The 56,721-nt window shown below is 58.7% G+C and carries 54 protein-coding genes and 2 pseudogenes (1 of these 56 only partly in view); 22 read left to right on the forward strand and 34 right to left on the reverse strand.

Annotated elements, in window-relative coordinates; all coding sequences use genetic code 11:
• Positions 1-131 precede the first annotated feature (131 nt).
• Both J2X66_RS06850 and rph read right to left on the reverse strand, forming a co-directional pair.
• Positions 132-500, reverse strand: coding sequence for a DUF4870 domain-containing protein (locus J2X66_RS06850; RefSeq protein WP_310262492.1), 369 nt, complete (start codon positions 498-500; stop codon positions 132-134).
• Between the two features lie 29 nt (positions 501-529).
• Positions 530-1,252 (reverse strand): ribonuclease PH, encoded by a 723-nt coding sequence (gene rph / locus J2X66_RS06855; protein ID WP_010465211.1) that lies wholly within the window; start codon positions 1,250-1,252, stop codon positions 530-532.
• 267 nt (positions 1,253-1,519) lie between these two features.
• On the opposite strand from rph, the gene J2X66_RS06860 reads away from it, so the two are divergent.
• From J2X66_RS06860 to J2X66_RS06885, 6 genes are all read left to right on the forward strand, one after another.
• Positions 1,520-2,383, forward strand: a complete 864-nt coding sequence (locus tag J2X66_RS06860; RefSeq protein ID WP_310262496.1) for a YicC/YloC family endoribonuclease — start codon at positions 1,520-1,522, stop codon at positions 2,381-2,383.
• Positions 2,384-2,395: 12 nt separating this feature from the next.
• Positions 2,396-3,016, forward strand: a complete 621-nt coding sequence (gene gmk, locus J2X66_RS06865; RefSeq protein WP_027926348.1) for a guanylate kinase — start codon at positions 2,396-2,398, stop codon at positions 3,014-3,016.
• Between the two features lie 167 nt (positions 3,017-3,183).
• On the forward strand, positions 3,184-3,447 hold the full coding sequence (gene rpoZ, locus J2X66_RS06870; RefSeq protein WP_007894670.1) for a DNA-directed RNA polymerase subunit omega: 264 nt from the start codon (positions 3,184-3,186) through the stop codon (positions 3,445-3,447).
• A 57-nt stretch (positions 3,448-3,504) separates the two neighbouring features.
• Positions 3,505-5,610: a bifunctional GTP diphosphokinase/guanosine-3',5'-bis pyrophosphate 3'-pyrophosphohydrolase gene (gene spoT, locus J2X66_RS06875; RefSeq protein ID WP_027926347.1), complete on the forward strand. Its 2,106-nt coding sequence runs from the start codon at positions 3,505-3,507 to the stop codon at positions 5,608-5,610.
• A gap of 25 nt (positions 5,611-5,635) precedes the next feature.
• Positions 5,636-6,016, forward strand: a complete 381-nt coding sequence (locus J2X66_RS06880) for a RidA family protein (RefSeq protein ID WP_003229509.1) — start codon at positions 5,636-5,638, stop codon at positions 6,014-6,016.
• A 58-nt stretch (positions 6,017-6,074) separates the two neighbouring features.
• The gene (locus J2X66_RS06885; protein ID WP_310262505.1) at positions 6,075-6,815 is read left to right on the forward strand and encodes a hypothetical protein; all 741 of its coding nucleotides are present in this window, start codon (positions 6,075-6,077) and stop codon (positions 6,813-6,815) included.
• A 141-nt stretch (positions 6,816-6,956) separates the two neighbouring features.
• On the opposite strand, the gene J2X66_RS06890 is transcribed toward J2X66_RS06885, so the two are convergent.
• On the reverse strand, positions 6,957-7,814 hold the full coding sequence (locus J2X66_RS06890; RefSeq protein WP_310262508.1) for an SDR family oxidoreductase: 858 nt from the start codon (positions 7,812-7,814) through the stop codon (positions 6,957-6,959).
• Between the two features lie 189 nt (positions 7,815-8,003).
• Here J2X66_RS06890 and exbB point away from each other — a divergent pair, with 189 nt between their 5' ends.
• From exbB to J2X66_RS06920, 6 genes are all read left to right on the forward strand, one after another.
• Positions 8,004-8,972, forward strand: a complete 969-nt coding sequence (exbB, locus tag J2X66_RS06895; protein WP_310262511.1) for a tonB-system energizer ExbB — start codon at positions 8,004-8,006, stop codon at positions 8,970-8,972.
• Between the two features lie 6 nt (positions 8,973-8,978).
• Positions 8,979-9,407 carry a TonB system transport protein ExbD gene (gene exbD, locus J2X66_RS06900; protein WP_310262515.1) on the forward strand — a complete coding sequence of 143 codons (429 nt, stop codon included), beginning with the start codon at positions 8,979-8,981 and terminating at the stop codon, positions 9,405-9,407.
• Positions 9,404-10,153 (forward strand): energy transducer TonB, encoded by a 750-nt coding sequence (locus J2X66_RS06905; protein WP_310262518.1) that lies wholly within the window; start codon positions 9,404-9,406, stop codon positions 10,151-10,153. Before exbD ends, J2X66_RS06905 begins: the two co-directional genes overlap by 4 nt.
• Positions 10,154-10,353: 200 nt before the next feature.
• A complete protein-coding gene (locus J2X66_RS06910) occupies positions 10,354-11,283 on the forward strand; it encodes a hydrogen peroxide-inducible genes activator (protein ID WP_027926341.1) in 930 nt (309 codons plus the stop codon).
• 9 nt (positions 11,284-11,292) lie between these two features.
• Complete coding sequence (recG, locus tag J2X66_RS06915; protein WP_310262523.1) at positions 11,293-13,368, forward strand: ATP-dependent DNA helicase RecG; 2,076 nt, start codon at positions 11,293-11,295, stop codon at positions 13,366-13,368.
• A gap of 78 nt (positions 13,369-13,446) precedes the next feature.
• The gene (locus tag J2X66_RS06920) at positions 13,447-14,847 is read left to right on the forward strand and encodes an HDOD domain-containing protein (protein WP_310262526.1); all 1,401 of its coding nucleotides are present in this window, start codon (positions 13,447-13,449) and stop codon (positions 14,845-14,847) included.
• Positions 14,848-14,925: 78 nt separating this feature from the next.
• Here J2X66_RS06920 and J2X66_RS06925 read toward each other — a convergent pair whose 3' ends face one another.
• Positions 14,926-15,315: a hypothetical protein gene (locus tag J2X66_RS06925; protein WP_008030620.1), complete on the reverse strand. Its 390-nt coding sequence runs from the start codon at positions 15,313-15,315 to the stop codon at positions 14,926-14,928.
• Positions 15,316-15,816: 501 nt separating this feature from the next.
• On the opposite strand from J2X66_RS06925, the gene J2X66_RS06930 reads away from it, so the two are divergent.
• Positions 15,817-16,200, forward strand: coding sequence for a DUF6124 family protein (locus J2X66_RS06930; protein ID WP_310262530.1), 384 nt, complete (start codon positions 15,817-15,819; stop codon positions 16,198-16,200).
• Positions 16,201-16,256: 56 nt separating this feature from the next.
• Here J2X66_RS06930 and J2X66_RS06935 read toward each other — a convergent pair whose 3' ends face one another.
• From J2X66_RS06935 to tssA, 25 genes are all read right to left on the reverse strand, one after another.
• Complete coding sequence (locus tag J2X66_RS06935) at positions 16,257-16,697, reverse strand: hypothetical protein (RefSeq protein WP_310262533.1); 441 nt, start codon at positions 16,695-16,697, stop codon at positions 16,257-16,259.
• A gap of 4 nt (positions 16,698-16,701) precedes the next feature.
• Positions 16,702-17,256, reverse strand: a complete 555-nt coding sequence (locus J2X66_RS06940; protein ID WP_310263072.1) for a lysozyme inhibitor LprI family protein — start codon at positions 17,254-17,256, stop codon at positions 16,702-16,704.
• Positions 17,257-17,541: 285 nt separating this feature from the next.
• Complete coding sequence (locus J2X66_RS06945; RefSeq protein WP_310262536.1) at positions 17,542-18,639, reverse strand: hypothetical protein; 1,098 nt, start codon at positions 18,637-18,639, stop codon at positions 17,542-17,544.
• 217 nt (positions 18,640-18,856) lie between these two features.
• Positions 18,857-19,666 carry a hypothetical protein gene (locus J2X66_RS06950; protein WP_310262538.1) on the reverse strand — a complete coding sequence of 270 codons (810 nt, stop codon included), beginning with the start codon at positions 19,664-19,666 and terminating at the stop codon, positions 18,857-18,859.
• 71 nt (positions 19,667-19,737) lie between these two features.
• Positions 19,738-20,748 (reverse strand): DUF2515 family protein, encoded by a 1,011-nt coding sequence (locus tag J2X66_RS06955; protein ID WP_310262539.1) that lies wholly within the window; start codon positions 20,746-20,748, stop codon positions 19,738-19,740.
• Positions 20,745-22,964 (reverse strand): type VI secretion system tip protein TssI/VgrG, encoded by a 2,220-nt coding sequence (gene tssI / locus J2X66_RS06960; RefSeq protein WP_310262542.1) that lies wholly within the window; start codon positions 22,962-22,964, stop codon positions 20,745-20,747. The genes J2X66_RS06955 and tssI (J2X66_RS06960) overlap by 4 nt, the downstream gene beginning before the upstream one ends.
• A gap of 28 nt (positions 22,965-22,992) precedes the next feature.
• The gene (locus tag J2X66_RS06965; protein WP_310262545.1) at positions 22,993-23,994 is read right to left on the reverse strand and encodes a serine/threonine-protein kinase; all 1,002 of its coding nucleotides are present in this window, start codon (positions 23,992-23,994) and stop codon (positions 22,993-22,995) included.
• Positions 23,991-24,719 (reverse strand): serine/threonine-protein phosphatase, encoded by a 729-nt coding sequence (locus J2X66_RS06970; RefSeq protein ID WP_310262549.1) that lies wholly within the window; start codon positions 24,717-24,719, stop codon positions 23,991-23,993. The genes J2X66_RS06965 and J2X66_RS06970 overlap by 4 nt, the downstream gene beginning before the upstream one ends.
• The gene (gene tssM, locus J2X66_RS06975) at positions 24,719-28,243 is read right to left on the reverse strand and encodes a type VI secretion system membrane subunit TssM (RefSeq protein WP_310262552.1); all 3,525 of its coding nucleotides are present in this window, start codon (positions 28,241-28,243) and stop codon (positions 24,719-24,721) included. The genes J2X66_RS06970 and tssM overlap by 1 nt, the downstream gene beginning before the upstream one ends.
• Before the next feature lie 13 nt (positions 28,244-28,256).
• Complete coding sequence (gene icmH / locus J2X66_RS06980) at positions 28,257-29,132, reverse strand: type IVB secretion system protein IcmH/DotU (RefSeq protein WP_310262555.1); 876 nt, start codon at positions 29,130-29,132, stop codon at positions 28,257-28,259.
• A 5-nt stretch (positions 29,133-29,137) separates the two neighbouring features.
• Positions 29,138-30,469, reverse strand: a complete 1,332-nt coding sequence (tssK, locus tag J2X66_RS06985) for a type VI secretion system baseplate subunit TssK (RefSeq protein ID WP_310262558.1) — start codon at positions 30,467-30,469, stop codon at positions 29,138-29,140.
• Positions 30,470-30,471: 2 nt separating this feature from the next.
• On the reverse strand, positions 30,472-30,972 hold the full coding sequence (gene tssJ / locus J2X66_RS06990) for a type VI secretion system lipoprotein TssJ (RefSeq protein WP_123433135.1): 501 nt from the start codon (positions 30,970-30,972) through the stop codon (positions 30,472-30,474).
• Positions 30,973-30,977: 5 nt separating this feature from the next.
• The gene (tagH, locus tag J2X66_RS06995) at positions 30,978-32,174 is read right to left on the reverse strand and encodes a type VI secretion system-associated FHA domain protein TagH (RefSeq protein ID WP_310262562.1); all 1,197 of its coding nucleotides are present in this window, start codon (positions 32,172-32,174) and stop codon (positions 30,978-30,980) included.
• A gap of 17 nt (positions 32,175-32,191) precedes the next feature.
• Positions 32,192-32,332, reverse strand: coding sequence for a hypothetical protein (locus tag J2X66_RS07000; RefSeq protein WP_007894589.1), 141 nt, complete (start codon positions 32,330-32,332; stop codon positions 32,192-32,194).
• A 93-nt stretch (positions 32,333-32,425) separates the two neighbouring features.
• Positions 32,426-33,943, reverse strand: coding sequence for a sigma 54-interacting transcriptional regulator (locus J2X66_RS07005; RefSeq protein WP_310262566.1), 1,518 nt, complete (start codon positions 33,941-33,943; stop codon positions 32,426-32,428).
• Positions 33,944-33,953: 10 nt separating this feature from the next.
• Positions 33,954-36,602, reverse strand: a complete 2,649-nt coding sequence (gene tssH / locus J2X66_RS07010) for a type VI secretion system ATPase TssH (protein WP_310262569.1) — start codon at positions 36,600-36,602, stop codon at positions 33,954-33,956.
• Between the two features lie 13 nt (positions 36,603-36,615).
• Positions 36,616-37,623, reverse strand: coding sequence for a type VI secretion system baseplate subunit TssG (gene tssG, locus J2X66_RS07015; protein WP_310262572.1), 1,008 nt, complete (start codon positions 37,621-37,623; stop codon positions 36,616-36,618).
• Positions 37,587-39,374: a type VI secretion system baseplate subunit TssF gene (gene tssF / locus J2X66_RS07020; RefSeq protein ID WP_310262576.1), complete on the reverse strand. Its 1,788-nt coding sequence runs from the start codon at positions 39,372-39,374 to the stop codon at positions 37,587-37,589. Before tssF ends, tssG begins: the two co-directional genes overlap by 37 nt.
• Positions 39,375-39,486: 112 nt before the next feature.
• A complete protein-coding gene (locus J2X66_RS07025) occupies positions 39,487-39,903 on the reverse strand; it encodes a hypothetical protein (protein ID WP_310262578.1) in 417 nt (138 codons plus the stop codon).
• Positions 39,904-39,952: 49 nt separating this feature from the next.
• Positions 39,953-40,882, reverse strand: a complete 930-nt coding sequence (locus J2X66_RS07030; RefSeq protein WP_310262581.1) for a DUF6402 family protein — start codon at positions 40,880-40,882, stop codon at positions 39,953-39,955.
• A 20-nt stretch (positions 40,883-40,902) separates the two neighbouring features.
• Entirely contained in the window at positions 40,903-41,427 is a 525-nt protein-coding gene (locus J2X66_RS07035) for a PAAR domain-containing protein (protein ID WP_310262584.1), read from the reverse strand.
• A gap of 10 nt (positions 41,428-41,437) precedes the next feature.
• A complete protein-coding gene (gene tssE / locus J2X66_RS07040) occupies positions 41,438-41,845 on the reverse strand; it encodes a type VI secretion system baseplate subunit TssE (protein ID WP_027926313.1) in 408 nt (135 codons plus the stop codon).
• A 13-nt stretch (positions 41,846-41,858) separates the two neighbouring features.
• Complete coding sequence (gene tssC / locus J2X66_RS07045) at positions 41,859-43,334, reverse strand: type VI secretion system contractile sheath large subunit (protein ID WP_310262590.1); 1,476 nt, start codon at positions 43,332-43,334, stop codon at positions 41,859-41,861.
• A gap of 28 nt (positions 43,335-43,362) precedes the next feature.
• A complete protein-coding gene (tssB, locus tag J2X66_RS07050) occupies positions 43,363-43,866 on the reverse strand; it encodes a type VI secretion system contractile sheath small subunit (RefSeq protein WP_008150078.1) in 504 nt (167 codons plus the stop codon).
• A gap of 32 nt (positions 43,867-43,898) precedes the next feature.
• On the reverse strand, positions 43,899-45,455 hold the full coding sequence (tssA, locus tag J2X66_RS07055) for a type VI secretion system protein TssA (protein ID WP_310262594.1): 1,557 nt from the start codon (positions 45,453-45,455) through the stop codon (positions 43,899-43,901).
• A 342-nt stretch (positions 45,456-45,797) separates the two neighbouring features.
• Here tssA and J2X66_RS07060 point away from each other — a divergent pair, with 342 nt between their 5' ends.
• From J2X66_RS07060 to J2X66_RS07075, 4 genes and pseudogenes are all read left to right on the forward strand, one after another.
• Entirely contained in the window at positions 45,798-45,998 is a 201-nt protein-coding gene (locus tag J2X66_RS07060; RefSeq protein WP_310262597.1) for a hypothetical protein, read from the forward strand.
• Between the two features lie 156 nt (positions 45,999-46,154).
• Positions 46,155-46,907: pseudogene (tssI, locus tag J2X66_RS07065) on the forward strand (type VI secretion system tip protein TssI/VgrG); the annotation flags it as partial.
• A pseudogene (locus J2X66_RS07070) lies at positions 46,906-47,334 on the forward strand (DUF2931 family protein); the annotation flags it as partial. The pseudogenes tssI (J2X66_RS07065) and J2X66_RS07070, both read left to right, overlap by 2 nt.
• Before the next feature lie 505 nt (positions 47,335-47,839).
• Positions 47,840-48,235, forward strand: a complete 396-nt coding sequence (locus J2X66_RS07075; RefSeq protein WP_310262602.1) for a DUF6124 family protein — start codon at positions 47,840-47,842, stop codon at positions 48,233-48,235.
• 89 nt (positions 48,236-48,324) lie between these two features.
• On the opposite strand, the gene J2X66_RS07080 is transcribed toward J2X66_RS07075, so the two are convergent.
• From J2X66_RS07080 to J2X66_RS07090, 3 genes are all read right to left on the reverse strand, one after another.
• Positions 48,325-48,600, reverse strand: a complete 276-nt coding sequence (locus J2X66_RS07080) for an HU family DNA-binding protein (protein WP_003213368.1) — start codon at positions 48,598-48,600, stop codon at positions 48,325-48,327.
• Between the two features lie 194 nt (positions 48,601-48,794).
• Complete coding sequence (locus tag J2X66_RS07085; RefSeq protein WP_310262604.1) at positions 48,795-49,943, reverse strand: FAD-dependent oxidoreductase; 1,149 nt, start codon at positions 49,941-49,943, stop codon at positions 48,795-48,797.
• Between the two features lie 23 nt (positions 49,944-49,966).
• Positions 49,967-50,134 (reverse strand): rubredoxin, encoded by a 168-nt coding sequence (locus tag J2X66_RS07090; RefSeq protein ID WP_305447516.1) that lies wholly within the window; start codon positions 50,132-50,134, stop codon positions 49,967-49,969.
• A 201-nt stretch (positions 50,135-50,335) separates the two neighbouring features.
• On the opposite strand from J2X66_RS07090, the gene J2X66_RS07095 reads away from it, so the two are divergent.
• Entirely contained in the window at positions 50,336-50,887 is a 552-nt protein-coding gene (locus tag J2X66_RS07095; protein ID WP_310262608.1) for a chorismate lyase, read from the forward strand.
• The gene (gene ubiA / locus J2X66_RS07100) at positions 50,887-51,777 is read left to right on the forward strand and encodes a 4-hydroxybenzoate octaprenyltransferase (protein WP_310262610.1); all 891 of its coding nucleotides are present in this window, start codon (positions 50,887-50,889) and stop codon (positions 51,775-51,777) included. The genes J2X66_RS07095 and ubiA overlap by 1 nt, the downstream gene beginning before the upstream one ends.
• A gap of 64 nt (positions 51,778-51,841) precedes the next feature.
• Here the strand turns inward: ubiA and J2X66_RS07105 are convergent, their stop codons facing one another.
• On the reverse strand, positions 51,842-52,225 hold the full coding sequence (locus J2X66_RS07105; protein WP_310262612.1) for a hypothetical protein: 384 nt from the start codon (positions 52,223-52,225) through the stop codon (positions 51,842-51,844).
• Positions 52,226-52,376: 151 nt separating this feature from the next.
• Between J2X66_RS07105 and phoB the strand changes: the two genes are divergently transcribed.
• The 3 genes from phoB (at position 52,377) to J2X66_RS07120 (ending at position 55,955) form a co-directional block, all read left to right on the forward strand.
• Positions 52,377-53,066: a phosphate regulon transcriptional regulator PhoB gene (phoB, locus tag J2X66_RS07110; protein WP_007896474.1), complete on the forward strand. Its 690-nt coding sequence runs from the start codon at positions 52,377-52,379 to the stop codon at positions 53,064-53,066.
• Positions 53,067-53,202: 136 nt separating this feature from the next.
• Positions 53,203-54,489: a phosphate regulon sensor histidine kinase PhoR gene (gene phoR / locus J2X66_RS07115; protein WP_405046763.1), complete on the forward strand. Its 1,287-nt coding sequence runs from the start codon at positions 53,203-53,205 to the stop codon at positions 54,487-54,489.
• A gap of 125 nt (positions 54,490-54,614) precedes the next feature.
• On the forward strand, positions 54,615-55,955 hold the full coding sequence (locus J2X66_RS07120) for a hemolysin family protein (RefSeq protein WP_310262617.1): 1,341 nt from the start codon (positions 54,615-54,617) through the stop codon (positions 55,953-55,955).
• A 56-nt stretch (positions 55,956-56,011) separates the two neighbouring features.
• Here J2X66_RS07120 and J2X66_RS07125 read toward each other — a convergent pair whose 3' ends face one another.
• Positions 56,012-56,721, reverse strand: the 3' portion of a protein-coding gene (locus J2X66_RS07125; RefSeq protein ID WP_310262619.1) for a M23 family metallopeptidase. The gene runs 187 nt beyond the window's last position; 710 of the gene's 897 nt are visible here — the last part of the coding sequence; the start codon falls outside the window, past its right edge; it ends in the stop codon at positions 56,012-56,014.

Genomic DNA, 56,721 nt, shown 5'->3' on the forward strand with positions numbered 1-56,721 from the left:
GACTAAAAGTGTAAGAGCGATAATTGTGTATACGGAAATAGTCACTATCGGTGGGTATCGCAAAAGGCAACGGTAGATAACCTAACTTCAAAAAAAATGCCCCGACAAATCGGGGCATTTTTTTATGCGTGTCACTTGATCAACCGCCAGGTGAACGGATACCGATAGGGAAACCCTTCGTTAGCCTTCACACCTGCAATGATCGTCAGCACCAACGCGCCTATCGCCACCAGACCGAACATGAAAAACCCGATAATCACCACCATCAGCAAGAAGCAGATGGTGGAGGCAATGGCGACGGTGATCTGAAAGTTCAGCGCCTCCTTGCCCTGCGCATCGACAAACGGGTCCATCTCGCGCTTCATCTGCCAGAGAATCAGCGGGCCGATCAGCGTGCCGAACGGAATCCAGATCCCCAGCAAGGCGGACAAGTGACAAAACATCGCCCACTGTCGAGCCTCTTTGCTCGGGATGGGAAGCAGCTCTTGCTCATCACTCATAACGTCCTCCTTGGTTGAAGCGGGTCCGATCAGTCGGCCAGTGCAGCTTTTTGCAGCTCGAAGATTTCAGTCATGCCTTTCTTCGCCAGTTCCAGCATGGCGTTCAGCTCTTCAGGCTGGAACGGTGCGCCTTCGGCAGTGCCCTGAACTTCAATGAAACCGCCAGTGCTGGTCATCACCACGTTCAGGTCGGTCTCGGCAGCCGAGTCTTCCAGATAGTCGAGGTCGAGCACAGGTTCGCCCTGGTACATGCCCACGGAAACGGCCGCGATCATTTGCTTCAACGGGTCGCCGCCTTTCAGGCCGCCGCGTTTCTTGATCACTTTCAAGGCATCGACCAGTGCAACCATGGCACCGGTGATGGACGCGGTGCGAGTGCCACCGTCAGCCTGGATCACGTCACAGTCGACGTACAGGGTCACATCGCCCAGCTTGGACATGTCCAGCGAAGCGCGCAGGGAACGACCGATCAGACGCTGGATTTCCAGGGTACGGCCGCCTTGCTTGCCACGGCTCGCTTCACGCTGGTTACGCTCGCCAGTGGCGCGCGGCAACATGCCGTATTCGGCGGTCAACCAGCCCTGGCCCTGGCCTTTGAGGAAACGCGGCACGCCGTTTTCGACGCTGACGGTGCAGATGACTTTGGTATCACCGAACTCGACCAGCACAGAACCCTCGGCGTGTTTGGTGTAGTTGCGGGTAATGCGGATCGAGCGGAGCTGATCGGCAGCGCGACCACTTGGACGTTTCATAGGGAATACCTGTACGGGGGACGGAAAACTGCGGAGCATTATAGAGCCGCTGGCCACGAGTGGGCACTTCTAAAAAATCCGCCCGACGACCGAAGGCCCTGAACAGCGCTTTACCGACGGCCTGCAGCCCTTTGTCACACCGTGTGTTTGGGCGCATCTGCCCCACTGCGCTACAATCCTGCGCCTTTGCTGCCTGTCGGCTTTTATTCACAGATATCGGGTCCGCGAAACCTTCGGTAACGCAAACCCGACTTGCGAGGTACCTCCATGGTGCACAGCATGACCGCCTTCGCCCGCGTAGAAAAAGCCGGCACCCAAGGCACCCTGAGCTGGGAACTGCGCTCGGTCAACAGCCGCTACCTGGAGCCGCACTTGCGCCTGCCGGAGTCCTTTCGGGAGCTCGAAGGCGCAGTCCGCGAGGCCCTGCGTCAAGGCATCTCCCGGGGCAAGCTTGAATGCACCCTGCGCTTCACCGAAGAAAACACCGACAAACCACTGCAGGTGGACCGCGAGCGCGCCGCGCAATTGGTCGCTGCTGCCGAGACGATTGCCAGCCTGATCAAGAACCCTGCGGCGCTCAACCCGCTGGAAGTGCTGGCGTGGCCTGGCGTGCTGGTAGGTGACGCCACCGACCCGCAAGCCTTGAATGCCGAAGCATTGGCGCTGTTCAACGAAGGACTGAAAGAACTCAAGGCCGGTCGCGAGCGCGAAGGCGCGGAGCTGGCGCGGTTGATCAACGATCGCCTGACCTCCATTGAGGAAGACGTCGTCACCCTGCGCGAACTGGTCCCGCAGATGCTCACCACCCAGCGCCAGAAAGTCCTCGACCGCTTCGCCGACATGAAGGCCGACCTCGACCCGCAGCGTCTGGAGCAGGAAATGGTCATGCTCGCTCAAAAGAGCGACGTCGCCGAAGAACTGGATCGCCTGAGCACTCACATCATCGAAGTTCGCCGGGTGCTCAAATCCGGCGGCGCTGCTGGTCGGCGCCTGGACTTCCTGATGCAGGAGCTCAACCGCGAAGCCAACACACTGGGCTCCAAAGCCTTCGACCCGCGCAGCACCCAGGCGGCGGTCAACCTCAAAGTGTTGATCGAGCAGATGCGCGAACAAGTGCAGAATATTGAGTAAGGCAAACCCGACATGACCCACAGCACCGGCACCCTGTACATCATTTCCGCCCCTTCGGGTGCGGGCAAGAGCAGCCTGGTCAAGGCTCTGACCGACACCAACCCGGAGATTCGCGTATCGATTTCCCACACCACCCGCGCCATGCGTCCGGGTGAAGTGGACGGCGTGAACTATCACTTCGTGACCCGCGAAGCCTTTGTGAAAATGGGCGAGCACGGTGATTTCCTGGAGCGCGCCGAAGTATTCGGCAACTTCTACGGTACCTCGCAAAGCCATCTGCAGCAGACGCTGGACGAAGGCCACGACCTGATTCTGGAAATCGACTGGCAAGGCGCGGAACAAGTGCGCAAGCTAATGCCCCAGGCGCGTTCGATCTTCATTCTGCCGCCATCGCTGCAAGCCTTGCACCAGCGCCTGACCAACCGCGGCCAAGACAGCGACGAGATCATTGCCGGCCGGATGCGCGAAGCCGTCAACGAAATGAGCCACTATGTCGAGTACGACTACCTGATCATCAATGACGATTTCTCCCACGCGCTGGATGACCTGAAGGCGATTTTCCGTGCCAATCAATTGCAGCAGAAGCGCCAACAGGTGCGTTTCGGCAGGCTGCTGGCTGAATTGCTCGGCTAAACAGCACTTCCCAAAACCGCTGCAAGGGCTTTACATTGGCACTTGCAGCGCGTTGAAGGGCTTGGTCAAAAAATCAGCGCTTCCCTAATCGCTGGTGATTTTTTAAACTGTTCAGTCCGCTCGCCCACCCGGGCAGCGCGCATATTGCATTCGCTCCGAGGAATACCATGGCCCGCGTAACCGTTGAAGACTGCCTGAACCACGTGGAAAACCGTTTTGAACTGGTCATGCTGTCCACCAAGCGTGCCCGTCAACTGGCCACCGGCGGCAAAGAGCCACTGGTACAGTGGGAAAACGACAAGCCTACCGTTGTAGCGCTGCGTGAAATCGCTGAAGGCCTGATGAGCTACGAGTTCATCGCCAACGCTGAAATCGTCGAAGACGAACCGCTGTTCGCAGCGTTCGAGGACGAGTCCAACGAGGCCGTCTAAGCCTATGCCTGGTCGACGTAGCACGGCGCGGGGTCACAGCGAACGGCAGGAGTTATCATGCCGAGCATAGACGCCCTCGCCGATCGCTTATCGACCTACCTCGGCAAGGACCAGGTCAACCTGGTTCGCCGAGCGTACTTCTACGCCGAACAAGCTCACGACGGTCAACGCCGCCGTAGCGGTGAGGCGTACGTCACGCACCCTCTTGCCGTGGCGAATATTCTTGCCGACATGCACATGGACCATCAGAGCCTGATGGCCGCGATGCTGCATGACGTGATCGAAGACACCGGTATTGCCAAAGAAGCGCTGCAAGCGCAGTTCGGTGAAACCGTAGCCGAACTGGTCGACGGGGTCAGCAAACTGACCCAGATGAACTTCGAGACCAAAGCCGAAGCCCAGGCCGAAAACTTCCAGAAAATGGCCATGGCCATGGCACGCGACATTCGCGTGATCCTGGTCAAGCTCGCCGACCGCCTGCACAACATGCGCACGCTGGAAGTCCTGTCCGGTGAAAAACGCCGGCGGATCGCCAAGGAAACCCTGGAAATCTATGCGCCCATTGCCAACCGGCTGGGCATGCACGCCATCCGCATAGAATTCGAAGACCTCGGCTTCAAGGCCATGCACCCGATGCGTTCCGCGCGGATCAACCAGGCCGTCAAGCGCGCCCGGGGCAACCGCAAGGAAATCGTCAACAAGATCGAAGAATCCCTCAGCCACTGCCTGGCCGTCGACGGCATTCAGGGCGAGGTCAGCGGTCGCCAGAAACACCTCTACGGCATCTACAAAAAAATGCGCGGCAAGCGTCGGGCGTTCAACGAGATCATGGACGTCTATGCGTTCCGGATCATCGTCGACAAGGTCGACACCTGCTACCGCGTGCTGGGCGCTGTGCATAATTTGTACAAACCGTTGCCGGGTCGTTTCAAGGATTACATCGCGATCCCCAAGGCCAACGGCTATCAGTCATTGCACACCACGTTGTTCGGCATGCACGGCGTTCCGATCGAGATTCAGATCCGCACCCGTGAAATGGAAGAGATGGCCAACAACGGCATCGCCGCCCATTGGCTGTACAAATCCAGCGGCGACGAGCAGCCAAAAGGCACTCACGCCCGCGCTCGCCAGTGGGTCAAAGGCGTGCTGGAAATGCAGCAACGGGCCGGCAACTCGCTGGAATTCATCGAGAGCGTGAAGATCGACCTGTTCCCGGACGAGGTCTACGTGTTCACGCCCAAAGGCCGGATCATGGAGCTGCCCAAAGGCTCCACGGCGGTCGACTTCGCTTACGCGGTGCACACGGACGTGGGCAACAGCTGCATCGCTTGCCGGATCAATCGTCGCCTCGCACCGCTGTCCGAACCGCTGCAAAGCGGCTCCACGGTCGAGATCGTCAGCGCTCCCGGTGCCCGGCCGAACCCGGCGTGGCTCAACTTCGTGGTCACGGGCAAGGCGCGGACACACATCCGCCATGCACTGAAACTGCAACGCCGCTCCGAATCCATCAGCCTCGGCGAACGCCTGCTGAACAAGGTGCTGAACGGCTTCGACAGTTCGCTGGAAAAAATCCAGCCCGAGCGAGTTACGGCGATGCTGGCCGAGTACCGCCTCGAACTGATCGAAGACCTGCTCGAAGACATCGGCCTGGGCAATCGCATGGCTTACGTGGTCGCCCGCCGCCTGCTTGGCGAAGGCGAACAGCTGCCAAGTCCGGAAGGTCCGCTGGCGATTCGCGGCACCGAAGGCCTGGTTCTCAGTTACGCCAAGTGCTGCACGCCGATCCCGGGCGACCCGATTGTCGGCCACCTGTCCGCAGGCAAAGGCATGGTTGTGCACCTGGACAACTGCCGCAATATCAGCGAAATCCGCCACAACCCGGAAAAATGCATCCAGCTCTCGTGGGCCAAGGATGTCACCGGCGAATTCAACGTCGAGCTGCGCGTCGAGCTGGAACATCAGCGCGGCCTGATCGCCCTGCTGGCCAGCAGCGTCAACGCGGCCGACGGCAATATCGAAAAAATCAGCATGGACGAACGCGATGGTCGCATCAGCGTGGTCCAACTGGTGGTCAGCGTGCACGACCGCGTGCACCTGGCTCGCGTGATCAAGAAACTGCGTGCCTTGACCGGGGTGATTCGCATCACCCGCATGCGTGCGTAAAGCCCACTCTTACAAGGAGTCATTCATGACCAAGACTGTTATCACCAGCGACAAGGCCCCGGCTGCCATCGGTACTTACTCCCAGGCGATCAAGGCTGGCAACACTGTTTACATGTCGGGTCAGATTCCTCTGGACCCAAAAACCATGGAACTGGTTGAAGGCTTCGAAGCCCAGACTGTCCAGGTGTTCGAGAACCTCAAAGCCGTGGCCGAAGCGGCCGGTGGTTCGTTCAAAGACATCGTCAAGCTGAACATCTTCCTCACCGACCTGAGCCACTTCGCCAAGGTCAACGAGATCATGGGCAAGTACTTTGACCAGCCTTACCCTGCCCGTGCCGCCATCGGCGTGGCTGCCCTGCCAAAGGGTTCGCAAGTTGAGATGGATGCCATTCTGGTCATCGAGTAATGCGTCCGGCGCAGCCTTCTTAAAGGCTGCGCCGATCTTGTCTTGAAAGGATTCCACCATGCGCCATGCGCTAGCCCTCTCGCTGGTCGCCCTACTCTTGGGCGGTTGTGCCAGCAACCCTGCCGATCGTGACATCAGCGGCACCTGGATCAATCAGGTGGCGATCGATGCTGCCGCCAAAGGCGCTCCCCTGCGCGAAGCGCTCCAGGCCTATGGCCCGAACCTGGAATGGGACGTCAACACCAAGGCCGGTCAGGCCCGCTACACCAACGGTTTTGAAAACGTCGACGGCAAGCTGCTGGGCGAAGAGTCCGGCGCCTGGAAAATCGAGTTTTATGGCAGTTCCGCTAGTGAGTTGAAACGCGACGGCAAGCAACTGCGCCAGGCAGCACTCGATAGCGAACCCGCCCAGGTCTTCGACCGCGCGCAGATCCAGGTACCGGAAGGTGCACCGGTGGGCGCGAGCTTCGAACGCGCGCTGTATACGGATTACATGGGTGGCAGCTGGAATATTGTCAGCGGCCCGGGTGAAGGCAATACCGTGCAATTCCAGGCCGACGGCCAGGTGGCCGGCCTGCCCGGCGCAGACCGCTATGCCTTGTGCCTGGCGGGCGATTGCGCGTCGATGAGCGGCGGCAACGACAACATGTGGCTGCAACTGAACGGCCAAGGCAACACCTGGATCTTTGCGCGCAAGGGCAAGGAGCTGGAAATTTTCCAGGCGGTGAACACCGCACAGGCTGACGAAATGCCGCAGTTCACCCCGGGTGATCGCAAGTGGTTGCTGGAAAAGCAGTAACCCGATCTCAGCTACAACGAAGATCAAATGTGGGAGCGGGCTTGCTCGCGAAAGGGGCCGTAACATTCAACATCATCGTTGACTGTTACACCGCTTTCGCGAGCAAGCCCGCTCCCACATTTGGTTTAGTGTGACCGGAAGTTAGCAACGGCCTTCCAGGATGGCGGCGTAGCCTTCGCGAAAACTTGGGTACTTCGGCGTCCAGCCCAAGGCTTTGGCCCGCGCATTACTGCAACGCTTGCTGCCCGTGCGCCGCACGCTCGAGTCTTCATCCCACTGCGTCACGCCCAGATACTCGCGCAACCAGCCCACCACTTCGGCCAACGGTGCAGGCGCATCATCGACGCCGATATAGACGTTATCCAGCGCCACACCACGACGATCCGCTTCCAGCAAATGCGCCATCAACCCCGCCGCATCGTCCGCGTGAATACGGTTGGCGTACAACGGTGGATCGACGGCCACGCGATAACCGCGGCGAACCTGAGTCAGCAGCCATTCGCGGCCAGGCCCGTAGATGCCGGTCAAGCGCAAAATGCTCGCCGGGATGCCGCTTTGCAGTGCCACCTGCTCCGCCTCCAGCATCAATCGACCCGAATAACCGGTCGCAACGGTCGGCGAAGTCTCGTCGACCCACTCGCCCTCCTTCTGGCCATACACACTGCTGCTGGACACAAACAGCAGCCGTTCCGGCTCTTGGCCGTAGTCGTTCAGCCACTCCAGCACATGCTGCAAGCCCTGCACATAAGCAGCGCGATAACCGGCTTCATCGTGATCGGTAGCCGCCGCGCAATACACCAGGTAATCCACCGCGCCGATAGGCCAGGTTTCGGGGCAGTCCTCTTTGAACAAGTCGCCGGCAACGCCAATGACGCCCTCGGGCAGGCGTGAAACGTCACGTCTCAGGCCATGGACCTCCCACCCGCCAGCCACCAATTGCGTGGCCAGGCGACTGCCGACATCACCGCAACCGGCGATCAAAACTGAGGGTGTGGACATCGAAAAACTCCTATCGGAAAGCCACAGACTAGCGCCGGCACAAGACGAGCGGCTAGTAATGCAGGAAAAAAAGAGACTCTATTACTTTTGTTAACAAGAATTAATTGCAATAATACACGCCACTTTTGTTCTCGGCCTCGCGAGGCCTGGAAGAACATTAACCGTCTTTTTCTCTCAGGTCCGGCCAGCATGACACGCAATCAATTCTCCGCTTCGCCAACCAAACGACCTCGCGCCTGGAGCGCAGTGGCCGCTCTGCTGCTGAGCCTGATGCTCGCGCCGACCGCCGCATTCGCTGACGCACAAGCACCGGCCACGCCGGTTGCCGCCGCGACTCCAGCACTCGCCGATCACGCGCCCCCTGTCGCCGCGCCAACCGCGACCGATCCGGCTCAGGCTGTCGCTGCTGAAGACGCCCCTGAAGTGCTCGAAGCTGACAACTCCCTGGGCATGGCCCACGACCTGTCGCCGTGGGGCATGTACCAGAACGCCGATATTATCGTGAAAATCGTGATGATCGGTCTGGCCATTGCTTCGATCATCACCTGGACCATCTGGATCGCCAAAGGCCTTGAGCTGATGGGCGCCAAGCGTCGCCTGCGCAGCGAAATCGTCCACCTGAAAAAAGCCACCACCCTTAAAGAAGCCAGCGCGAGCGCCACCCAGCAAGGCACCCTCGCCAACCTGTTGGTGCATGACGCCCTGGAAGAAATGCGCCTGTCGGTCAACAGCCGCGAGAAAGAAGGCATCAAGGAACGTGTTGCCTTCCGCCTCGAGCGCCTGGTCGCGGCGTGCGGTCGCAACATGAGCAGCGGCACCGGCGTCCTCGCCACCATCGGTTCCACCGCGCCGTTCGTGGGCCTGTTCGGCACCGTGTGGGGCATCATGAACAGCTTCATCGGCATCGCAAAAACCCAGACCACCAACCTCGCCGTTGTCGCACCCGGCATCGCCGAAGCCCTGCTGGCGACCGCGCTGGGTCTGGTTGCCGCCATCCCGGCCGTAGTGATCTACAACGTCTTCGCCCGCTCCATCGCCGGCTACAAGGCTCAAGTGTCCGACGCTTCGGCTGAAGTCCTGCTGCTGGTCAGCCGTGACCTCGATCACCTGCCAACCACCGAGCGCTCCATGCAACCGCACATGGTCAAAGTAGGGTAATCCGCCATGGGCTTGCATTTGAGAGAAGGCGCAGACGACGATCTGGCCGAGAACCACGAGATCAACGTCACTCCGTTCATCGACGTGATGCTGGTGCTGTTGATCATCTTCATGGTGGCCGCCCCGCTGGCCACCGTGGACATCAAGGTCGACCTGCCCGCCTCCACCGCCAAGCCGGCGCCGCGACCAGAGAAACCGGTGTTCCTCAGCGTCAAGGCTGACCAGCGCCTGTTCCTCGGTGAAGACGAAGTGAAGGCCGAAGCCCTCGGCGCCACACTGGACGCCAAGACAAAGGGCAAGAAAGACACAACGATCTTCTTCCAGGCCGATAAAGGTGTGGATTACGGCGACCTGATGAGCGTGATGGACAACCTGCGCTCCGCCGGTTACCTGAAGGTGGGGCTGGTCGGGCTTGAGTCGGCAGTCAAGAAATGATCACGACGCGCCATAAACTGACGCGTTACAGCGCGAGCCTGGCCGTGGTGCTGGGCGTTCATGCACTGGCCATCGCGCTGGCGCTGAACTGGACGTCGCGCCCGCCGATCGAATTGCCGCCGCAGGCCATGATGGTTGAGCTGGCACCGGTCCCGGCACCGCCACCGCCTGCGCCGCCGAAGGTCATCACGCCGCCGCAGCCACCGGCCCCGGTGGAAGAATTGCCGATCCCGAAACTGGCTGAAGCGCCGAAAGCCGAGATTGCCGTGCCCAAGCCGGTCAAGCCCAAGCCCAAGCCGCAACCGCCCAAGCCAGTGGAGAAGAAGCCGGAGCCGCCGAAGGAAAAGCCGTCCGAGGCAAAACCGAGCGACGCGCAACCGACTCAGGCGCCTACCGAACAATCCGCACAACCGGCACCGGGTCCATCGCCGGCGCAGCAGGCTGCCAAGGCCAGCTGGCAAAGCGAATTGCTCGCTCACCTCGCCAAACACAAGAAATACCCGGACGCTGCACGGCTGCGGAACAAGGAAGGCGTAAACCGTTTGCGCTTTGTCGTGGATGCGCAAGGGAATGTGTTGTCATTCCAACTGGAGAGCCCTTCCGGCAATTCCGATCTGGACCGCGCCACCTTGCAAATGATCCGTGACGCCCAGCCGCTGCCCAAGCCACCGGCTGACATGCTCACCAACGGCACTATCGAAATCACGGCCCCGTTCCTGTATTCCATAGACAAACGCCGCCGCTAGAAGCAATACCGAGCCAAGCTCGCTCCCACAGGGTTCTCCCCCAGCAGGAATGTCCGCGATAAGGCACCGAAAGGTGCCTTTCGCGTATCTGCCAGCGGCAAACACGCATTACCCGGTGTCACTCAACACACTCACTCTGATAACGTGCGTCTATCGATTGCAGCCGTTATGCTTGGCGCGCAACTTCATGGACGCTTGCTATGACTCTCACAGAATTACGCTACATCGTTACCCTCGCCCAAGAGCAGCATTTCGGCCACGCGGCCGAGCGTTGCCACGTCAGTCAGCCGACCCTGTCGGTGGGCGTGAAAAAGCTTGAAGACGAACTCGGTGTGCTGATTTTCGAGCGCAGCAAGAGCGCCGTGCGCCTGACCCCGGTCGGTGAAGGCATCGTGGCCCAGGCGCAAAAAGTCCTGGAACAGGCCCAAGGCATCCGCGAACTGGCCCAGGCCGGTAAAAACCAGCTGACTGCCCCGCTGAAAGTCGGCGCCATCTACACCGTCGGCCCGTACCTGTTCCCGCACCTGATTCCGCAACTGCACCGGGTCGCCCCGCAGATGCCGTTGTACATCGAAGAAAACTTCACCCACGTGCTGCGCGACAAACTGCGCAACGGCGAGCTCGACGCGATCATCATCGCCCTGCCGTTCAACGAAGCCGACGTCCTGACCCTGCAGCTCTACGACGAGCCGTTCTACGTCCTGATGCCGGCCCAGCACCCGTGGACCCAAAAAGAATCCATCGACGCCAGCCTGCTCAACGACAAGAGCCTCCTGCTGCTCGGCGAAGGCCACTGCTTCCGCGATCAAGTGCTGGAAGCCTGCCCGACCCTGACCAAAGGCAACGACGGCGCCAAGCACACCACAGTGGAATCCAGCTCCCTGGAAACCATTCGCCACATGGTCGCTTCCGGCCTCGGCATCTCGATCCTGCCACTGTCGGCCGTCGACAGCCATCACTACGCCCCCGGCGTGATCGAAGTGCGCCCACTGACGCCGCCGGTGCCGTTCCGCACCGTGGCCATCGCCTGGCGCGCCAGCTTCCCGCGGCCGAAGGCGATTGAAATCCTCGCTGACTCCATTCGCCTGTGCTCGGTGGCCAAGCCGTCCGTGCCGGTGGTGGCGGCGTAAGTTGCTGTCATGACCGAGTTGTCGCAAGTGTCGGTGACGGCACTCAAGGGTGTCGGCGAGGCCATGGCCGAGAAGCTGGCCAAGGTCGGCCTGGAGAATCTTCAGGACGTACTGTTTCACCTGCCGCTGCGCTATCAGGACCGCACTCGCGTGGTCCCGATTGGCCATTTGCGACCGGGGCAAGATGCCGTGATCGAAGGCACCGTCAGCGGTGCCGACGTGGTCATGGGCCGTCGCCGCAGCCTCGTCGTGCGCCTGCAAGACGGCACCGGCGGGCTCAGCCTGCGCTTCTACCATTTCAGCAATGCACAGAAAGAAGGCCTCAAACGCGGCACGCGGATTCGCTGCTACGGCGAAGCGCGGCCCGGTGCGTCGGGTCTGGAAATCTACCACCCGGAATACCGCGCCATTACCGGTGACGAGCCGCCGCCGGTGGATGAAACCCTGACCCCGGTGTACCCGCTCACCGAAGGCCTGACCCAGCAGCGTTTGCGCCAGTTATGCATGCAAACCCTGACCATGCTCGGCCCGACCAGTCTGCCCGACTGGCTGCCGACCGAACTGGCCCGGGACTATCAGCTGGCACCGCTGGCCGATGCGATCCGCTACCTGCATCACCCGCCCGCCGACGCCGATGTCGATGAACTCGCCCTCGGCCATCACTGGGCGCAGCACCGTCTGGCCTTCGAAGAACTCCTGACCCATCAGCTGTCCCAGCAACGTCTGCGCGAAAGCATGCGTTCCCTGCGCGCGCCGGCCATGCCGAAAGCCACCCGACTGCCGGCCCAATATCTGGCCAATCTGGGCTTTACGCCAACCGGCGCCCAGCAACGGGTCGGCAACGAAATCGCCTACGACCTGAGCCAGCACGAACCGATGCTGCGGCTGATTCAGGGCGACGTCGGCGCGGGCAAAACCGTGGTCGCCGCCCTCGCCGCGCTTCAGGCGCTGGAGGCCGGTTATCAGGTTGCCTTGATGGCGCCCACCGAAATCCTCGCCGAGCAGCATTTCATCACCTTCAAGCGCTGGCTCGAACCGCTGGGCATTGAAGTCGCGTGGCTGGCCGGCAAACTCAAGGGCAAGAACCGCGTGGCCGCGCTGGAACAGATCGCCAGCGGCACGCCGATGGTGGTCGGCACCCACGCGCTGTTCCAGGACGAAGTGCAGTTCAAGAACCTCGCCCTGGTGATCATCGACGAACAACACCGCTTCGGCGTGCAGCAGCGTCTGGCGTTGCGGCAGAAAGGCGTCGGCGGGCGCATGTGCCCGCATCAACTGATCATGACCGCCACACCGATTCCACGAACGCTGGCCATGAGCGCCTACGCCGACCTCGACACCTCGATCCTCGACGAACTGCCGCCCGGCCGGACGCCGGTCAACACTGTGTTGATCACCGACACCCGACGCGTTGAAGTCATCGAACGGGTGCGCGGCGCCTGCGCCGAAGGGCGTCAGGCCTATTGGGTGTGCACGCTGATTGAAGAGTCGGAAGAGCTGACCTGCCAGGCCGCCGAAACCACTTACGAAGACCTCACCGCCGCCCTCGGCGAGTTGAAGGTCGGGCTGATTCACGGCCGTATGAAGCCGGTGGAAAAAGCCGCCGTGATGGCCGAATTCAAGGCCGGCAACCTGCAACTGCTGGTTGCGACCACCGTGATCGAAGTCGGCGTCGACGTCCCGAACGCCAGCCTGATGATCATCGAAAACCCTGAACGCCTCGGCCTCGCGCAATTGCACCAGTTGCGTGGCCGTGTCGGTCGAGGCAGCGCGGCCAGCCATTGCGTGCTGCTTTACCATCCGCCGCTGTCGCAAATCGGTCGTCAACGGCTCGGTATCATGCGTGAAACCAACGACGGTTTTGTCATCGCCGAAAAGGACCTCGAACTGCGCGGCCCCGGCGAAATGCTCGGCACGCGCCAGACCGGCCTGCTGCAATTCAAGGTCGCCGACCTGATGCGTGATGCCGATTTATTGCCCGCCGTGCGCGACGCCGCCCAGGCATTGCTGGAGCGCTGGCCGGACCACGTCAGCCCGCTGCTCGACCGCTGGCTGCGCCATGGGCAGCAATACGGCCAAGTGTGAGCACCGTCGCAGTTTGGGGACGATGCTTTTAAACAAGCTGGTTATACTCCTGCAATTGTTTGAATACGGATACAGACCATGACTGAAGCTGCCCTCGCCCCGGAACCCCTGCACGCTCCGTCTGTTATTCGGTTGCTGCTGGGCAAGCTGGGCATTGCCTACGAAGAAGTGCTGGACCACCACGGCTTGAACGCCTCGCGCAAAGTACAGGCTGTGTTGCTGGACGACGCCGTCGGCGCGCTGATGGTGCTGTTCCCACAAAGCCAATTGCTGGACCTCAATCGCCTCGCCGAACTGACCGGCCGCCGCCTCACTGCCGTACCCACCGAACGCCTGGTGAAAATGCTCGGCAAACACAGCCTGAGCCTGCTGCCCGGCCTGCCGGCGCTGACCAGTTCGCCGTGCCTGTACGAAGAAAGCCTGCTGCGCCAACCGAAGTTGCTGATCAACTCGGGCGAGCCGGGCCTGCTGCTGGAAATCACCAGCGAAGATTTCAAGACCATGCTGACCAAGGCCAGCGCCGCCAACTTCGGCGAGAACCTGACCAGCATCCGCCCCAACCTCGACCGCCCCGACGATGACCGCAAGGAAATCACCCAGGCCGTCCAAGTGTTCACCGCGCGACGCATCCAGCAACGCCTGGAAGAGACCATCGAGATTCCGCCGCTGGCCGAGACCGCACAGAAAATCATCAAGCTGCGCGTCGACCCCAACGCCACCATTGACGACATCACCGGCGTCGTCGAAACCGACCCGGCGCTGGCCGCGCAAGTCGTCAGCTGGGCCGCGTCGCCGTACTACGCCTCACCGGGCAAGATTCGCTCAGTAGAAGACGCGATTGTGCGGGTCCTGGGTTTCGACCTGGTGATCAACCTCGCGCTGGGCCTGGCCTTGGGCAAAACCCTGAGCCTGCCCAAGGATCACCCGCAACACGCCACGCCGTACTGGCAGCAGTCGATCTACACCGCCGCCGTCATCGAAGGCCTGACCCGCGCCATGCCGCGCGCCCAGCGCCCGGAAGCCGGCCTGACCTACCTCGCCGGCCTGCTGCACAACTTCGGCTACTTGCTGCTGGCCCACGTCTTCCCGCCGCACTTCTCGCTGATCTGCCGCCACCTGGAAGTCAACCAGCACCTGTGCCACAGCTACGTCGAGCAACACCTGCTCGGCATCAGCCGCGAACAGATCGGTTCGTGGCTGATGCGCTACTGGGACATGCCCGAAGAACTCGCCACGGCGCTGCGCTTCCAGCACGACCCAACCTACGACGGCGCCTACGCTGAATACCCGAACCTCGTCTGCCTGGCCGTACGCCTGCTGCGCAGCCGCGGCATCGGCTCTGGGCCGGATGAAGACATCCCTGATGCCTTGCTGGAGCGCGTAGGCCTGAGCCGCGACAAAGCCAACGACGTCGTGAGTAAAGTCCTCGAAGCTGAAGTCCTGCTGCGCGAACTGGCTTCGCAATTCAGCCAAGCATAAAAAAACCCGCTCCCACACTCGATCAAATGTGGGAGCGGGCTTGCTCGCGAAGAATTCAACTCGGTCTACCTGACCACCTCAAACCTTGGCTTTAGCCTTAGCCTTCCTAGGCTTCAAATACTTGGTCAACCCCTGAAACCAGATCACCAGCGCCGGATTGCCCTTGATCTGAATCGACTTGTCCTGAATCCCCGTCATAAACGCCAACTGCTTGTTCTTCGCCTGCATCGTGGCAAAGCCATACGCCGCATCCTTGAACGCGATCGCAAACGCCGGCTCGGCATACACGCCGGACTTACTGGTGATGCGTTGATCCTTCACAAAGAAATGCCGCGCCACCTTCCCGTCCAGGGTCTGTAGTTGAAACACCAATTCCTTGTCACCCAACTGCTGCTGAAACGCAGGATTAGTCCGACTGGCCTTACCCATCAACAAACCCAGCATCCACAGAAGAAAACGAAATTTCATGCGCACAGCCTCAAAAGGAAAATGAACGGCCGGCGCAGTGTAGCGGCTTCAAGCAAGAACGCCACTGTCTGGTTGCGTTAGAAGAAGATGCAGGTCTTTTTGACGCTGATGACTACCAAGTCATTGACGAAACCAACTGTTTAAAAGCGAAGATATTTTGATCTTTCTACGCTCGAGTCCATCGGATATTTCCTTCAACACGCGGTGCTGTTCGTGAACTAGGCAGCCCTGGGCTTCACCGATAGTCTTTGTTCGTTACCGCAAAAACGGTGACACGGACGTGCAAGTCCGGTACATATCGCCGCACAATCGCCGATCCGAACATCGAGCGTTTTCATGCTCGCTGTAAACGATTTATGGCGGCTGTGCGTGGGAGGTCCCTTTGGGGTCTGCCGGGGTCCGATATGCCCGGTCTTGCACACCTGCGCACGGCTGCCACCCTCATTCGAATGCAAGCGAAGAGGACACAGTCACATCCAAAACACATATCGGGACATACCAATGATCAAGCCAACACCCAATCCTCCAGAACACGAAGACACATCCCCCTACGAATCCTTCGATTCGAAAAAACTCCACGAAGCCGCCGAGCGCGCCCTAGATCTTCACCTCGGCGCACCTGCGGATAAAAAACCTAAACGTCGCAATGGCGATCTCTTCATCGTCGCTCCCGACCTCCACACCGAAACAATCCTGGCCAACGCTTCGGAAGACCTGCTGTCCATCAGCGCCATCGCCGCCGACCTGGCCGACAGCGTAGAAGGCTCACGTCGCTCCGTCGCACTGGCACTCAGCAGAATGGCGGTCGGTGTGCATCTGTTAGTGGAGCGAGCGCTGGATCATATTGATTCGCCGGATCCGGCGGAGCATCGGGCGAAGGTGTAGCGGAACCGCGAATAGAAAAAGGGGACGTTAAGTCCCCTTTCTTGATGATCCCTGACTCACCACTGACAACCAGTCTCTGGTGGCGAATCCATACTGATATCTTGCTCAAACGAATACTTCTTTCCGGATTTATAGTTCATATAAGTCATTCCATAAATCCGGGCACCCTGACTGACCATTTCATACTCCCCCGTCAGCGCACCGTCAGCCACTTCTATCCACGTCGTCGTGAACTGATAGGGCCCATCTTCAGTCATGACTTCATGCTCAGTGTTCCGATGGACAAGAGCAATGGCCTTCTTCGATTTGCTGTACTTAACCCCCGCCCCACCCCACTTGGCGACCGAGTCGTAATAGGTTCTGAACTCAAAATTGATGCTTTTGCCTTCCTGCGAACGGAAGCAATAGACCTCTGTTGTGACTTCGCTGTGAGCCGCCAGCGGACAAAGGATTAGCAGGGGTAAAAAAAACGAAGACAAAAATTTCAAACCGGTCATTCCTTTAGCGGTTCATGGGCAACTGAAAGCGCATTCGGACAGCGCAATAGGCGAGGTCTTCCCGTAACAGACGGAAACTCATATCGCACTGCCCGTCCGCATATTGCTTCCAAATCGGGTCGTCGAATTCACTCCCTCCCAGCAGATTGATCGAGGCCTTCAAGCCGCTTTCGCGATCCTGCCCTGCCATCAACGATGCAGCTTTGTAAAAGCCATCATTTGGCAGCCCTGTCTGTAGATAAATGAGCTCGCCCAACCGGGCATTGGTTGCACGTGCCAAACACGCAAGATTTTCGATAGGCGCTTCCGCTCCCGGCAAAGCGGACTGGTAGATATCCTCGCAATACGCTTCTTTAAAGCGCACCCACTTTCTTTGTACATCGGTCAGTTGCTTCTTGTCTGCGGGAGACAAACTGGCCATTGCTTTCTTGTATTGCTCATTCAACAAGGCATCGACTTTTTCGAGGCTTTGCTGACCGCAAAGGATCAAATCGGGATTGGTAAAACTTTCGTGGTTGCAGGTTTCCTGGGCATAAGCCGACACCACCGGCGAATGCATTTCCTCGACAGTTTGCTGGTTTTTGGCCAACGCCGATTGAGTAGGAAAGACGATTACTGATCCGAGTAAGCAGGCGCAAGCCAGAGATAAAAGTAAAAAAACACTCGGCACGGGCCGAATGAAAAAAGGGTTCATCTAATCATCCTTAATCAAGCAGCGGCGATTACAACTCTTTGATCGTTAGCAACCGAAACTCATTACCCATTGAGATAACAGTATAAGGGGCGAGTTTATTTATAGAGCACATTTAGAGCTATAAATAAATCCGCCCCTTCTCGATACTGCTCAGCTTCGTTCAATTACCCGTTTTGGAATTTTTTCAGTCTTTCCAGACTTGACCATAAGCGAGTGATATTTTTTGTAGTTTTCCGCAGCCAACTCCTTTCTGCCAACCCCCCAATAACTATCAGCCAAATTTAAATAAGCGACGATCCTATCTGGATTGTTTACAACAACATAACTCAGCAGCTCAACCGCCTCACCATAATGACCTGACTGTTCAAATAAAAATCCGAGATCATTCGACCATCCTGGATTTTTTGAAAAATAGTATTTGCCTACAACATAGGTCTCAGGCGCGCAAATAGAGTCTTCGCTACCACCAGCAATAAAGTAACCCATCAACTCATTAAATTGCTCTTTATTACCTTGCTTATAAGCCGCAAGTGCCTTATCAAAATTATCGCTAACATCGACCGGCATAAGCTTTTCGCGACTGCCTTTTTCAGACTGACTTTCTATGTGCAGCGTTTTCAAGTACTCGAAGGCATCAGCACCATTAAATTCATCTAACGACTTCGAGCTAAAACGACCTAGCGGTAACGCGTACACACCTAACAGCGACCGGTCACACGCTTCGTTATTTGTCACAAGGAGCAAATTCTTAAGAACCATTTTTTTCGATTGAAGATCATACTGAAACTGTAAATTGAAATTATATTTCGCATTATCTTCTTCAGTTGTTTTTAAATACAGATATTCTCCTGGACTTACAGACGCGTATTTCAACGAAACAGTTTCACCTTGTACATCCACAGCATTGATAACATTTTTCGTTGCGGTAAAAGTACCAACATCAAACCCATCGTAGCTAGCAGGAGAATATGTATTTTTTATTATTGGTAACGCTAATTTTGACTCCACGATCACAGACGGCTTAGTCCCATCAGCGATTACAAGTAGCTGTTGTGTTTCATCACCTGGCTCCGCTTTCAGGACCAAAAGCTTTTGATCCTTTAACCCATCTATCAAATTCACATTTAAAGATTTGAGAATTTTAGAACTGGCAGGCACTCCATTACTTTCTCCCGCCCAAGCAACCGGAACTGCCACAAGCAAGATAGTTGATGCAAATAGTGTAGCGTAATCAGATTTACGAATCATTGGGAGAATACCTGATAAATTTCAGTAAAATGCGTGCGACGCTCTGCATAGCTCTCAGTTTTCAAAGCCAAAGGGGACAGATCTATTTGTGCCTTACGCACATAACAGCCCCGCCCCTTTATCGCCCCCAAATAGCCATAAACCGACCACCCCACAAAATGGCGAGCACAATTAAATAAATCCGCCCTCACTTTAATTGCGCCCCGCATTTTTTTGCTTAGTTAATCTGCTCCATTTCCGGAGCTTTGTAGCTTGCATCAATTTTTACCCCGGCGGCTTCAGCTCGAATCTCTGTTTCCGAACGACGCTTGAGAAGCTGCTGTAAATGAGCAGGAAATAATTCTTTCCATCTTGGTCTAACGCCCTCCTCGAAGTCCGTCCTCCAAAAGTTATCCAGAGATTTGAACTCTATCTTAATAAGATAGACACCCGTCCGAGACGGATCATCAGCTGAGTTTCTTCTCTGTACTTTCACATGAGTAACGTATTGACCGCTATACATATACCAGTCATAAAACCCATCACCTGCCAACCAGTCAGGCAAACTCATTTCGTGATCAGGATCAAACCGCGGATGACTGAGCGGGGTTTCTCCGAATACGCTGCTCTTCCAGTCAAACTTATCCAGCTCCGAACCAGAAATCCTCGGATCAGATGGGAAATAGTATTTTCTCCAGCCCGACGCTTTAAGATCAGTTATCAGTTTATAGATAAGCTTTTTGTTATCTTCATGGGAACTGTTGTCTGGTAATCCACGAAGTGTCACGACGAACTCTTCGACATTCGTAGTAACTTCGCTATCCACAACAACAGCAAGGCCTACAACTTTTTCTATTTCAAACATACTCTCAGGCTGAACTACAGTCACATTCATTAATGCCTGATCCTTACCTCCGCGCCTGATTTCGTACCAGCACATATTGACGGCATCTAAACAATCAGAAGAAAACTTCAAAGGGCTTTTCGCCAACAAGGCTTCAACCGGAGCGCCTAGTTCAACATTCATCTTTACTGCTTCAGTATTCATTTTACTCACACCTTCATTTTCGGCGCTATCGCATCCAACGAGACATAAAAACGGCAATATCCAGTACCACTTCAAGTTCTATTTCTCCACCCGGAAATCTCAGCAATCATGCCTTCCATATATCCTTTTCTATTTATCATAAGACCATGGTATTTATCGGCAATCAGCTGAATAAAATCCATCCGATTTTGCGCGCTGTACAAATCACCAGCATCCATCTGTTCTCTCAAGTCCGGCTCTTTTACATCACAAGCCGTTGAAAATGCGGCTGAGCGAAGAGGCATGAGCGGTACTCCTTCCGATGCTTTCTGAACATCAAGAATTTTCTTGAAAACCGGATCTTCGTATATAAGAGGTTGAAGAATATTTAACTGTTCATGATTGGCTGTCGCAATCAATGATTTGTACTGGAAACCCTGCCTCTCTTTGCCAGGCGGTTTCTCTTCTGCCTTACTTACATTTAAAAAAGCGTCAGTTATTTCATCTTTTATTTTGAAATTATCGATAACACCTATGGATTCCTGCGCCCAAGGCAACGCTCTTACAGCATTCTTGATTTGCACTTCAAACTTGTCAATGTTGCGGGCACTTGAGCACTTTTCAAATTTTTTTGGATACTGGCTATAGAACCAGTGCCAACAAAATATATCTTGAAACAACCAGAAATTACCCTTACCGAGGCCATTTTTACCAATATCGACCGCTGGTTTAGTTATAGGCCATGCATAAGTGACCAATTTTGTAAAATCGAGCCCGCACATTACCTGTTTACTCGCGAAGGCGGCCAATCCCATCCAATAAAATCGTCCCTTAAATGCTTCATTCCCTCCAGACTCCGTCTCCAAATAGAAGGAAGCATATACACCCGCTATACGAGCAGCGCGAGTACTAAAGTCACACTCCAACATCCATTTTTGATCACCGAACAGGTGGAACTCCTTTCGGTAGGTACTCAGTCGCTTTATCGCCTCAGACTGTGCCAAGGACCACAAGTGCCCGCAGTTAACTTCAACCTCCTGTGGAGGATCAGATTTGGCTTTGTTAATCTCGACTTTCGCCACAGGGCTGGGTGCACTGCTCATTTTTTTCGGCTCCGTTCAAAGTCATCTGCCCCTTCAGGGACACCAAAATCATCCCAAACAAGATGGACTTCAGCTGTTTGTACTGACTCCGCTTTAATTTGTGGAGAATGCCCATCTGCGTCGCTTCTGAAAATTAGTGGGGAGGTTGTGCTAGGCAGAATGAATGCTGCTTTCAAGCCTTCGACCGCATCGCCAGAACTAGTGACAAACTTAACTTTCTCGTAATAATTTTTTACTGCCTCGTTTTTCAGTACGTTCCCAGCCCGAGCTTGATCCGCAATCAACGGCAATCCTGGTAACACAATACCGATCCCGGTCCCACTCCCCGCCGACCCGCCAGCATTAATTTTCACTATTGGCCCAACAACCGTAATCCCGCCCGCATCCAGCTTGATGAAGCTGCCACCTGCTTTTACTGTCAGCTCCATCCCGGCTTCGATGACAATCTTGTCCCCAGCCTTCAGATGAATCTCTTTCCCAACACTAGTCAGCTGCGCAGTCCCCAACTTCACATGCTGGTTCTGCCCAATCGTCAGGTGATCATCCAGCCGCGTTTCAACCTTGCGATCAGCAATCGTGGTGCGATGTTCTTCAGCCTTCAGCTCGGTGTAGGTGTTCTTCTCCACCGTGTCATGCCGTTCATTCCCAACCCGAATCTTCTGATCATGCTCAATGTTTTCATCCCAATCGCGCTGGGCATGAATAAAGATCTGCTCGGCCCCTTTCTTGTCTTCAATCCGCAGTTCGTTGTACCCGCCGCCCCCCGGTGAGCTGAGGGTTTTGAATACGGTGCGGGTTTTGTTCGCCGGCAGGTCGTACGGAACCTGATTTTCCTTGTGATACAGGCACCCAGTCACCAGCGGCTGATCGGGATCGCCTTCGAGGAAGGTCACCAGCACTTCCATGCCGATGCGCGGGATGGCGATGGCGCCATAACGGTCGCCAGCCCAACTCGAAGAGACGCGCATCCAACAGCTGGTTTTGTCGTCGGCCTGGCCTTCGCGGTCCCAGTGGAATTGCACTTTGATGCGGCCGTACTGATCGCAGTGGATTTCTTCGCCCTTGGGCCCGGTGACCATGGCGGTCTGGCTGCCGAGGACGCGGGGTTTTGGGTGTTCCAGCGCGGGGCGGTAGAAGACGTTCCATGGGGTGGCGAGGAAGCGGTTGCGATAGCCCTGGTGGAAGTCGTCTTTGTTGTCGGTGGTGTCGCTGGTCACGGACTCTTCGAGGACTTGCGGTTGTTTGCCTTCGTGGACGATTTCGGTGAGCAGCCAGAGGTCGTTCCACTCGGTACGCGGGTGGTCGGACATTTCCAGGAAGTGGCCGCTGATCAGCCTGGTCTGGTCGCCGTGACCTTCGGCTTGCTGGTAGTCGGCGCGGTGGCGTTCGAGGGCGCGTTGGCTGAGGAATTTGCCGCGGGCGCGGTCGAGGAAGCGGCCGGGGTAGTCGTAATCTTCCAGATCCGGTTCGGTGCTTTCGCCGTCGGGTTTGTAGGCGGCTTCGAGCTGCAGGCGTGGTTTTTCGAAGTCGTAGTCGCGGCGCGTGACGCGGCCGGTGCGGGTTTCCAGGCGCAGTTTGAAGCCTTTGATGACGGGCTCGTCGGCGACCATGCCGCTGCCTTGCACATACGCGGTTGGCTGGCCGAGCTTCGGGAATACGGTCTGGTCGTCGCCGAAGACCAGCAGATGGGCTTTGTCGCTGTGCTGGAAGTGGTAGTGAATGCCTTCCTCTTCGCACAGGCGCTGGACGAAGTGCAGGTCAGTTTCGTCGTATTGCACGCAGTAGTCGCGATCCGGGCACGGCTGGCTGAGCTGGAAGCGGTAGGCGTTGCCCTTGATGCCGTGCTCGTCGAGGATCAGCGCGATGATTTTCGGCGCGGACATCTGCTGGTAGATGCGCTGGTTGGTGCGGTGATGCAGGTATTGCAGGTGCGGCACCAGGGAGATTTTGTAACGGGTCAGGCGCTTGCCGGCATCGCCTTGGGCGACGCGGTAGATTTGGCCGTGGATGCCGCTGCCTTTCGGGTCGAATGCGAGGAACGCCTGCTTGTGCAGGAGCTTTTCCAGGTCCAGGTCGGGGTTTTCGCTGACCAGTTCCAGGTCGAAGCGATACGGCTGGCTGATGCCTTCGGTGCCGGTGAACGACAGCACTTGCAGGTCGCCGGCATAGTCTTCGACTGTGAGGCTGAAATGCGTTTCGTTAGCGGAGTTGAACATTGCTTGCTCCCTGTTCGGTAGTCATCCGTTACGCCCGCAGTCGCAGGCGTTGCAGCAAAGACGAAGTGGCGCCCAGGGCGTCACGCAATTGGGCGGCGGTGATGGTGCGCTTGGCCGCATCGAAAGCCAGCGCCGTTCGCAGGGCTGGCCAGCAGTGTTTCGGTAGATTCCGTGGAGCGTGCAGTTCGCGTTCGAGGTGGCCGTCGCGGGCTTCGGTCGACGGCAAGCGGCGGAACGGGTGTTTGCCGCCCGCCAATTCGTAGAGTACGCAGGCCACGCCGTAGACATCTGCACTGGCCGACAGCGGTTGGCCTTCGAGCAGCTCCGGTGCGGCGTAGCCCGGGGTCCATGCGTTGAAGCGATCGCGGCTCAGGTGTGGCAGGCCGGGCAGGATGCCTTCTTCGGCCTGGCCGAGGCCGAAGTCGAACAGGCGCACGCCTTCTTCGCTGAGCATCACGTTGCTTGGCTTCATGTCGCCGTGCAGCACGCCGCGAGCGTGGGCGTAGGCCAGCGCGTCGAGCAGCGGCAGCGCGATGTCGCGCAGTTCTTTCCACGGCAGGCCCAGGGGGCGCTCGCAGAGTAATTTATCCAGGGTCAGCCCACGCATGAGTTCCATGGTGATGAAGGCGCGCTGGCAGTCGGTGTCCACTTCAAAGGTGTGGAAGCGCAGCACGTTGTCGTGGCGCAATCGTCGGGTCAGGGCGAACTCGCTGTAGAGCAAGGCGCTGGCGTCCGGCGATTCGGCAAATTCTTCGCTGAGGATTTTCAGCGCGATGTAAGGGTCGGGATCGCCGAACTGCTCGCTCAGCAAGTCCCGTGCGCGGTAAACCGCGCCCATGCCGCCGGCACCGAGCAGACGCTCGATGCGGTAACGGCCTGCGAGCACGTCGGGCATTTCGCCGATGCTGGCCTTGGTTGGCGCCAGCGCAGGTTCCGCCTGATGAGATTTGGCAAACGCAAAGTAAGTCAGGTTATTGGCTTCCTCGTCGGTCACCAGCAGGTCGTCGAGCGGCGGCATGAGTTGGGTCATTGTCGGATCACCACGGCAGTCAGGTTGTCCCGGGCCGAGCCACGCAAGGCGCCGTCGAACAGACGCTCCAGCGCAACGTGCGGCGCGGTCAGGCTCAGGGCGTTGCCCAAGGCATCGCTGCTGAGCCCTTGGTACAAACCGTCGCTGCACAACAGAAACGTATCGCCGGGGTAAACCTCGAGTTCGAGCACGTCCAGCGTCAGCACATCAGCCGCCCCGACCGCACGGGTCAGGGCATGGGCCGATGGATGCGCACGGGCGTCCTCGACGCTCATGTTTTGCTCGTCGATCAGTTGCTGTTGCAGCGAATGGTCCTTGGACAGCTGATACAAACGCTGGCCGCGCCACAGGTAGCAACGGCTGTCGCCGGCCCAGATACAGGCCGCTCGATTGCCTTCCACCAGCAGCGCCACCACGGTGCTGCCCATGATGCTGTCATGGCGCCCGGCGGTGACGGTCAACTCCTGACCCAGGCGGCGATTCAACCAGTGCAGGCACTGGCGGATGCCTTTGAGGCGTTCGTCGAAGTCGTCCTCCACCGGCAATTCCGCCAGGCTGGCGACGATCAACTGGCTGGCGATGTCGCCACCCTGATGACCGCCCATGCCGTCCGCGACCACCCACAGCCCCTGCTGTGGACAGTCGAGGAAAGCATCTTCGTTGCGCGCCCGAACCTTGCCCGGATCGGTACGCGCAGCGCTGCGCCAGGGACTGGCAACCAGCATCAGAGCTGCACCGGCATACGGAAGGTGCGCAGCACGCCCATGTCGAACGGGTTCGGCGTGCGCTGGCTGCTGAGCAGGTAATTGGCGCGCAGGCCACCCACGTCAGCTTTCAGGACCATCACGTCGCGACCGTTCAGGTACTCGGTCTGCATCAGGTCGAACAGACGGAACAGCGACCATGGGCCGGTGTTCTTTTCGATGCCGATCGGGCGCCCGGCCATTTTGTCGAGGACCAGGCTGGTGCGACCGTCTTCAGCGTCGGTCGGCCATTTGAACGACACCGGCACAATCGGACCGTGGCGGTATTCGATGGTCTTGTCGCCAAACTTGAACTCGGAACGGCTGACAGCCGGGTCGAGGGTGTACGGCTCCAGTTTGAACTGCACTTGCGGCTCGGCCGGGTTGACCGAGAAGAAGCTCTGGCGGATCACTTGGGCCGCGGCCATCTGGTCGAGGTAGACCTTGGAGATCGGCATGCTGTGACCGTCGATGGTGCGCAGGCGGTAGTTGCCTGGATCGCCACTGACAAACGGACGCATGTAGGTCTCGAAGAAGCGGTCGTTGATGCCCTGGGCCTTGAAGAACTCGCGGAAGTCGCTGATCGCCACGTCGCTGGTGCTGTGGGCGCTGAACGGATAACGCTTGTTGATCGCCTTGCCGTAGAAGCTGTACAGCTCGCTCTGATAACGCTGGTTCAGGTACTGGTAGGAATCGTTCAGCACCAGGCGCCAGGTGTCTTCTGCCAGGACGTTGAACCACACGCTGACCGGACGCGGCAGACGGTTCGAGGCATTGCGCAAGTTGCTCAGCGCATCACGCTGGCCGCTCATGCGGGTCTTGGCCATTTCGAACGCGGCCTGCTCCGGGGAACTGGCACGCGCCAGGCTCGCCAGTTGCATTTGCAGGTCGTTGAGCGCCGTCAGGGCCGGGGTCAAATCAGCGGCCGGGCCGTTGTTGTCATCCAGCAAACGGTGCAGCGGTTCGAAGCGACGTTGCAGGGATTTCTTCGCGGTGTCCGGCAGGTTCTTGGTCATGTCCGCGGCTTTATCCGCCGCGGCTGCCGCGAGTTTGCCGAGCTTGCCGCCCTTCTCGCCCAGTTTCTCAGCCGCCTCGGCCGCTTCATCAGCATTGTCGGCGATCACCGAGAAACGGGTGTTCTCGCGCACTTCCACCAGCAGTTGCAGTACTGGCGAGTTGGCCGAAGTCAGGCCCGCCAGTTGCTCGGCGCCCTCACCTGCGTCATTGATCGGTGGCAGGGCGACCTGGCCGACTGCTTCGCTCCAGAAGTTGGCGTAGTCGCGGAAGTACAGTTGCTCCAGTTCGACCATCAGGCGACGCAAGTCCATGCCGCTGATGCCCGAGCCTTCGCCCAGCACCCAGTTGTCACGCAGAATGTCGGTGACCAGCGCACTGCCCTGAACCGAGAAATACTGCTGATAACCCTGTTGCGTGTAGAAACCCGGGATCACGTAATCGGTGCCGACAAACAGCGAGCCTTGTGGACCCAAATGTTGGCTGAGACGGTATTCCGGCAGGTTGCGGGCCTGCTCGCGCAGCATCCGGTAAACCACGTTGGCCAGCGATTCGCTGCGCAGGATCTGACGTGCCTGCGCCACCAGTTGATCGTTGAGCGGGTAGATAAACGGTTGCTGGAGCAAGCGCTCGAAGTGTGTGTTCAGACCGTTCTGCACTGCGGTGTTGCCGGCGTAACGCTGGGACCATTCGGTGGCGACCCAATCCTTGAGCCATGGGCCGTCGCGACGGTCTTTCATGTTCAGCATCAGGTACGCGCGCAGGCTGTTGAGCAGGCGTTCGCGGTCGCGCATGTTGGCGCGGATCTGCCCTTCCAGCAGCGTCGCGACTTTCGGCAGCAGTTGCGCTTCAAGCTCGCGCTCGTAGGCGTTCTTGACCACTGGATTGACGTCTTCGCCTTGATACAGACCGCCACGCTCGTGGTAACTCACGTCGCCTTTTTTCGGGAAGACCTGGGTCGCCGCATAGCTGGTGTCGAGGGTTTTGAGCACGGCCATGGAATCATCACGCGCGGTCAGGGCCGAGCGCTGTTGCGTCCAGTTGGTGGCCAGGTTACGCAGGTTTTCCAGACGCTCGTAGTTGGCGGAGAAACCGCCCGCCCAGAGCATGCCGAACAACGCCAATGCCGCCAGCGCGCCCACGTATAGGGCGCGTTGGCCCCAATGGATGCGGCTGCGTTCGCGCTTGTCCAGACCGGCCAGATCGGCCTCGGGGAAAATCACCCGGCTAAGCAAATGATGGATGAAGCGGGAACGGCCGCTGCGCAACGTCGGCAGCACGCCCGCGTTCATACCCAGATTGGCGCCGATGCCGGCGGTGGTCTGGTCCATTTCCTGGGTCAGGTGCGGTGCGCTGGTCAGGTAGAAACCACGTAACTGGCTGACACGCTGGTAGCGGTTGCCGGTGAATGCCATGTCGACGAACAGGCACAGGCGCTCGCCGATCTGCCCCAGTTGATGCGGGAAATCGAGGATACGGCCACGGCGCTGGGTGTCGCGCTCCTGGTGCATGCGCATGATCACTTGGCTGTTCAGGCGACGCAGCAGCTCTTCGAACTCGGCGCGCAGGACGGCGACGTCAGTGCCGCTCTGCTCTTTGCGGAAGCTGGTGCCGAGCACCTGATCGCTTTCTTCGCGGGTCAGTTGATCGAAGAACTCGTCGAAACCAAGCAGTTTGTCGGCCTTGCTCAGCACCAGATAAACCGGCACATCAACGTGCAGTTTCTGATGCACGTCCTGCAAGCGCGCACGCACCTGGCGAGCCAGGGTGTCGAGGTCCTGCTCGGTGTTGCCCAGCAGCAATTCAACCGGGATGGTCACCAGCACGCCGTTCAACGGACGGTTGCGGCGACGCTTGCGCAGCAGGTCGAGCAAGGTGCTCCAGGCGCTGCCATCGACTTCGGCATCCGGCTGTGTCAGGTAACGCCCGGCGGTGTCGATCAGCACACCGTGGTCGGCGAAGTACCAGTCGCAATGACGGGTGCCGAGGGTGTCGCGGGTCAGCTTGCGGTCGATCTTGTTGATCGGAAACTCAAGGCCCGAGAAGTCCAGCAGGCTGGTCTTGCCGCTGCCCTGCGGACCGATCAGCAAATACCACGGCAAGTCACTGCGCCAGCGTTCGCTGCGACCGCGATACAGGCTCGACGTCTTGAGGGTTTTCAGGGCGTCCTTGAAACGCACCTTCAACTCTTTCTCTTCTTCGTCGATCAGCTCTTCGCGGCGGATGCGATCCTGGCCGTCTTCGGTGTCTTCGATGGCTTTTTTACGCACACCGGCGCGCCAGCTGACGAAGACCATGGTCAGGCCCCAGATCAGGAACAGCACGCTGATGGTCAGCAAGCGCGAGGTCGAACCTTCCCAGAACTTGTAGTCATCCACCGCCAGCAGCGGCCCGACGAACCACACCAGCAGCGCGACAAACAGCACCACCAGCAAAGTCCAGACCCAGGTCTTGCGCAAGAATGCGCCGACTTTCTTGAAAAACTTTTTCATGACACGTCCCTGTTTACGGCTGCGACTGCGGCTGGACCGCGGCCGGATCTAGCGGCTGGAAAGGTTGCAGAACGGTGTCGCGCTGCTCGCCGAGCACCCAGGCGAAACCCGAATACATCACCACCAGGCAAACCACGGTGAACAGCACCACCATCCACGCCGGCACGATGCGCACCAGGCTGCGGCGCTGATCGTTCAAGCCTTCCCAATGGGGCGACAGTTCGCGAGGCACGTCACCGCGCAACTGACGAATCTGACGATACAAGGCATCGCGGATGCCTTCGAGTTCGAGCATGCCGCGCGCTTGTACGCGGTACTTGCCTTCGAAACCGAGGGACAGGCACAGGTACATCAACTCCAGCATCGGCAGGTGCTTGACCGGGTTTTTCGACAGGCGATCCAGCAGCTGGAAAAATTTTTCGCCACCGAAGGTTTCGTTGTGGAAGCTGCTGAGCAGGCTCATCTGCGACCACTCGCTTTCGTTGCCCCACGGCGTGGTCACGACGGCTTCGTCGACCACGGTGCACAGCACGTAACGCGCGGCCATCACCTGGCTGCTTTCGGCGCCGTTGTGCAGCGCCCGCACTTCAAACAGCTTCAGCCCGGCAGTCAGTCGCTCGTTGAGCGCGTACATGTCTTCGCGGGTGTCGCTGTGCTTGAGTCGCACCACTTCCGACAACAAGTCGGACGCCGCTGCGACCAGCGAATTGAGGCTGATGTTGAAGGCTTCGGCCGGGCGCAGGCGCGCGGCATAAATCATCCGTTCTTCGAGCTGTTCAAAACGCGGCGGTGCAGCGAAATCTGTCAGCGGACTCGAAGCTGGGCCGTGGCCCTGGCGGTCGAGCAGGACGGTTTTGTCGTCCTGGGTATGTTCCATGTCCTTGATCATGTCGGTCAGTTCCTGATGGCCCAGAATTTCAGTTCAAGCTCGGCAAATTCGCCGGACACGTGGAACGCGAAGCCGCCGGAGCGCTCGAGTTGTGCCAGGTCTTCGGAACTGAGTTCGAGAATGAAATAGGTTTTGTTGGAGTGGAACGCGATCTGCCGCGGGGCCACCGGCAACGGTTTGACCTTGATGCCCGGCAGGTGCAGGTTGACCAGTTGGCGGATGCGCTCCACCGGGCCGACCTTGAGGTGCGCCGGCAAGCGATGGCGCAGTTCTTCGGAATCGCAGTTGGCACTGGCCGCGAGCACGAACGACGCCGAGCCCAGCAGTTTGTGGTCGTGCAACGGCGAGACGATGATCCCGTACTGACGCGCTTGCAGGACCAGTTCGATGGCGTGCTGTTCCAGCACCATCGATAGCACCTGGCGGATCGCTTCCATCAGCTTGCGGAAGCTCGCGCCCTGGTCGCTGTGCTGGTAACGGCTGTCCAGGCGCGGGCGTTTGCTGTCGCTGGAAAACGTCGCCAGATCGCCGAGCATGGTCAGCAGCGTGCGGTACAACTCTTCCGGGTGAACCTGTTCCAGGCCGAGGTAGTGGCGCAGCAGCAGTTCGGTGCGGTTGATCAGTTGCAGCATCATGAAGTCGCCGACTTCCGCGCCACCGACCTTGCCGTTGGAACGGATCCGCTCGGCGATGGTGTCGCCACGGTGGCCGAGCATGCTGATCACTTCTTTCAGGCACGACAGCAAGTAGCTGGAGGCATGCGCCTGAATGTAAGTCGGCACGAAATCCGGATCGAGGCTGATCACGCCGTCGGGCGTGGTGTCGAGCACGTCGCAGATTTTCAGCTTCACGTAAGCCTGGTCGCTCTGCTGCTCGCCGAGCAACAGTTTGAAGTCCGGGCGGCCGCAGCTGACCTGGCTGGCGGAATCGTCGCCGGCGTTGGAATCGGCGACTTCCGCTTCGTACGCGGTGTAGCGCGCCAGCACGTCGGATTGCTCCGCACGGCGTGCCTCAATGTGGTTACCGGTGACCAGCGGCAACGCCAGGTAGATCGGCGTGTTGCCGGTGTTCGGCGGCACGTCCAGCGCCAGCGGCTCGGTGTTGCCACCGAGTTCGAACAGGCTGCCGTCCGGCAGAATCCCCGAGGCCTGGCTGATCACCAGTTTGCCCATGTTGAGGAACTGCAAGTCGATGTCCAGGTTGAGGAAGCCCCAGGTGTAACTGCCCAGCAACTGGGTGCGGGTCTTCATCTGGTGATCGTAGTAGCGATCGTTGTGCTGGAAGTGCTGCGGGCGCAGCAGCATGCCTTCCTGCCAAATGACTTTATGGTTATTCATGATCAGTCATCCGCCTTGGCGAGCGTTTCGAGGCTGCTGCGGATACCGGCCTGATCGAGCGTCAGGTCAGCGTCGGTGACTTCCACCGGGGTGATTTGCACGGTGTAGCGCCATTTGGTTTCCGGCAGGTCGCGGTAGGCGGCGAGCACGCCCACGTAGCGGCTGCCCTCCTCCACGCTGAGTTTCAGCTCAACGGTTTCGCCCGGGCGCAATTCGAGTTCTTCGCTGGCCACCAGGTCTGGGGCCAGGGATTCCTTGGCGCGTTCATACAGGCTGAAGAAGTCGGCGTTTTCGAAGGTCACCGGGTGCTTGAGCTCGAACAGGCGCACGACAATCGGCGACGGACGCCCGTTGAGGTCTGGGTTCAGCTGATCGCTGGCGGTCAGTTTCAGGTTGAGCTTGGTGACTTTCGAATACGGCGACAGCGACGAGCAGCCGGCCAACAGCACCAGGGCCATGAGCGCCGTCAGCGTCTTGAAAAAAGCGGTCGAGCAGCGAGACATGCGCATCATCCTTGGTGGTCGGTGTGTAGGGTGGAAATCAGGCGGATCTGCTCTTCGTAGGCCTGAGCGAAGTCACGGGCCAACAGGCGTTCGCTCCAGTCATCGTCCTGACGCAGGGCCTGGTGATAACGACCGTAGGCTCTCCAGCGACTGCCCGAGGTAGCGAGCAACGGCTTGTTGTCGCGCTCGAAACGCAGGGTCAATTGCTGTGGCGAGAAGTGCTCCAGCGTGCCGCGAACGGCGGCGCGGCTGGCGGTCAGCAGCGCGACCTGATGCGCCTGCAAATCGCGGAACGCGCGGGAGATCGCTTGCTCGGCCGGCAACTGGCCCGGCTTGTTCGGCTGCAACAAAATGCCCAGCGCTTCACCGGCATCGACGGCGAATTTCAGCGGGTTCTTTTGCGAGCCTTGCACGGTGGTCTGGGCCAGTCGCAGTTCGTTTTTCAGTTCGCTGCGGGTGCGCAGGCTCTGCTGCAAACCGCCGACGCTCTGCTTGAGCAAGCGTGCCGCATTCAGCGCCAGGGCTTCGCGAGCATCGTGGTCGAGGCCTTTAAGGTCTACGCCGAGCGCGGCACCGAAATGCTCCCAGAAGCCTTCGCTCTGACGTTCGACCGCTTTCGGCGCTGGGGCTGGTGCGGGTTCGGCCGGGGCATTGATCAGCTCCGGGACCATCAGGCTTTCCATGTCGATGCGCGCGTAGTCGGCGCGCTGACGGGTGTCTGAGAGGGTGGTGCTCGGGGAGATCAATTGCTCGATTTCCGAATACACGCGTTCTTGTTGATCCAGTGCATTGAGCGGGTCGAGGTCGAGGAACGCGTCATCCGGAATGATGCTGCCGGCCGCTTGCGGACGGCCAACTTCGACGTCGAAGGTCGCGGGGTCCCGCACCAGCCGCGCGCGGATCTCGAAATCACCCAGCACATAGACACTGCCGTGCTCGATACGCATCGCTTCGCCCTTGCGCAGGCGCGCGCCGCTTTCGCTGTCCTGGATACCGTTACTGCTGGTATCGGTCAGGAAAAACGTGCCTTCGCGGTAGCTGATCAACGCGTGGTGGTTGGACAGGTGCCGCTTGCGATCAGGAATGATCCAGTCGCAATCCTCACCCCGGCCAATCACGCCACCGGCCTGTTTAAAGGTCTTTTGGCACAAGTCCGTGGGCACGAATTGCTTGGTGTTGAGCATTTCGAAAACCAGTTCCATGGTGATACTCCTTGCGGTCACTTGCCGCGATTGACCGCCTGCGGATCACCCAATGGGCGATAGGTGTTGTCGTTGTATTTGTAATTGCCGCTACAGCCGCCGAGGCCGCATAGAACGACGAGGGTCAGCAGGACGGCTTGCCAGTGACGAACAGGCATCAGAGGGTCTCCAGGGATAGACAAAGCACAAAGCGCCGGCCCGATTGGGCGGCGCTATCAGAAGCGAATGAGGTGAAATCGACGGTCATTGACCTACCCATCGAAGTCACCCAGGTTGATATTCAGGCGCCCGAGGCGGTACAGCAGCGTGCGTCGTGGCAGGCCGAGTTCGCGGGCGGCGAGGGTCTGGTTGCCGTCGTTTTTGCGCAGGCAATCGAGCAGCAGGCTGCGTTCGACCTGCTCCAGGCGTTCGCGCAGGTTCAGGCTGTTGTCTTCGGGCATGGCCTCCATGCGCAGGGAGAAATGCTCGGCCAGTAACTCGCCGCCCTCGCACAGCAAAACGGCGCGTTCGACCAGGCCTTTGAGTTCGCGCACGTTGCCGGGGAAGGCATAACCGGACAGGTGATCCAGCGCCGCGTCAGACCAACGCACCGCATCGCGTTGCAAGAACGAGCAGGCCTTTTCCGCAAAGTGCCGGGCCAGGTCGAGGATGTCGCCTTCGCGCTGGCGCAGGGCCGGCAACTCGATCGGGAATTGCGCGAGGCGGTAGTACAAGTCCTCGCGGAATTTGCCTTCGCTGACCAGTACCGACAAATCCCGATGCGTCGCGGCAATGATGCGCACATCGATCTTGTGGGTGTCGTTGGAACCCAGCGGACGAATCTCGCCTTCCTGCAAAACCCGCAACAGCTTGGCTTGCAGGGACAACGGCATGTCGCCGATTTCATCGAGCAGCAAGGTGCCGCCATTGGCCGCATCGAACAGCCCGGCGCGGTCGCGATCAGCGCCGGTGAAAGCGCCTTTGCGATAGCCGAACAGCTCGCTTTCCAGCAGGTTCTCGGGGAACGCCGCGCAGTTCTGCACGATGAACGCCTGGGAGCGACGCGGGCCACAGTCGTGGATGGCGCGTGCGACCACTTCCTTGCCGGTACCGGTTTCGCCGCGCAACAGCACGGTGTATGGGCTGTGCAGGACTTTGCTGATCAGCGAATAGGTCTGGCGCATGGCCGAGCTTTTACCGATCAAACCGTAACCGCTGGCACTCGGCACACTGACCGGCGCAGGCCGCGAAACACCGCTCGGCTGACGCAACCGTTGCAGCAGGTGCAGTTGGCCGAGCACGAACGAGCCCAGCTGACCGAGGGAATCGGCGAAGCCTTGCAGGTCGATGTGCCGGCGACTGGCACACAGCAGCAGGCCTTCAACCGACTTCTGCTGATTGACCAACGGCACGCACAACAACGACTGCCAAGGCGTGGCTTGCGGTGGCAGGAAGCTGGTTTCGTGCAGGCTGCCGCTCAGTTCACAGAGGCTCACCACACGGTTCTGGCACAGGGCGAATTGCAGCAATTGTTCACCGTTGTAATCCGCCGGCAGGCTCGCCGCTTCCCGGGGTTGCAGGATGCCGTTCAGGCACTCGGCATTCATTCCCAGGCAGGTGTGGGTCGCGTCCAGCAAGTACAGCTGCGTCAGTTCGCAACCGCTGAGCTCGGCCAGACCGCGCACGAAGTCACCCAGCAGCGCAGCCCCGTCCGCCGCGCGCGACAGGCTGGCGAACTGCGCCAGCAAGGCTTCGGCATAGACCAGCGGTTGCGGCACTTGAGTGAACATCACACCCACCTCAGGCGAACTCGCAGGTCACGCTGGCGTCACCGTCGAGCGTGGCATGCACACGCTTGAGGCTTTCACCGGTAGCCATCGCGTCGAGCAAGCGGTCGGCCACCAGCGGCAGCACGTGCAGGTCGAGCAAATGGTCGATCAGGCGCGCGCCGCTGTCGCTTTGGGTGCAGCGTTCGGCCAAGTGATCGACGAGGTCCTGGGAATAAGTGAAGTCCAGTTGACGACGGTTCAGGCGCTCGCCCAAACGACCGAGTTTGATTTCGATCAGCTCGCGCAGCACCGGGCCGCCGACCGGGTAGTAAGGCACCACGCGCATCCGCGCCAGCAGCGCCGGCTTGAAGTGTTTGCTGAGCACCGGGCGAATAGTTTCTTCCAGCACTTCGGCAGACGGCCGTGCGCCGTTTTCGCAGAGTTCGCTGATGCGGTCGCTGCCCAGGTTCGAGGTCATCAGGATCAACGTGTTGCGGAAGTCGATCTCGCGCCCTTCGCCGTCGTTGGCCACGCCTTTGTCGAAGATTTGGTAGAACAGGTTGAGCACGTCCGGATCGGCCTTCTCGACTTCATCGAGCAACACGACCGAGTACGGCTTCTGGCGCACGGCTTCGGTGAGCATGCCGCCTTCGCCGTAACCGACGTAGCCCGGCGGTGCGCCGATCAGGCGCGAGACGGTGTGTTTTTCCTGGAACTCGGACATGTTGATGGTGGTGATGAAACGATCACCGCCGTACAGCAAGTCAGCAAGGGCCAGCGCGGTTTCGGTCTTGCCGACGCCGCTCGGGCCGACCAGCAGGAACACGCCAACCGGGGCGTCCGGTTTGTTCAGGCCGGCAGCGGTGGCGCGCATCGAGCGGTCCAGGGCGTGAACGGCTTGCTCCTGACCACGAATACGCGTGCGCAGATCAGTGGCGAAACTCGCGACCTTGGCGTTGTGTTCGCGGGCCAGTTGCGCCAGCGGTACGCCGGTCCAGGCGCTGATCACTTCGGCGACCAGACGCGGGCAGACTTCGAAGCTCACCAGACGTTCTTTGACTTGCAGTGCCGTCAGGGTTTTGTGCGTGTCGTTGAGCGCGGCTTCGAGGGTTTCGACGCTTTTCGCTTCGTCGACCGGCAGGGTTTCGATCACAGTGCCTTCAGCGTCTTCTTCAACCGTGACGATGGGTTCGACGGCAGCGGCTTCACGCGCCTTGGCCAGTTGCTGGCGCAGGTCCAGCAGGCGTTCGGCGAGTTCTTTCTGTTCAGTCCACAGGGTTTCCAGCGCCGCCCTTTCGTCTTCGGCTTCTTCCAGCCGCGCTTCCAGCGCGTCCAGCGCTTCGTGATCGATCAGCAAACCGGCTTCGGCATCGCGGCGCAGGGCCTGACGCTGACGACCGCCTTCGGCCAGTTCACCACGCAGGCGTTCAAGGCTTTCCGGAGCGGCGGCGAGGCTGATGCGAACGCGGGCGCACGCGGTGTCGAGTACGTCGACGGCTTTGTCCGGCAGTTGGCGACCGGCGAGGTAACGGGCGGACAGTTCGGCAGCGGAGACGACGGCGTCATCGCGCAGGTAGATGCCGTGGCTCTTCTCGTACACCTGAGCCAGACCACGGAGAATGGTCACCGCTTCGCTGACGGTCGGTTCGTGCAGTTGCACCGGTTGGAAACGACGGGCCAGCGCCGGGTCTTTCTCGAAGTATTTTTTGTACTCGGCCCAAGTGGTCGCCGCGATAGTGCGTAACTCACCACGGGCCAGCGCCGGTTTCAGCAGGTTGGCCGCGTCGGAACCGCCGGCATTGCCGCCCGCGCCGATCAGCGTGTGGGCTTCGTCGATGAACAGGATGATCGGTTTCGGCGAGGCTTTGACTTCGTCGATCACGCCCTTGAGGCGACGTTCGAATTCACCTTTGACGCTGGCGCCGGCCTGCAACAGGCCCATGTCCAGCGACAGCAGTTCGACGCCTTTCAGGACTTGCGGCACTTCACCGGCGGCGATGCGCGAGGCCAGGCCTTCGACGATGGCGGTTTTACCCACACCGGCTTCACCGACCACGATCGGGTTGTTCTTGCGGCGACGGGCAAGGATGTCGACCATCTGCCGGATCGCGCCATCGCGGCACAGCACCGGGTCGAGTTTGCCGTCGCGGGCCTGTTGAGTGAGGTTGTGCGTGAAGCGCTGCAGCAGCGATTCGCCCGGCACAGCGGGTTTGCCGGTGGCCGGTTGCTCTTTCTGCGACAGGGCGAATTCTTTCAGGCGCTCGATGTTCAGCTTGGCCAGCAACGACTGGTAGCGACTGCCGGCATAGCGCATCGGGTTGCGCAGCAGCGCAAGGATCAATGCCGCTTGCTCGACCTGGCTCTGGCCCAGCTCAAGGTTGGCCACCAGCAACGCATCTTGCAGCCACTGCACCAGTTCCGGGGCGAACACTGGGTTGCGCGAGGCGCTGTGCTCGACCCGCGATTGCAACGCGGCGCTCAGTTCGCCGGCATCCACTTCGGCGTCTTGCAGCGCGCGTGCGAGCAGGCCTTGCGGACGCTCCAGCAGGCCGAGCAGCAAGTCTTCGACGAGGATTTTGCTGCCACCACGGGCGACGCAACGCTCGGCCGAACTTTCCAGATCACGACGGGTTTCGGCGTCCAGCGCCTGGATAAGTTGTTGCAGGTCTACGTTGATCATGGGTCATCTGTCCTTAATGAATTTTGCTGCCCAGGGTCACCACGCCGTCCGCTTTTTCGCGGCCCAGCCAACTGGTCCAACCCAAGCGACAGGCGTTCTGCTCACCGATGCGCAGTTCCGGGATTTCTTCGTGGCGCAACACCAGGCGAATGTCGTAATCGAGCGGGTCACGCAAGGTAAAACGCACCAACGCGCACAACGGTTGGTAGCCGAAACCGATGGGCAGGAATTCGTGAAAGCGTTGCCAGTCGAGTTCGCGGATGTGAATGCGGAATTTGCCGCTGCGGTCGCGCACGTGTTCACCCAGCACCAGGTCTTCGCCGAGCAGGCTGTTAGCGCGGCCCAAACGATTTCGCTGCTCATCGAGGATTTCCACGCGGCGCTCGATGCACTGCTCGATGGTCAGCTCGGCGTGCTTGAAGTAGTAACGCAGCACCGCTTCGATCAGCGCCGCCGAGTGCGCCCGCAAACTGAGCAAGCCGAGGTAGGGCAGCAGGCGTTTCCAGTTCAGCTCGCCAGCCTTGCGGATCTCCTCGCCACCGAGGCCAATCAACGCAAACAGCTGCGAAGAGAACGGGTCCAGCGCGCCGCTTTCGAAGCTCGCGCGGTAGCGGTATTTGCGCCAGATCGGCAGCATCAGCCGTTGCAGGCGATGGTGGAACAGGTCAAGAAAGTTGCGGGTCGGGTTGCCGTCTTCGCTGTCGCCCAGGGCCTGTTCACCGTAGAACGCCGGCAGCGGCGAACCGGAACCGACCAGGCCGATCAGGTTGAAACGCAGGCGCGCGCGCATCTGCCCGTGCTCGTGGAAAAACTCCACGCGATCGACATCACTGCCAGGGAAACCCAGGCTCGGGTTGGCCTGGAATTCCAGCTGGTCGTACAAATCGTCCTGACTCAGGTGCGGGTGGGCCTCGCGCAGCCGGTCAACCACCAGCAGCACGGCCTGAAACAGCGAGTACTCGCGTATTCCTCGGGTCAGCCCGCTTAAAGAAGCGGCTGAAGGCCCATACGTGGTGTCCATTGGTACACCTCTCCCTGTGTGCTTTTTACTCGCAGCTCGTGGTACGAATTGAGACTGGCGTAAAGCGCGAAAAACTCGTTAAGAACCGAGGCGAAAACGAACAGGTCGCCCTCGCCGATATACCCTTCCGGGTCGATGGTCAGCTCGGTGCGCAACCCGCGTACCGGCAACCCTCGGTGCAACCGATCAACGTGCTGGTGCTTGATCGACTTGAGCCCTCCCAGCAAGCGCTTACTGACTTTTTCCGCGTGTTGGTCGTAGTAGCGCGGCAGGTCGTAGGTTTCGAGAATCACCTTCAACGCATTGACGTCGGCCAGGGACAGGTAGTTGAGCGACATGTTGCTGATCAGCTTCCAGAGGAAGTCACGGTTCAGCGGCGGCGCATAACTGGGGGTAGCCGGGGTGATGTTGCGGAAACTGAGAAACTCCGGCGTCTCTTCACAGGCCTGGCAGATGTCACCGAGCTTGAGTTTTTTGGGCAGGTTCTGGTTGGTGCACATCAGCTCGATCGACAGGGTTTCGTGAGCTTCAGTGTGGCGGATGCCGAAGCTCAGGTAGGTGTCGAGGCCGTTGTGCAACGAAGACGAACGCTGGCGGATGCTGTAATGCGGACGGCTGTTGGGCACGTCGAAGCTCGGGTCGTGCTCGAAGGATTCGAACGGCACGTATTCCTGGTAACCGAGGCCGCCGGGCTTCCAGCCGGTGACGGTTTCCACCGAGAACACGCCGCAGTTTTGCAGGTCGTATTCGGCGGGCAGCAGCAAGTATTCGTCTTGCTTGCCGTCGAGTCGGATCGGCAGTGCATCGTGCTTGAACAGGTTGACGATCGGCGTGCAGTAGAGCTTCACGTTATCCAGGGTCGGACGCATACGCATGATGCCGCTCTTGCGAATATCGAAACGCAATTCGAGGCCGCGCATTTGCTTGAGCGTGTCTTCCGGCAGTGCCTTGAGCAGGTCCAGACCGTTGATATCAACGAAGAGGAATTTGTCCTGGAAGGCGAAATATTCCTGCAGGTAGCGGTAGCCGCGGAAGGTGTTCAGCGGATACGGGATCAACGCCTCTTCTTCGGCAAAACCCACCGGCTGCACGCGGTCGCCGGGCATCTTGAACGCCATCGGCTGGCCACTCACCCCGTTGATAGGCTTGCCGTCGCCATCCAGCGGGATCAGCTCGATGCCTTCCAGATTGCGCAGCAGGCTCAGGTAAAGCATCTGGCTGATGTAGCGCTCACCGGCGAAGTGCAGACGCAAGCGACTCAATTCCAGTTCGCCGAGGTGACCGTCAGCACTCATCTCCAGACGCAGGCTCAACAACGAACCGTCGCCCTTCACCGAGTAATTCAGCGCGGCCAGATCCAGCGGCAGAACTTCGGTCGGGTAGCAGGTGCGAAAGCGGCAACGCACGTCATCGATCGGCACGCTCTCAACCGGAGTGTCGCGCTCGACCATCAACGCAGGACCCGAACGCTTCAGCGGGTCGAACTGCAGAATGCTGAACGCCGGCAGCGGCCGCATGTAGTTGGGCCACAGCAGGTGCATTAACGAGTGGCTCAGCTCCGGCAACTCGTCATCGAGCTTCTGGCGCAGGCGACCGGTCAGGAATGCAAAACCTTCCAGCAACCGCTCCACGTCCGGATCCCGCCCGGCCTGACCCAGGAAAGGCGCCAACGCCGGGCTACGCTCGGCGAAACGGCGACCTAACTGGCGAAGTGCGGTGAGTTCGCTTTGGTAGTAGTGGTTAAAGGACATCGTGTGGTTGCCTGATCATAATTTAGAGTAAATTCCCGCGCTGACATAAGCCGTCGTTCACTTAGTGAGCTTAATTCGCACCAAAGTAGTCATCGAGAGGGATTCATCCGCCTCAATTAGGAATAACCTCATACGGCGTATTACTGATAAAGACATTCAGCCAACTTTCTTCCCATTGCGGCATGGAAACCGTGAACACTTTGTTTTTCTTGTTGAAGTCGATCCAAGTAATACCGACCTCGTTATCATCCTCGTACGCACGCATATCTAGCGATTGAGTATCGTACAACGGGCTTCGATATACTTTGGCTGAATCCTTAGAATCAATAATTCTTAAGTACGCCATACCGCCAAGCATGAAAATTCTGCCGACACGCACATTCTCAATTACGTAATCTCCTGAAGGGCTGGCCTTAGTTGTACTTGCAGGAAATCCAAGCATTGCGTTTACGCAATAAACAAGCAATGCAAACAACAGCACCAACGAGAGACTGATAGACCATAACCACTTCCTGCCAAACGTAATCATTTTTCAACACCCACATTTTCCGCAACCACACCAACGCTAAATGTGCGCATTATTTATTCCAAACGTTAATAACTGTTAATGGAATACTCTGATAGTGCACATCAGATAAAACCTGAAAGTCGCCACCCTTACCGAACTCAGCCCGATACTTCACAAAGTGGGAGTTCGTAATATAAAAATAGCGCGCACTGTCTATTTCCTTAAACATAGCTTGAGAGTCTTCGGCACTGAGATACGGATTCGACGCAATGTCTGACCTCATCTGCGCCGCGCCGGCATTTGCAGTGGCTGCATAGGCAGGGTTGGCTACCCCATCAAAATTCCAAAAACCCAGTGGTTGACTGAAATTATCTTCCGGTCCATCATTGAAGTCGTAGGCATCCTCAGCATAAAAGCCGATACGCTCAACAAATAGTTGGATGCTATCTACAGAGACGACTAACTTCCCTTCTGGAAATACGCGAACGTTAAAATTTGCCAGCGCAGCCCGGAGCTCATCGGTTTTCTCTATCAAGCCGAATTTGACCGCTCGATTATTACTGTATCCGAACTCTTCAACCTTTCTGGCACTTTCAAACTTGAAAGGGTAAACGCCTGGAGTCAAGCCAAGATACTTATCTTTGACTTTCTTGCTTATGTTTTTTCGTCCAGCAGGATTATCCCAAACAGACTTCAACTCTTCAATTACAGCCTTGGCAGGTTCAAACCGCATCAGCCAAGCCATTTTCACGATGGTATCTTCTACATAATTGACGTCTGCAAGAGCGTCGTGGTCTTTGACCTCTTTGCTCATAGCGCCGTCTGTGGTTGGCCATGGCTTGCCATTGAACCAATGGCGCATGAGCTTCGCAGCAACTGGCCATTTCATTTTATCCATCGCGCCAGGTATATCTGTGATTTTGAATTGACGAACAACTGCAGACTTACCAGCCTGATTACTCGCTGGTGTCAGACTTGAAGCTATTGTTGTATCCGCCATATCAAAAACCCTCACTCGTCTTATCCAATTACAACTTCGGATTGCTGCTCAATAATCAACTCATACGTCTCAGCTTCCGATGACGAAATTTTCTGCGTCTTGCCGTCGGCGCCTGTGACACCACTGATTATTTTTCCCGAGGCTGTTTTGAGACTGTATGCAACTCCACCCAACGGCTTCCCGGTGTCTTGGCAATTGATCACAAAATGCTCGTTAAACGGCCACTGAATCTCCACCGGCAACGGCGCCACAAACGGCACCGGCGAATGCGAATTCCCGATAATCACCGTCCCGGACCCGGCCGTAACCTTGTTGCCATGAGTCCCGACGGAATCCACCGTGGCGGCCGGTTTACCGTTAATCAAAACCGTCGTCGCCAATCCGCCCGACATCGCACCACCACACGCCGAGGCATCGCCTTGGCGGGCGGCCGCGAGGCCGTCGAAGAACACATCGCCGGAGCCGGCGACGATCGGGTTAGTGCCGTGGCCGGGGAGCGGGCAAGCGGTGGGGTCGGTGACACGTGCTGCGGGTTTGCCGGACATACGAATCTCCTTAGTTGACCTTGACTTGACCGCTGCCATCCAGGCGCGCGGCGAAACTGACCTGACGCTTGAAACCATCCACTTCCAGCAGGCCTTCGATGCTGAAGGACAGGCGAAGCTGATCGTGGTCCCGCGGCAGGGAGATGACATGCACATTGCTCAGGCGTGGCTCGTAGGCTTCGATGAAATTTTCGATGGCCAGACGCGCCTGACTCAGGGAGTCGTGCAGGCTCAGACGCATGTCATTGAGATCGGGTAGCCCGTAATCGGACAGCGTTTGCACGCTGCCCGCACGGGTGCTGAGCATCTTGGCCAGATGGGCAGCCACGGACGCCATGGCGGAAACCTCGCGGCTCCAGCCGACGCGTTTGTCCGCGTCGCCACCCAGGCGTTCGAAAAGGCTGCCGTATCCAGTCATGAGTTAGCTCCGTTTACTCTTTGTCCAGCTTGCCAACCAGCGACAGGGTGAAATCGGCACCCATGTACTTGAAGTGCGGGCGCACGTTAAGGCTGACGCGGTACCAGCCCGGCTCGCCTTCGACATCGCTGACGATGATCTGGGCAGCGCGCAGTGGGCGACGGCCACGGACTTCGGCGCTCGGGTTTTCCTGGTCGGCCACGTACTGGCGGATCCACTTGTTGAGTTCCAGCTCGAGGTCGGTACGTTCTTTCCACGAACCGAGTTGCTCGCGCTGCAGCACTTTCAAGTAGTGAGCCAAGCGGTTGACGATCATCATGTACGGCAGTTGGGTGCCGAGCTTGTAGTTCAGCTCTGCGGCCTTGCCTTCTGCGCTGATGCCGAAGAACTTCGGCTTTTGCACCGAGCTTGCGGAGAAGAACGCTGCGTTGTCGGAGCCTTTGCGCATGGTCAGGGAGATGAAGCCTTCCTCGGCCAGTTCATATTCACGACGGTCGCTAACCAATACTTCGGTAGGAATCTTGGTTTCGATTTCGCCCATGCTTTCGAAGTGGTGCAACGGCAGGTCTTCCACCGCGCCACCGCTCTGTGGGCCGATGATGTTCGGGCACCAGCGGAATTTGGCGAAGCTGTCAGTCAGCTTGGTGCCGAACGCGTAGGCGGTGTTGCCCCACAGGTAATGTTCGTGGCTGTTGGCGACGGTTTCTTTGTACACGAACGATTTAACCGGGTTTTCTTCCGGATCGTACGGGTTACGCAGCAGGAAACGCGGCACGGTCAGGCCAACGTAACGGGAGTCTTCCGACTCGCGGAAGCTCTGCCATTTGGCGAATTGCGGGCCTTCGAAGTGATCTTTCAGATCCTTCAGGTCCGGCAGACCGGTGAAGCTTTCCAGGCCGAAGAATTTCGGGCCGGCCGCGGCGATGAACGGCGCGTGGGACATGCAGGCAACGCTGGACACGTACTGCATCAGTTTCACGTCCGGCGAGCTTGGGGACATGAAGTAGTTGGCGATGATCGCGCCAACCGGCTGACCACCGAACTGACCGTATTCAGCGGTGTAGATGTGCTTGTACAGGCCAGACTGCATCACTTCCGGCGAATCTTCGAAATCGTCCAGCAGGTCGTCTTTGGAGACGTTGAGGATTTCAATCTTGATGTTTTCGCGGAAGTTGGTGCGGTCAACCAGCAACTGCAGGCCACGCCACGACGATTCCAGGGACTGGAAGGACGGGTGGTGCAGGATTTCGTCCATCTGGCGGCTGAGCTTGGCATCGATCTCGGCGATCATGCGGTCAACCATGGCCTTCTTGACTGGCTCACCGTTGTTCTGCGGCTTGAGCAGCTCTTCGATGAAGGCCGACACACCGCGCTTGGCGATGTCGTAGGCTTCGTCGTCCGGCGTCAGGCGGGTTTCGGCGATGATGCTGTCGAGAATGCTGTATTCGCCGTTCTCGTTGCTCTTTTGCTGTGCTGCGCTAGTGCTCATGGTGTTGGCTTCCTTGGCTGATGGAGACTCAGGCGTCCTGGGCTGCGGCGTTCAGGCCCAGCTCACCCAGTACGCGACCGCGGGATTCGTCGTCGGCGAGAACGCCTTCGATGGCTTTGCGGAACGCAGGCGCGTTACCCAGCGGGCCTTTGAGGGCCACCAGTGCGTCGCGCAGTTCCATCAGTTTTTTCAGCTCAGGCACTTGCTCGACCAGCGAGGCCGGGTTGAAGTCCTTCATCGAGTTGACGCGCAGTTGCACGCCCAACTCTTCAGTGCTGCCCTCTTCCTGAAGACGGTTCGGCACGTTCAATGTCAGGGTCAGCTCTTGCTTGGCCAGCACTTCGTCGAAGGTCATCTTGTCGATGCTGATCGGCTTGCGATCTTCGACTTTGCGTTCGTCCTTGCGGTGGGTGTAGTCACCGATTGCCAGTAGTTTCAACGGCAGTTCAATCTCTTCCTGAGCACCACCGGTGGCAGGTTTGAAAGTGACGTTGATGCGTTCCTTGGGGGCTACCGAGCCTTCTTTGGCCATGGCTATTCTCCTTGCGGTTGTGGCCCGGGGGCCTATTCGAGTACCACTTCGAGATCGAGGTGGCACAGCCTGCGATAAATCTCTTCCTTGCGTTCACGTACGGCATGGTTCTGCGGCAACAACTCGCAGCAGCTATGCAGTAAATGCAGCACTTCCAGCGCAAGATCGGGCTCCCAGGCGTTCAGGCCTGAGTCCTGTAATGTTTGGTCGAGGGTCTCTAACTGGGTCTTGGCCAGTTCGTATTTCTTGGCCATGAAGCACAGCCGCGCGAGGGCGAACTGCCAGAAGAATCGAACACGCCCACCCTGGGCGCTTTGCAGGCCCTGCTTGAGGATTTGCACGGCAGCCTTGAGGCCGTCCTTGCGCAAAATCGGCAGGACTTCTTCGAGAGCCAGCTCCCACGCCGGCTGCGTGTCAGCCACTTCGACCTTGCGTGGCGCACTGGCGCTTTGCAGGTGCGGCATGACGTGGGCGCTGATCCAGGCGCGGGTGGCCGGATCGGCGAACGGCGCGCCATCGTGGTAACGCAATTCGATGATGCCGGGCAGGCGCTGAATCAAAAGCGCGAAGTGGATTTCCACTTCGCGCATGGCCATCTCGGCGTTCAAGGCCTGAAGGCATTCCCACGCCATTCGCTGGCCATCGAACCAGAACGGCGCCTTCGCCAGGCTCGCCTCCAGTTCCACCAGAAGGTCGGCGTATTTGGCCTGGTCGAAACGGTCCTGATAGGCCTTGAGCTTGTCCGCCGGCAAGCCGCGCAACACGGTGATTTGCTCGGCGTTGCGCTCGGGGACGGCGTCGATGGGCAACCACAGCAACGTGCGATTGAGGCGCAGGGCGCGCAGGTCGGTGGCTTTCTGCTTGAGCCACCAGGCACACAAAGGCCGCGCACTCTCTTGCTGGGCGCGCAGGGCCTTGTGGGCTTCTTTTTCGTTATCGATCGGTGCGCCGGGGGTGAACAACTGCGTGGCGGCTTGTTTGACCTGGGCGACGGCGGCGCCGACCACACCGGGTTCTGGCTGGTTATCAGCAGCGCGCTGCACCATGTTTTTCAGGCGGCGGGAGATCGGCAGCAGCAGCGGCGCGTCGTCGCCCAAGTGCTCGGTGCAAGCGGCATCGAGGCCTTCAAGGTGTTCGACCAGCCGCCGGAACATCGGCAACTGCTCTTTGATCGCGATGTTTTCGGTCAGCACCTGCTCAAGACGCGGCACCAGCCAACTGATCGCGGCGGAGCGGGTTCGGGCCTTGATCGGGTGGACTTCGGCCCAGTGATGTTCTGACAAATGATGCAGCAAACCGAGGCCGGCCAGCAGTCCTTGAAACGATTCACGCTGGTACAAAGCCCAGGTCAGCCAGGCGCCAACGCGCAAATCCTTGGACTGGGTACGCAGCAGGCTTTCGCTGTTTTCACGGATTTTCAGCCAGTCGATTTGACCGCTTTCGTGCATGGACGAGGCTTTCGCCAGCTCGCTTTCCAGGGCTTCATATTCGCTTGAAAAGCGAACGTCCTCGCCCGCGAAATTCTCTTTGGAAACAGAGACTTTTGCGAGTTCGAGATAATGCGCGGAAAGTTTGCTCGAGTAGGACATCCATGGCCTTTATTTAGGATTACAGTCATACGCCAAAAGAGTATTCCAGCGGCGCGGGACAGTATCAAAGAGCTGCGATGAGTCTCATCCAATTGAGTTCGTGCTCTTTCAAGTGCGCGCATCGTAATCACAATGATGGCCACTAGCAAGCATCTGATTAAACAACAAGATGAAGTGTTGTTTATTTCTCATCAGAGATATCCCTATATGCGTAAGGGGATCCCCTGATGTCGTTTTAATATTCAAGCCTTCATGCGCCCCCCCTGAAACCATTGAGGTAGAGCGGTTTGTTGACCTTGACGCAGATTATTGACTGCCATCGCCCCGCAGGAGGTGTGCAGCATGCCAACAATCAGCAAGGATGAATGTAGGAAAGCTCCGAAATGTTTTCGAAATTTTAAAAAACGCGATCAGACAATGAACACACAAAAAAGTGCCATCGAAACGATAGCACTTTCAATTGGAGCAGATACTCAAGTTCGGCAATACACCGGGCAATTGCATGAACTTCGCGGGCAACTGCAACGCAATATTCTGAAATAAGGAAGTTTCGGACATCGCTTCCGGCTGCGCCCTACATCTACCCTTCTGATGTGTTGATAGCGTGCAGGTGCCTACGCAGACCAAACACGTCTCTGACAGCGCACGTTTCTCCGTTCTCAGCTCAAGGATGAGCTAACAAAGCAAAAGGAAAAGCGCATGTTTGCACCCGCTAACGCCCCTCAATTCACCCTTGTGATACCGACAGTTAGCAACGATTTCAAAGTGCAGGCCTTCGACGGCACTGAAACCATCAACACCTTGTATTCAATTAGCGTTGATCTGGTCAGCGAGGACCCGGATATCGATCTGGAGAGCCTGCTCAACCAACCCGCGTTTCTGCAATTTGGCCATAACGGCGAAGGCATTCATGGCCACATCGTAGCGGTGTCCGTGAGTGATATCGGCAAGCGCCTGACCCGCTACTGCGTCAACCTGGCACCGGCGCTGCACTACTTGCAGTTCAGCCACGATCAGCGGATTTTCCAGGGCCAGACGGCGCCGCAAATCATTGCTCAAGTACTCGAGGGGCATGGCATCCAGGCCGATGCGTTTACCTTCCACGTCAAAACGAGTCCCGAGCGCGAATACTGCACCCAATACCGCGAAACTGATTTTGAGTTCGTTCAGAGGTTGTGCGCCGAGGATGGCATTTCCTGGCATCACCAGCATTCGCGGGAAGGCCATTTGCTGGTGTTCACCGACGACCAGACTTGCTTTCCCAAGCTGAGCGAAACGCCGTACCGACAAGGCGCCGGCATGGTGGCAGAGCATCCGGTGGTCAGTCAGTTCTCCATGGGTTTCAGCACCCGCCCTAGCCTAGTCACCCGCCGCAACTACGACCCGAACCGTCCCAGTCGGTTGTTGGAAGCTCGCTTTACCGCAGAGTTCAGCCCCGAGCTTGAAGACTATGGTTAATGGCCCAGCCCTTCCTTATGACGCCTGGGCGTTGGATTTTTTTGCACCGCCTAAAGTTTGGGCCTGGATAGAAAAGGCTGAAGTTGTTGATCTCAATGGAAACGTGTTCAGCGGTGCGGAGATCGGGAGAGTATCCACGATGTCCTCTAGCCCGCTCCATCTCGGCCCATCGTTTCTTTTCAAACCGAATGGATACCCTGAGCATGCGATGGGCAGCGAGCGGCGCTTCGATGATGCGAGTCTACCTCGCCTAATCTACGTACGCTGGAAGTCTCTGGCAGAAGTGCAGACTTATGAGGCGGTGATTGAAATATCCGAGCTGGCTCGAGCCATCATGCTCAAGAGCGAAGAAGCTTATTGCCGTCGGGTCGGTAAAAGGAAAATGGATTACCGAAACATTCTGACTATAGGCTTGGAGCCTGACGGTATCGCCACCGTTTATTTGGAAGGTTCATGCTTACAGGCAACGCAAATAATGCAGGTACAAGCCACGATCCAACCAAAAGTCCCTTACAGGGGTGCGTCTAACAGAAGCGAGTAAGGAGCCTGTATTTCCCTGAATTAAACACCCCCTCGCCAGTACTTGTTTAAAACGCCTCAAGGTTACGTCCTGCAAGCTACAACACCTTGCGCCGTTGCCTACGGCTACGCCAGAATCCGCCGGCTTGTGCGCCTTAGGGCCGGTCGGTAACTTGGTTCCTGTCACTGATTCTCAGTGGACGGGTTTAGTCGCCCGCTGGTAATTGAAGTTGCACAAGCTTCCGTCAGACAGGTTTCTCATACCTGCATTTGATGGTGGCTGTGCGCAGGGCACCTTCGGGTGCGCCGGCTTCTTCAATTCCCCGGTCCGACTAACCTGCGTACAGCTGCCACCCCTCCGTTTAGTCGGCGAAGTGGTGTCAGCATCATTCATGGAATTGAAGATCATGTTCAAAGTGACACCCAACCCACCGGACACCGATCCGGTCTCACCCTACGAAAGCCCCGATTCAAAAAAGCTCAACGACGCCGCCGAGCGCGCCCTCGACCACCATTTCCCACCGACCAAACCGAAACAACCCAAACGCAACGGCCAGCTCTTCAGCGTTTGCCCCGACATCAACACGGATGCACTACTCGCCAACGCGTCGGAAGACTCTCGGTCCATCAGCGCCATCGCAGCCGACCTCGCCGACAATGTGGACGGCCCACAACGCTCCGTAGCCCTGGCGCTCAGCCGCATGGCCGATGGCGTGCATCTGCTGATAGATCGGGCGCTGGATGACCTGGACGAGCCGGAAATGGCGGCGATTCTCGCCAGGAAACTCAGCCGGGCCAGCTAATCCGCCAGCCATAAAAAAATGGGCACCCAACCTCGTTGGCGTGCCCATTTTTTATCCCGCTCACCCGCGACGCGGGCAGTCGGTGCGTGTTACGGATTAACGCTGTCTTTCAACGATTTGCCTGGCTTGAAGGCGACGGTATTGCTGGCCTTGATTTTGACGGGCTCACCGGTTTGCGGGTTTTTGCCGGTGCGGGCACCGCGGTGGCGTTGCAGGAAGGTACCGAAGCCCACCAGCGTGACGCTGTCCTTGCGATGCAGAGCGCCGGTGATTTCTTCGAGAACGGCGTTGAGTACGCGATTGGCCTGCTCTTTGGTGAGGTCTGCTTTTTCAGCAATTGCTGCGGCGAGTTCTGGTTTACGCATATTAGTGAAGCCCCTTTGACGGTTTTTTGTTGTTATGTCCGTGCTGCTCTCTGTGGAGCAGCGCCCAAAGCGCCGCAGGTGCTCTACTCTGCGGCAGACGGGAGTGAGGATGGCACGCAAGGCAGAGCCGCGCCAGTCTCGGCGCGTGCTTTGTAGGGGCAAAAGAGGGGTGATTCCGACAGAACGACCGGTATTTACGCCAGCAGTGCCGGAAGCTCTTTGTTGAGGGCCAGTTTTTCCATTACGGCCGTGCCTGTCAGGGCATAACCCAGCAGTTTTCCGCTGACATCGCGGCATAACACCTTGATGTCGCCGCCCTGCCCTTCGACCGTCCAGACGCCCTCGCTGCCCCGTGGTGGCGGCGATACCACCAACGGACACACCGGGGTTTTCACGGTGATCGGCATCGGGCCGTAGCTCACGGGCGTAGGGTTTCCGGCCAGGGTCTGCGCCAGCGCTCTCGCACAGCTCATCAGGGGCATGACGTACAGCAAATTCAGCCCATCGACCTCGGCGCAGTCGCCCAGCGCGTAGATATTGTCATGGGACGTTTTCAGATGACGGTCGACCACCACGCCACGGTTGACCTGCACACCCGCCGCCGCGGCCAGATCGATACGCGGACGCAGGCCAATGGCCGACACCACGACGTCGCAAGGGATCACCTGGCCATCGGACAGATGCGCTTCCAGGCCATCCGCCACGCGTTGCAAGCGATTGAGCACCGGCCCGAGATGGAATCGCGCACCGAGGCTTTCCAGTCCGGCCTGGACGGCAGCCGCCGCAGCCGGGTGCAACAGGGTCGGCATCACCTGCTCGCACGGTGCAACCAGTTGCACCTCGTAGCCGCCCAAACTCAGGTCATTGGCAAACTCGCAGCCAATCAGGCCGGCGCCGAGCAACAGCACCCGACGTTTGCCGGCCGCCGCTGCACGAAAGCGCGCGTAATCTTCGAGATCGTTGATCGGAAACACGCAATCCGCCGCGTCACCTTCGATGGGCACCCGCACGGTTTCCGCGCCCCAGGCCAGGATCAGGTCGCGGTAGATCACCGATTCTTCTCCGATCCACAGGCGTTTGTGCCCCGGATCGATGCCGCTGATGCGTGTGTGGGTGCGCACTTCTGCCTTCAGCTGTTCGGCCATCGCACCGGGCTCGGCCATGCTCAGGCCGTCGGCGTCTTTGTTTTTGCCGAAACCGGTGGAGAGCATCGGCTTGGAGTAGGAACGTCCGTCATCGGCGGTAATCAACAGCAACGGGGTTTCGCTATCGAGTTTGCGAAACTCCCGGGCCAGGTTATAGCCAGCCAGCCCGGTACCGACGATGACGACAGGTGCGTTCATTCCTTACTCCTCTGGTGTTCTTATCAGTTGATTTCAATCATTTCGAAATCCATCTTGCCCACGCCGCAGTCCGGGCACAGCCAGTCTTCCGGCACGTCTTGCCACGGGGTGCCCGGCGCAATGCCGTCGTCCGGCCAGCCGTCGGCTTCGTTATAGATCAGGCCGCAGACCACACATTGCCACTTTTTCATTCAGTTACTTCCTCAGGATTCAGGCGTATTGCCGGCACGAACGGTCGATGGTTGCAGCGTTGCCGTCCGGCTCAGGGCGTTTTGTACTGATCGGGCCCGACAGATGCAAGCGTGTTCGGCGCAACGGCGGCCCGGATCAATCAAAAGCGCCGGCTGACATGGTAAGCTCGCCGCCTCATTTGCTGCCAATAATGACTCACTGTGCCGCACTCAAACGCCCCGCTGTGGCTTTCCCAAAGCCAGCTCACGCCCCTCCCCGACGCGTCTACCCTCGACTGGCTGTTCGATGAAGGCTCCCTGACCCGTCGGTTGACCCGTTTGTCGAATGACCGCTTCAGCGTCACGCCACTGTTCGAAGGCTGGCAACCACTGCGTGCCGACGAATGTCTCGCACTGGACCTGGCTGAAGGCAGCGAGGGCTGGGCGCGCGAGGTGTATTTGCGCGGTCATGGCGAGGCGTGGGTGTTTGCCCGCAGCGTTGCAGCTCGCAGCGCGTTGCAGGGTGACGGGTTGCACATGGACGAACTGGGCAGCCGTTCCCTGGGGGAATTGCTGTTTTGCGATCATGCGTTCCAGCGCCGTGCGATTGAGGTGTGTCACTACCCTCAAGCCTGGTTGCCGATGGAGTGCCGGACACCGGAACTGTGGGGCCGGCGCTCGCGCTTCGACCGTGGCGCCCTGAGCGTGCTGGTGGCCGAGATCTTCCTGCCGACCTTGTGGAGCGCCGCTCGCGCCCATCCGGAGAACTGCTGATGTACCAGAGCCTGCTCAAGTCCTTGAACCGCTTGAACCCTAGGGCCTGGGATTTCATTCAACTGACGCGCATGGACAAGCCGATCGGCATTTATCTGCTGCTCTGGCCGACGCTGTGGGCGCTGTGGATTGCCGGCAAAGGCTCGCCATCGCTGGCCAACGTGGTGATTTTTGTCCTGGGCGTGATTCTGACCCGCGCCGGTGGCTGCGTGATCAATGACTGGGCGGATCGCAAGGTCGACGGTCATGTGAAACGCACCGAGCAGCGTCCCTTGGTCAGCGGCAAGATCAGCTCCAAAGAAGCCCTGGTGTTCTTCGCGCTATTGATGGGCGTGAGTTTTCTGCTGGTGTTGTGCACCAATGCGGCGACGGTCTGGTTGTCGTTCGGCGGTTTGGCGCTGGCATTCAGTTACCCATTCATGAAGCGCTACACCTATTACCCGCAAGTGGTGCTGGGCGCGGCGTTTTCGTGGGGGATGCCAATGGCGTTCACCGCCGAAACCGGTGAACTGCCGGCGGCGGCGTGGTTGCTGTGGATCGCCAACCTGCTCTGGACCGTGGGCTATGACACGTATTACGCGATGACTGACCGTGACGATGACCTCAAGATCGGCGTGAAATCCACGGCGATTCTGTTTGGCGATGCGGACCGGGTGATCATCCTGACCTTGCAGGGGCTGGCGCTGGGCTGTCTGTTGCTGGCCGGGTCGACATTCGAGCTCGGTGGCTGGTTCCATCTCGGTTTGCTAGCGGCGGCGGGCTGTTTCGCGTGGGAGTTCTGGTACACCCGCGACAAGGACCGGATGCGTTGCTTCAAGGCGTTTTTGCACAACCACTGGGCCGGGTTGGCGATTTTTATCGGGATCGTGCTGGATTACGCACTGCGCTGACAGGCACGCTTTATGTAGCAGCTGCCGAAGGCTGCGTCAGCTGCTACAGGCTCAAGCGAATCGCTTACATATGCTCGCGAACGACGTGCCAGACGTCTTTCATCTTGTCACCCGTCATGTCTCCGGGTTTCTTGTCCTTCATGAAGTAGTACAGCGGCTTGCCGTCGTAAGCCCACTGCATCATGCCGTCGTCACGTTTGATGATGGTCCACTTGCCTTCAGCCTTGTCGCCTGCCTTTGCCTCCAGCGGCGGCCAGTTTTTTGCACATTCACCGGTGCACACCGACTTGCCGCCCGTGTCCTTGTCGAACGTGTACAAGGTCATGCCCTTGTGGTCGACCATCATGTCGCCTTTCATCATGCCCGGCTCAGCCGCGAAGGCCATGGCCGGCAATGAAAACGCCGCCACCAGCAGCAGGGCCTTGAAGGATTGCGAGATGTGCTTCATGGAAACCTTCCTTTGTGGTTGTCAGGATTCGGACTTAGAGCTTAGTTCAGGATCATGACAATCGCCGGGTAGCTAAAATACTGTCACACGACTGCAATAATTCCGTTATCTAATGCGGCGCAAGACAGTTAAATGACAAGAGGATTAAGGCATGGTTGGCAGGAGCATTCTGATCGTCGACGACGAAGCGCCCATTCGCGAAATGATCGCCGTTGCGTTGGAGATGGCCGGCTATGACTGCCTGGAGGCCGAGAATTCGCAGCAGGCCCATGCCATCATCGTCGACCGCAAGCCAGACCTGATCCTGCTCGACTGGATGCTGCCCGGCACCTCCGGTATCGAACTGGCCCGCCGCCTCAAGCGCGATGAGCTGACCGGGGACATCCCGATCATCATGCTCACCGCCAAGGGCGAAGAGGACAACAAGATCCAGGGCCTGGAAGTCGGCGCCGACGACTACATCACCAAACCGTTTTCCCCGCGTGAGCTGGTCGCCCGCCTCAAGGCTGTACTGCGCCGTGCCGGTCCAACCGATGGCGAGGCACCGATTGAAGTCGGCGGCCTGCTGCTGGACCCGATCAGCCACCGCGTGACCATCGACGGCAAACCCGCCGAAATGGGCCCGACCGAATACCGCCTACTGCAGTTTTTCATGACTCACCAGGAACGTGCCTACACCCGTGGCCAATTGCTGGATCAGGTCTGGGGCGGCAACGTATATGTGGAGGAGCGTACCGTCGACGTGCACATCCGTCGTCTGCGCAAGGCCCTCGGTGATGCCTACGAAAATCTGGTACAAACCGTGCGTGGCACGGGTTACCGCTTTTCCACCAAAGCATAAAAACAGCTGCAAGTTTTGAGCTACAAGCGGCAAGGAACAGCCAAACCGCTCTGACTGGAAGCTTGCAGCTTGAAATTTGAAGCTGCGTTAAGGACGCCCCGTGAACCAAAACTGGCATGGCACCCTGATTCGCCACATGCTGTTGCTGGTCACCGGTTGCCTGGTGATCGGCCTGATTACCGGCTACTACGGCTGGAGCTTGGCCGCGGGGCTGGGCCTTTACCTGGCCTGGACCCTCAAGCAACTACTGCGTTTGCACGAATGGCTACGCCTGCACTCAGCCGATGAAGCCCCACCCGATGGCTATGGCCTGTGGGGCGAGGTGTTCGACAGCATCTATCACCTGCAACGTCGCGACCAACGGGTACGCGGGCGTTTGCAAGCGGTGATCGACCGGATCCAGGAATCAACCGCCGCGCTGAAAGACGCAGTGGTCATGCTCGACAGCGATGGCAACCTGGAATGGTGGAACCTCGCCGCCGAAACCCTGCTCGGCCTCAAGACCCCGCAAGACAGCGGTCAGCCGGTCACCAACCTGGTGCGCCACCCGCGCTTCAAGGAATATTTCGAGCAGGATAGCTACGCCGAACCGCTGGAAATCCCGTCGCCGACCAATGATCGCGTGCGCATTCAGCTGTACATCACCCGCTACGGCAACAATGAACACCTGATGCTGGTGCGCGACGTCACGCGTATCCATCAGCTGGAACAGATGCGCAAAGACTTCATCGCCAACGTCTCCCATGAGCTGCGCACGCCGCTGACGGTGATCTGTGGCTATCTGGAAACCCTGCTCGACAACGTCGATGAAGTGAACCCACGCTGGACCCGCGCCTTGCAGCAGATGCAGCAACAGGGCGGTCGCATGCAGACGTTGCTCAATGACTTGCTGTTGCTGGCCAAGCTGGAAGCCACCGATTACCCATCGGACAACCAGCCCGTGGTCGTTGACAGCCTGTTGCAGTCGATCAAGAGCGACGCTCAGCAGCTGTCCGGGCAGAAAAACCAGCGCATCACCCTGGAAGCCGACCCGACGATCATGCTCAAGGGCAGCGAAGCGGAACTGCGCAGTGCGTTTTCCAACCTGGTGTTCAACGCAGTGAAATACACCCCGGCAGAAGGCAATATCCGCATTCGCTGGTGGGCCGATGAGCAAGGCGCGCACCTGAGCGTGCAGGATTCCGGGATCGGCATCGACAGCAAACACCTGCCGCGCCTGACCGAACGCTTCTACCGCGTCGACTCCAGCCGCAATTCCAACACCGGCGGCACCGGCCTGGGCCTGGCTATCGTCAAACACGTGTTGTTGCGCCACCGCGCGCGGATGGAAATCAGCAGCGTGCCTGGCCACGGCAGCACCTTCACCTGCCACTTTGCCCCGGCTCAGGTGTCCAAATCCCAAGTCCTGAGAACCGCTGACTGATACCGGCCAGCACGCGCCACTAGGCAATCACCGAGTCAGCCGCTACATTGGCTGACTTGTGCCTGCCCTTCAGGCACCGCATTACTCCCCTTTTTTTGAATAGACGGAACCCGCAAAACCCCATCATGGACCCTTCCCCTGGCTTGACCCTCGCAACAATATTCGCCGACTTCGGCATGATTCTCTTTGCTCTGATCCTGGTGTTGCTCAACGGATTTTTCGTTGCGGCGGAATTTGCCATGGTCAAACTGCGCTCGACGCGAGTCGAGGCCATCGCCGATAAAAACGGCTGGCGCGGACATATCCTGCGCACCGTTCACAGTCAGCTCGATGCGTACCTCTCAGCGTGCCAGTTAGGTATCACCCTCGCCTCCCTCGGCCTTGGCTGGGTCGGTGAACCGGCGTTCGCGCACATCCTCGAGCCGATGCTTGAAGCAGTTGGCGTGCAGTCGGCCGAAGTGATCAAAGGCGTCTCGTTCTTCGCCGCGTTCTTCGTCATTTCGTACCTGCACATCGTGGTCGGCGAACTGGCCCCGAAATCCTGGGCCATCCGCAAACCGGAACTGCTGTCGCTGTGGACTGCCGTGCCGCTGTACCTGTTCTACTGGGCCATGTACCCGGCGATCTACCTGCTGAACGCCAGCGCCAACACCATCCTGCGCATCGCCGGCCAGGGTGAGCCCGGCCCGCATCACGAGCACCATTACAGCCGTGAAGAACTGAAACTGATCCTGCACTCCAGCCGTGGTCAGGACCCGAGCGACCAAGGCATGCGCGTATTGGCCTCGGCTGTGGAAATGGGCGAGCTGGAAGTGGTCGACTGGGCCAACTCCCGGGAAGACCTGGTGACGCTGGAGTTCAACGCACCGTTGAAAGAGATCCTGGCGATGTTCCGTCGCCACAAGTTCAGCCGTTACCCGGTCTACGACAGCGACCGTCAGGAGTTCGTCGGCCTGCTGCACATCAAGGACCTGCTGCTGGAGCTGGCAGCGCTGGATCACATCCCCGAGTCGTTCAACCTGGCTGAGCTGACCCGGCCGCTGGAACGCGTCTCGCGGCACATGCCGTTGTCGCAGTTGCTGGAGCAATTTCGCAAGGGCGGCTCGCACTTCGCCCTGGTGGAAGAGGCCGATGGCAACATCATTGGCTACCTGACCATGGAAGACGTGCTGGAAGTGCTGGTCGGCGACATTCAGGACGAACACCGCAAGGCCGAGCGCGGGATCCTCGCGTACCAACCTGGCAAACTGCTGGTGCGCGGTGATACGCCGCTGTTCAAGGTCGAACGCCTGTTGGGCATCGACCTGGATCACGTCGAAGCCGAAACCCTCGCCGGGCTTGTCTACGAAAGCCTGAAGCGGGTGCCGGAAGAGGAAGAAGTGCTGGAAGTCGAAGGTTTACGGATCATCATCAAGAAGATGAAAGGGCCGAAGATCATTCTGGCCAAGGTGTTGATGCTCGACTAAACCACAAAACCTGTGGGAACGAGCTTGCTCGCGAAGGCGTCAGTACAGGCAACACATCACTGCTTGCCCAACACAAAGTTGGGCAACACCCCCATCGGTTGTCTGAACTGGTACGGAATCGACACCAGCCCCAGTCCCGTATTGCGCTGCACCACAAAATGCAGGTGCGGCCCGGTGCTGTTGCCGGTGTTGCCCGACAGTGCCAACGCACTGCCCACCGACACCCGCTGCCCCTCACGAACACAGACCGAACCTTGCTTGAGGTGCAGGTACACGCCCATGGTCCCGTCATCGTGCAGCACCCGCACGAAATTGCCCGACGGATTGGTGCCGCGCCCCGTTTGCCCGCTCTCGGTTTTCACCACCACCCCGCCACGCGCGGCAATGATCGGCGTACCTTCAGGCATGGCGATGTCTATGGCGTAGCGACTCTTCGACCCGAAGTGGCTGTAGGCGCCTTCGGCACCCTGGCTCACATGAAACGGACCGCCTCGCCAGGGGAACGGGTATCGATAGGCCATGGCAGACCCTGAGGGGTTGCCCAAGGCGTATTTGAACTTCGGGGTATACACCAGCGGCCTTCCGGCCTGAGTCGCGGTGAGCACCGCGACACGGACGCTGCTGCGCGCCGGCAATACCTTGCGAATCGGTTTACCCGGCGCGCCGCTGACATTTTTCAACCCGGCGAAACTCAAGCCGATCTCAACTGGCGCGTACAGGTTATTGCGCACGTACACGCTGTGCTCGCCGTCCTTCTTCAGGAACA

This window comes from Pseudomonas sp. 3296, assembly GCF_031456615.1.
GTDB lineage: Bacteria > Pseudomonadota > Gammaproteobacteria > Pseudomonadales > Pseudomonadaceae > Aquipseudomonas > Aquipseudomonas mucoides.

Bases quoted from the DNA above. Each gene is read 5' to 3' on its own strand.
- J2X66_RS06850 (WP_310262492.1), bottom strand. From the start codon at position 500: ATGAGTGATGAGCAAGAGCTGCTTCCCATCCCGAGCAAAGAGGCTCGA.
- rph (WP_010465211.1), bottom strand. From the start codon at position 1,252: ATGAAACGTCCAAGTGGTCGCGCTGCCGATCAGCTCCGCTCGATCCGC.
- J2X66_RS06860 (WP_310262496.1), top strand. From the start codon at position 1,520: ATGGTGCACAGCATGACCGCCTTCGCCCGCGTAGAAAAAGCCGGCACC.
- gmk (WP_027926348.1), top strand. From the start codon at position 2,396: ATGACCCACAGCACCGGCACCCTGTACATCATTTCCGCCCCTTCGGGT.
- rpoZ (WP_007894670.1), top strand. From the start codon at position 3,184: ATGGCCCGCGTAACCGTTGAAGACTGCCTGAACCACGTGGAAAACCGT.
- spoT (WP_027926347.1), top strand. From the start codon at position 3,505: ATGCCGAGCATAGACGCCCTCGCCGATCGCTTATCGACCTACCTCGGC.
- J2X66_RS06880 (WP_003229509.1), top strand. From the start codon at position 5,636: ATGACCAAGACTGTTATCACCAGCGACAAGGCCCCGGCTGCCATCGGT.
- J2X66_RS06885 (WP_310262505.1), top strand. From the start codon at position 6,075: ATGCGCCATGCGCTAGCCCTCTCGCTGGTCGCCCTACTCTTGGGCGGT.
- J2X66_RS06890 (WP_310262508.1), bottom strand. From the start codon at position 7,814: ATGTCCACACCCTCAGTTTTGATCGCCGGTTGCGGTGATGTCGGCAGT.
- exbB (WP_310262511.1), top strand. From the start codon at position 8,004: ATGACACGCAATCAATTCTCCGCTTCGCCAACCAAACGACCTCGCGCC.
- exbD (WP_310262515.1), top strand. From the start codon at position 8,979: ATGGGCTTGCATTTGAGAGAAGGCGCAGACGACGATCTGGCCGAGAAC.
- J2X66_RS06905 (WP_310262518.1), top strand. From the start codon at position 9,404: ATGATCACGACGCGCCATAAACTGACGCGTTACAGCGCGAGCCTGGCC.
- J2X66_RS06910 (WP_027926341.1), top strand. From the start codon at position 10,354: ATGACTCTCACAGAATTACGCTACATCGTTACCCTCGCCCAAGAGCAG.
- recG (WP_310262523.1), top strand. From the start codon at position 11,293: ATGACCGAGTTGTCGCAAGTGTCGGTGACGGCACTCAAGGGTGTCGGC.
- J2X66_RS06920 (WP_310262526.1), top strand. From the start codon at position 13,447: ATGACTGAAGCTGCCCTCGCCCCGGAACCCCTGCACGCTCCGTCTGTT.
- J2X66_RS06925 (WP_008030620.1), bottom strand. From the start codon at position 15,315: ATGAAATTTCGTTTTCTTCTGTGGATGCTGGGTTTGTTGATGGGTAAG.
- J2X66_RS06930 (WP_310262530.1), top strand. From the start codon at position 15,817: ATGATCAAGCCAACACCCAATCCTCCAGAACACGAAGACACATCCCCC.
- J2X66_RS06935 (WP_310262533.1), bottom strand. From the start codon at position 16,697: ATGACCGGTTTGAAATTTTTGTCTTCGTTTTTTTTACCCCTGCTAATC.
- J2X66_RS06940 (WP_310263072.1), bottom strand. From the start codon at position 17,256: ATGCATTCGCCGGTGGTGTCGGCTTATGCCCAGGAAACCTGCAACCAC.
- J2X66_RS06945 (WP_310262536.1), bottom strand. From the start codon at position 18,639: ATGATTCGTAAATCTGATTACGCTACACTATTTGCATCAACTATCTTG.
- J2X66_RS06950 (WP_310262538.1), bottom strand. From the start codon at position 19,666: ATGAATACTGAAGCAGTAAAGATGAATGTTGAACTAGGCGCTCCGGTT.
- J2X66_RS06955 (WP_310262539.1), bottom strand. From the start codon at position 20,748: ATGAGCAGTGCACCCAGCCCTGTGGCGAAAGTCGAGATTAACAAAGCC.
- tssI (WP_310262542.1), bottom strand. From the start codon at position 22,964: ATGTTCAACTCCGCTAACGAAACGCATTTCAGCCTCACAGTCGAAGAC.
- J2X66_RS06965 (WP_310262545.1), bottom strand. From the start codon at position 23,994: ATGACCCAACTCATGCCGCCGCTCGACGACCTGCTGGTGACCGACGAG.
- J2X66_RS06970 (WP_310262549.1), bottom strand. From the start codon at position 24,719: ATGCTGGTTGCCAGTCCCTGGCGCAGCGCTGCGCGTACCGATCCGGGC.
- tssM (WP_310262552.1), bottom strand. From the start codon at position 28,243: ATGAAAAAGTTTTTCAAGAAAGTCGGCGCATTCTTGCGCAAGACCTGG.
- icmH (WP_310262555.1), bottom strand. From the start codon at position 29,132: ATGATCAAGGACATGGAACATACCCAGGACGACAAAACCGTCCTGCTC.
- tssK (WP_310262558.1), bottom strand. From the start codon at position 30,469: ATGAATAACCATAAAGTCATTTGGCAGGAAGGCATGCTGCTGCGCCCG.
- tssJ (WP_123433135.1), bottom strand. From the start codon at position 30,972: ATGTCTCGCTGCTCGACCGCTTTTTTCAAGACGCTGACGGCGCTCATG.
- tagH (WP_310262562.1), bottom strand. From the start codon at position 32,174: ATGGAACTGGTTTTCGAAATGCTCAACACCAAGCAATTCGTGCCCACG.
- J2X66_RS07000 (WP_007894589.1), bottom strand. From the start codon at position 32,332: ATGCCTGTTCGTCACTGGCAAGCCGTCCTGCTGACCCTCGTCGTTCTA.
- J2X66_RS07005 (WP_310262566.1), bottom strand. From the start codon at position 33,943: ATGTTCACTCAAGTGCCGCAACCGCTGGTCTATGCCGAAGCCTTGCTG.
- tssH (WP_310262569.1), bottom strand. From the start codon at position 36,602: ATGATCAACGTAGACCTGCAACAACTTATCCAGGCGCTGGACGCCGAA.
- tssG (WP_310262572.1), bottom strand. From the start codon at position 37,623: ATGGACACCACGTATGGGCCTTCAGCCGCTTCTTTAAGCGGGCTGACC.
- tssF (WP_310262576.1), bottom strand. From the start codon at position 39,374: ATGTCCTTTAACCACTACTACCAAAGCGAACTCACCGCACTTCGCCAG.
- J2X66_RS07025 (WP_310262578.1), bottom strand. From the start codon at position 39,903: ATGATTACGTTTGGCAGGAAGTGGTTATGGTCTATCAGTCTCTCGTTG.
- J2X66_RS07030 (WP_310262581.1), bottom strand. From the start codon at position 40,882: ATGGCGGATACAACAATAGCTTCAAGTCTGACACCAGCGAGTAATCAG.
- J2X66_RS07035 (WP_310262584.1), bottom strand. From the start codon at position 41,427: ATGTCCGGCAAACCCGCAGCACGTGTCACCGACCCCACCGCTTGCCCG.
- tssE (WP_027926313.1), bottom strand. From the start codon at position 41,845: ATGACTGGATACGGCAGCCTTTTCGAACGCCTGGGTGGCGACGCGGAC.
- tssC (WP_310262590.1), bottom strand. From the start codon at position 43,334: ATGAGCACTAGCGCAGCACAGCAAAAGAGCAACGAGAACGGCGAATAC.
- tssB (WP_008150078.1), bottom strand. From the start codon at position 43,866: ATGGCCAAAGAAGGCTCGGTAGCCCCCAAGGAACGCATCAACGTCACT.
- tssA (WP_310262594.1), bottom strand. From the start codon at position 45,455: ATGTCCTACTCGAGCAAACTTTCCGCGCATTATCTCGAACTCGCAAAA.
- J2X66_RS07060 (WP_310262597.1), top strand. From the start codon at position 45,798: ATGCCAACAATCAGCAAGGATGAATGTAGGAAAGCTCCGAAATGTTTT.
- J2X66_RS07075 (WP_310262602.1), top strand. From the start codon at position 47,840: ATGTTCAAAGTGACACCCAACCCACCGGACACCGATCCGGTCTCACCC.
- J2X66_RS07080 (WP_003213368.1), bottom strand. From the start codon at position 48,600: ATGCGTAAACCAGAACTCGCCGCAGCAATTGCTGAAAAAGCAGACCTC.
- J2X66_RS07085 (WP_310262604.1), bottom strand. From the start codon at position 49,943: ATGAACGCACCTGTCGTCATCGTCGGTACCGGGCTGGCTGGCTATAAC.
- J2X66_RS07090 (WP_305447516.1), bottom strand. From the start codon at position 50,134: ATGAAAAAGTGGCAATGTGTGGTCTGCGGCCTGATCTATAACGAAGCC.
- ubiA (WP_310262610.1), top strand. From the start codon at position 50,887: ATGTACCAGAGCCTGCTCAAGTCCTTGAACCGCTTGAACCCTAGGGCC.
- J2X66_RS07105 (WP_310262612.1), bottom strand. From the start codon at position 52,225: ATGAAGCACATCTCGCAATCCTTCAAGGCCCTGCTGCTGGTGGCGGCG.
- phoB (WP_007896474.1), top strand. From the start codon at position 52,377: ATGGTTGGCAGGAGCATTCTGATCGTCGACGACGAAGCGCCCATTCGC.
- phoR (WP_405046763.1), top strand. From the start codon at position 53,203: ATGCTGTTGCTGGTCACCGGTTGCCTGGTGATCGGCCTGATTACCGGC.
- J2X66_RS07120 (WP_310262617.1), top strand. From the start codon at position 54,615: ATGGACCCTTCCCCTGGCTTGACCCTCGCAACAATATTCGCCGACTTC.